Source organism: Pseudomonas sp. MHK4 (assembly GCF_054600775.1).
Genome location: NZ_BAAIAK010000022.1, coordinates 1 through 44,706, shown reverse-complemented (window position 1 = coordinate 44,706; position 44,706 = coordinate 1). Strand labels below are relative to the sequence as shown.

Sequence of the window (44,706 nt, the reverse complement as noted above, 5' to 3'; positions counted from 1 at the left end):
CTTTTGTAGGAGCTGGCTTGCCAGCGAAGACGGCCTGACAATCAACCAATCTCTCGCGGCTGTACCCGATCAACTGTAGGAGCGAAGGCGCACGAAAGACCTGCGCAATGTTCAAAATCGCCTTCGCTGGCAAGCGGGCTCCTACAAATGTCTGTCAAAGACCGTATGATGTTGGCTTCATCGTCGATAAGGAGATCGCCATGTCGCCGAACAAGGCGTGCCCCGTCATCCTCTCCAGCATTGCTGGGCCGCGCATCCTTCTGTTCCGCCATCCCCTGGCAGGCGTGCAACTGGTCAAGGGCACAATCGAGCCAGGCGAAACACCCGCCGAGGCCGCTCTTCGTGAATTGAGCGAGGAGTCCGGAATAGACGACGCCTCGGTTGTCAGGGATCTGGGTTGCTGGAACGCCGAACATCTCGAGCAAATATGGTCATTTCATCTGTGCCATGTACAGGCGCCGCTGCCGGAACAATGGACCCATCAAACGCGCGATGACCATGGCCATGCCTTCAGCTTTTTCTGGGCTGCGCTTGATGAGTTGCCGATCGCCGATTGTCATCCGGTCTTCCTCCGGGCATTACGGTACCTGACCGCCACGCTTTCGGCCTGAAACACGGGAGATTTGATGAATGAAGACATTCAAGATTCGCGAGCTGAGAAGCACGGACACCGAAGCCTTGCTCGCATTCGAAGTCAGCAACCGTGAATGGTTCGAGTCCCATATCGACGCCCGCGACCCTTCTTTTTACTCATTGCAGGGCGTCGCCGAGCATATACAAGGCTATCTATCGGATTTCGCCATCGGCGCCTGGCATCCGTTTGTCATCGAAGACTGCAATGAAAAAATAGTGGGTCGAGCAAACCTGAAAAGCATCGACCCAGCGAAGGGTTCCGCCGAGGTAGGCTACCGGATCGATCGCGACGCTTGCGGCCAGGGCCTGGCGACACAGGCGCTAAGACACCTGATCGAGCAGGCACGGCGGCGTTGGCAACTGAAGCAACTGGTGGCTTACGTATTCAAGGAAAGTGTGGGTTCAAGAAAAGTACTGGAGCGCTGCGGATTCGTGGTTGAGCAGTCGCCTGGCAACGAAGAATCAGGGGCCGAATGCCGATTTGTCCTTTCGGTTTTTCCAGGCACTAATGCTCAGCCAGCGCAGTGACCACCTGTTTCTCTATTTCCTGCTCGTCCAGCCCTCGCCCGAAGTGCTTGAGGTAGCGGCCCTGGCTGTCGAGTAAAAACAGGAGGGTCGAGTGGTCCATCATGTACTGGTCCGGTTTATCGCCGATCGGCACTTTCTTGTAATACACGTGGTAGACATCGGTGATGTGGGCGATCTCTTGCGCCGAGCCGGTCAAGCCGACGAAATCGCTGGCGAAGTATTTCACGTAGGCCTTGAGTTTACCGGGGGTGTCGCGCTCCGGGTCGATGGTGACGAAGACTGGCCGCACCTTGATGCCTTGCTGTTGTTGCAGTTGGCGGCTGATGCGGGCCATTTTCGCCAGGTCAGTGGGGCAGATGGCGGGGCAGGTCATGAAGCCGAAGTAGAGCAACACTGGCTCGCCGAAACTGCGCTCGTTGACCCGCTGGCCATTCTGATTGGTCAGCTGGAACGGCCCGCCGATATCGGTACGCGTCGCGGCGGTCGTACTGGCTGCCAACCCCATCAATAGCAGTGTCGCTAGCCACCTCATCGATCAATATCCTCCGGAATAGGTCAGCGCCAGCCCGACGAGTTCCGACATCTGACCGTCCTCTTTCTGGGTGCCAGCCGAGAGTCCGAGCTTGATCTGCCCGGTGATGTTGTAGCTCAGGCTCAGTTCGTTGAGGTAGTCCTGGCGATCCGCGCCCCCCGTCGATTCGCGATGCTTGTTGGTGCGGGTCGCGCCCAGGGCCCAGTCGCCGAAGTCGAAGGTCAGCGAGGTGGTCAGGTAGCGGGTGTCGCTGCCTTGAATGCCGTCTTCGTTGTCGACATCGGCGAACTCGATGAAGGGCACGATATCGAAGTAACGCCCGGCCAGCGTCGGCTCAAGATCGGTGCTCGGTGCATAGGCCCAGATGTAGCGGGCAGAGGCGATCTTGATGGTCTCATCGTCTTCGCCAGGTGGATCGGGCTGCGTCTGATCCTCAGCCTGTTTGTTGAACATGTAGCCCGCCTGCATTTCCAGATAAGGCACTGCTGGAATCGCTATCCAGTTCACCGTCACCGCGTAGGAATCAAGCTTGCCGGTGTTCGATGGGCCGCCGTCGCTGCGCTGCAGTTTCTCGCCATGGCGCAGGTACGGCCGGCCGAGGAACGAATTGTCCGCGGTATAGAGACTCAGGTTCGGCTCGATCATGCCCAGTTGCTGATCGAAAAACCGATACGCCACCGTGCCGCCAAGCATGCCGTCCAGATCATAGGTACTGACGAAATCCTCGGTGTAAAGGCCCGGTGCCTGGTCCTGCGCACGCCCGAACGGCACGTGGTACTTGCCGACCGAAAACGCCGAGTTGGCGTTGTTCTGATAATAGTTGAGGTCGTTGATCACCAGGCCCACGTCTTCAAAAAAACGCTTTTGCCCAGGCTCAGGCCCGTCGACTGGATTGATCTCGGTGGACAGCTGGATCTGTTGATCATGGGTGAAACGAAAGTAGAAGGTGCTGTTGATGTCCGGGTAGGCGTCCGTGCTGTTGCGGTTGCCGCCCTGGGGAAGGTCGGCATGTACATGGTCATACTGAAAGGTCGCGTCGTAATCCATGCCGACATTGGGGTACTGCCCGTCATCGGCCAGCGTCGCCTCGACACCGCACACCGATCCCAGCAACAACACAGCCAAGCGATAGTTGCTCATGGCGGCGCCCCTTTACTTGATGAGCGGGCTGGACGCTTTCGGGTCCTGTCCGGTGTTGCGCAGGTAGGAGCACAACTGGTTGTTTTCACCGTACAGGCCGCCCAGGGGTTCGAGCTTGACCGCCTGCTCGTAGTCCTCGGGCTTGACCACCTGGATCGCCTGCATCATGCCGCCGTCCTCGTGTTCGAGGATGTGGCAGTGGTAGACGAACTTGCCGAGGATCACCGGGTCGCGAAACGGGATTCGCACGGTGATCGAACCCGTGGCGGGGATGAACACGTTGTCCCGATAGCCGCTGAACTGCACCGGTTTGCCATTGATCTCGGTGACCTGGAAATCCACCTGGTGAATATGAAACTGGTGCAATTCCTGGGACGGGTTGAACAGGCGCCATTCTTCGACGTCACCGAGCTTGACCGTGGTGTTGACCCGGTCCAGTTCGAAGCGCGTGCCATTGATCAGGAACGCATTGGGATCGGTGTCCGAATCCTGAAAGGCGAACTGACGGGTCTTGTTCACCGCGATCTTGCTGAAGTCTTCGGCGGTTGGATAGGCGCTGGTGATCTGCCGGGTCGCGACCCGCTCGCCACTTGAGCGCAGCACTGCAAGCTTGGCCGCCGGGTAATCGTCACCCGCCGGGCCGGTGTTGCCGGAACCGGTTTCGACCTCGTAGGAGCCGGCTGCTGGCCCGACCACCAACACACTGAAACGCGCCGACGGCCCGATCAGCACCTGGTCGGTATCGACCCGGCGCGTAACGGTATTGCCATCGCGGGACAAAACCTGCATCGACTGGCCGTTGATGCGAATGCGGAAGTACTGGTTGGCGGCGATGTTGATGAAATGCCAGAGCTGGGTCTCGCCAGGCCTGATGTCAATCGTGGGTACTTCCTGGCCATTGATGGTGCGAATCGACGGGGCGCTGGTGATGATATCGCTGGCGACTTTGCCGGTCAGGGTCTTCTGGAAATTGCGCAGGACCAGCACCTGCTCCTTGATGCCCTTGAGTTCGGGAAACGGGTCAAGCATGCCATCGACCAGGATCGGCCCGGCAATCCCGGCCGACACCTGGCGCTGGGAACCGCCATGAAAATGGCTGTGATACCAATAGGCGCCGGGGCTGTGATCGAGCGGCAACTTGACGTTGTACTCAGCGACCTGGTGAGGCGGGGTCATGCGGAAAATGTTGTCCCCCTGGTCCAGGGGCGACACCTGCATGCCATGGAAATGCAGGTTGGTGATCTCGTCCATGCGGTTGTCCAGGCGGATCGCCATGGTGCCGCCGGGGCGCGTTCGAATCAGTGGCGAATCGTAATCGCCGTTGAATACCAGCGAGACGTAACGCTCAAAGCCCACATTGACCTGCTGCTCGGCCGCGGTCAGCGTGGCGTGGGTCACGCCGCTGGCATCGTAGGTGAATTCGGGGTTCTGCCGCAGAGGAGGGGATGCAGGTTCAGCAGGAGGGTGGGTCGTACAACCGCTCAATGCCAGGGCGACTGCACTCGCGCAGAGTGCAAGGGAACGGACGCTAAAAGCTCTGGGCATGATCGCGACCTTCGGTGCGCAAGGCCACGTCCGGTGTGGCGCTCAATAGTATTTGCGAATCTTTCGCAGTGTAGAACGGCTCGGGTGACTCGCAAGTATTTTGGATCCAGCGTTGCGCCAAAGCGATGAAGCGCGCTTTTTTGCCCGGGAAATGCCGTCCTTCGGCGACTTTCGCCCCTCAGAGATGCTTTTTTCTCTTCTTTGTCCAGATGACGATCTTCCTTGTGACGTTCCTTATCCAGCTCCTTGGCTTCCTTATCAATATCCTTGCCGTCGCGTTCGACATCCTTGTCCACGTCACGAACGCCATCCCTGACGTCCTTGGCAATATCACCTTCGGCCTGCGCGATACCTGCATAAGAAATCAGCCCTGCGCCGAGCAGTAAAGTCACGAGGAATGCCTTGATGATTGGCATGGGGGTGGCTCCTGTTTCGTCAACGCCATCGTTTGATCAGGCGCTGAAAACATAGGTACAAACGCTTGTTATTTCCAATCCGTTGGTCTTTCTGCGCCGAAGCGGGCCTCACCCTCTGACCCGGTGCCGCAAGCGCGAGTAGGAAATCAGCATGCTGGTCAGTTCCTGGGTCACTTGGGTGAAGGGAGACACTCGACGGCTGATCAAACACACCTCACGGGACTCCAGGGGCTCGCGAATATCGATGCTGACAAGCGACGAGGAAAACAGCTTCATGTCGGCAAGTATGCCGGCCTCGAGGGTCAGGTAGTCCGTCTCGCAGACGATCTGCAGGATTTCCAGGAGCGATTCGGTGGTGATCACTATCTTTGGCGGTGGCAGGCCTTGGGCGCGGAACAACTCGAGCAGATGCTTCTCCGCGCTGCCTGCCACTCCGGCCGGACGCACGCTGATCCACTGGCAATCGACCAGGTCGTGCACCGAGCGCGCATTCGCCAGGGGATGCCCCTTGCGCGCAATGACGCTGACGCTGGAGCGGTAGAGGCGCTCGATGTGCAAGTCGATGTCGCAGACGTTGGGCGTAAGAGGGCACATCACGAAGTCGAGTCGGCCAGCGCGAATCATCTCGATCAGCGTCCTTGTCGCGCCACTGGCGACGTGCAGATGCACCTGGGGAAAGCGCCGGGTAAAGTTGCTGAAGACGGGTATCAGGCACGCCGCCAGCGGTTGCGCCGTGACGCCCAATGCGATCTGGCCTTCGTGCATGCCATTGCACTGTCGTACGTCCTGCACCGCGCGATCGCAGTCGAGAACGATCGAGCGCGCCCTGGTCAGGAACACCTTGCCGGCCGGGGTCAGGCTGATGCCTTGATTGGAGCGTACCAACAAGGTTGCCCCCAGTTCTCTTTCCAGGCTTTGAATCGACTCTGTCAACGTGCTCTGGGCGACGTCCAGTTCTCGTGCCGCCGAACGCAGGCTGCCCATGTCGACCACTGAGCAGAAGGCTCGAAGCTGGACCAGCTTCATGCAGTACAGCTTCCAGTGATCCAGTTGTTACCGTTGTGGCCATGGCAGGCGTGAGTGGAAGGGATAAACATTTTGTGGTTGGTAGTCATGGTCGAATCTCCGAAGTTAAGTATCGCTATCGATCAAATCGCATGCGATAGATATTCAAGCAAAGATTCGATGAAGTCAAAGCCAATGTGCCGCCCTGGCGACCAGCGGCGATGAACGGAACAGCTGAAGGTGATCGTTTTTTCCGTTCTATTCGCGCCTTTTGCGTGCCTATAAAATCAATTCTGTCAGTTAGATAGCTGACTTTGTTAAACCTGAATCTCATTAAATCCAATAACAGCAGCCAATTGAAAGTTGGCTCTGCGAATCACTTCGCGCTCAGGAACCTTGACGCTATGACTTCAATAAAAACAGAAATTCGTCCCTTCCATTTTCACGCCGAGGAAGCCGAACTCGCGGAGTTGCGCAGACGTATTGCCGCCACCCGCTGGCCGGACAAGGAGACAGTCAATGACGCTTCGCAAGGTGTGCAACTGGCGACGATCCAGAAACTGGCCAGCCACTGGGCGACCCGGTATGACTGGCGTGTCATTGAATCGAAAATAAACGCAGTGCCAAACTTCATCACCCATATCGATGGCCTGGACATACATTTCATCCATGTGCGCTCGAAACACGAGAACGCCTTGCCTTTGCTGATGGCGCACGGCTGGCCTGGCTCGGTGATCGAGTTGATGAAAGTCATCGGGCCACTCACCGATCCGACGGCGCACGGTGGCAGTGCCGACGATGCGTTCAGCCTGGTGATTCCATCGATGCCTGGTTATGGCTTCTCGCAGAAACCGACCGAGGCCGGCTGGAATCCCGGGCGAATCGCCGATGCCTACATCGAGCTGATGCAGCGTCTGGGCTACACCCGCTATGGGGCGCAAGGCGGTGACTGGGGCTCGATTGTCGTCGACCTGATGGCAGTCAAGGCGCCAGCCGGCTTGATCGGCATTCACTCGAACATGCCAGGAGTCATCCCGCCTGAACTCGATGCGGCGTTGTTTCGCGGCGAATCGGTACCCGATGGTCTGTCTCAAGAGGAGAAGCGCGCGGCGGATCAACTCGCCTTCACCTACAAGCACATCGGCTACGCAATCATGATGGGTGACAGACCGCAGTCGCTCACTGGCCTCACGGATTCACCCGTCGGCCTGGCGGCCTTCATGCTCGATCACGATCCTAAAAGCTTCGATATGATCGCGCGCTCCATTGACGGACAACCGGAAGGCCTGACTGCCGATGACGTCCTCGACAACATCACGCTGTTCTGGCTGACCAACACGGCCATTTCCTCCGCCCGGTTGTACTGGGAAAACCAGTCGACCTTCTTCGCGGTCAAGGGCGTCAATATCCCGGTGGCGGTCAGCGTGTTTCCCGATGAACTGTATGCGGCGCCGAAAAGCTGGTCGCAGCAGGCCTATCCCAAACTCGTGCACTACAACGAAGTGCCCAAGGGCGGGCACTTTGCTGCGTGGGAGCAGCCGGCGCTGTTCTCCCGGGAAGTGCGGGCGGGATTCAAGTCGATGAGGTAAGCGACGATCCCCCAGACGTGAAACCCATTTCACCGCGATCCCTGTAGGAGCGTCGACCGGCTGCTCCTACAGAAGTCCACGACAACCCGCACCAGCGGGTTTGTCAGTAGTCCCAGAAAGCCGCGACCCAGCGAAAGGCGTCGCCATTGACGGCCACCCGGCCAACGGAGGGGAACGGCAGGTGCGTGGCGACAAAAAGCTCACCGCTCGCCGCCGCCTCTCGCATGAGTCGCACCCGAACGCGCACCGACTCCTCAGGATCATGTTCAAAACCGTTATGCCAGTCGGGATGCTCGAAGGCGACCGGGAACAGCGCATCGCCAGCGAAGGTCAAGCGCTCGCCGCCGGACGTCACATAGACCACGCTGTGACCCGGGGTGTGGCCGCCGGTGAGTTTGACCACCACGCCCGGTGCCACCTGGTACTCGTCTTCGAATGTCCGCACATTGCGGCGGTAAGCGTTGATGAACTGATTGGCAGTTGCCCGCAGGACGTCCGGTACCGGTGAAGGCATGTCGGTGTGAGTGAAATCCGGTGACTCCCAGAACGCAACCTCGATAGCCGCAACGTGGATGCGCACGTCTGGCCGCAACTTGTTCTTCACCTCATCGACGAGCAACCCGCCGATATGGTCCATGTGCATGTGGGTAATCACCACGTCAGTCACCGACGAAAGCTCGATACCGGCGGCCTCCAGTCGCTTGGGGAACTGCCCGGCCCGGGGAAAACCAGGGAACTGTCCACCCAGTCCTGCGTCGACGAGTATGGTCTGCTCGCCACTGCGCACCACCAGTACGTTCAACGCCCAATCGAACGCATCCGGCCCCAGGAACATCTCCTTGAACCAGGCCGCGCGGGCGGCCGGGTCGGCGTTGGTGGACATCGTCGTGGTCGGCAGCGGTAGTACTCCATCGCTGATCACCAGCACATCGATCTCGCCGACCCGCAGCGCATAGCGTGAAGGCACCAGTTCCTGCGACCCCGATCCACCGGAGTACGGGGTGCCGGGCAAGCTCAATTCTGACGCCGGCTGGCCGCTACTTTTCTGATGTGTACCAGCCGTTGGGGTGGGGTAGTCCAGATGCGTTGTCATGGTCGTTCACCTATTGCCTGGATCGTTCGGGCAATCAGTGTGCAACGCGCCACACCGCCCTCGATACCATACGGGCGTATAGTGGGCTTGCACTTTAGCGTGAGCGTTTCCCACCAAAAGATACTGCGGGGGCTTTTCGTCCAGGCCTCAACCAGAAACGGTTTGATCGACCAGGCGCATGCTGTCGCGTCCGCCACGCTTGGATTGGTAGAGCGCCGCATCGCCTTGCTCGATCAATGCCGCCAGGCTGGCGGGCGGATGGTCGAACAGGTTGGCGCCGATGCTCAGGGTCACCGCTTCGGGTGTCGCGAACGTCTGGGCGGCAGCGTGGTGAAACTGCTCACGCAGCGCGCTGCCCAGCGCCACGATCTGCTCATGCGAGGCATTGCTCAGCAGGATCACGAACTCGTCACCACCGAGCCGCGCCGCCAGTGCGCTTTCGGGCAGGACCGAACGGATCATCCCGCTCAGCGTGACCAGCAGGCGGTCGCCTGCGGTATGGCCGTACAGGTCGTTGACTTGCTTGAAGTTGTCGATATCGATCAGCAGCAAGGCGCCGGGGCGAGCCGGCGAGACGTCATCGAGCAGTCGCGTTGCCCGCACTTCGAGCGCGCGGCGGTTGTACAGGGCGGTCAACGGATCACGGGCGGCCAGCCGGGCGATGCGTTTCTCGCGCCTGTAGCGTTCGGTGCCGGTCATGGACAAGGCGATCAGCATGATCGCCATCGCGCCCTCGACCAGGGAGATCTGGATGATCTCGCCACGAAAGGCGGCAAGATCGATCAGGGTGCCGGGAACGATCGCGGTGATCGACTTGGCCAGGTAGAACAGCCCATGGACCAGCAGCACATAGCGCAGCTGCACCGCGCCCACGCTCAATGATTTGCCATGGGGGCGCAGGAGGAAGCTGGCCCTGAGTGTCACCAGGGCCACCAGCAGCGAATTGGCCAGCAGCATGACCTTCGACCACGACGCCTCGTCCGGTAACAACAGCAAGGCAGCCCAGGCGACGAAAATCAGGTACCAGGCACGGGACAGGCGCGTCTGCGTGAAGCGCGCGACACCCAGCAGGAAACACCAGTGGGCCACCACCAGCAGGCCATTGGCGAACCAGATGCCGACCAGCAACAGGCCGATCCCGCGCAGCAAGGCGAGTGTCGAGCCCAGGGTGATGGTGGCGAAACCCGCGCTCCAGAACAGCAGCGAGGGCTCGCGGATGCTGCGCCATTCGATCGCCAGGTACAGCGCGGCGGCCGCTGCGAGGGCGATCGAGAGTGTCAACATCGTGGGAGGGTCGAGCGCCATAACCTGTAGAACCTTTCTGATCTGCGGTGAAAGGCGTGATTGTAAATGCTTGGGCCGGTTTTTCGCAGATCTCCCCGCATTGGAAAAAGGTGCAGCCCATCAATGACTCAGCGGGCCTTCCAATCGCGCAGCCATTGCAAACCTTCACTGGTGTTGCCGCGTGGCCGGTACTCGCAACCCACCCAACCGCTGTAGCCCAGCTTATCAATCAGATTGAACAGGTAGGGATAATTCACCTCGTTGTGCAGGTCCGGTTCGTGGCGATCGGGCACGCCCGCGATCTGGATATGACCGATGCCGGCGAAATCCCGCCGCAGCTTCGTCGCCACGTCACCCTCGACGATCTGACAATGGTAGATGTCGAACTGGACCTTGAGATTGGTCTTGCCCACGGCTGCGCAGATGGCCTGTGCCTGATGCTGGTGGTTGAGGAAGAAGCCCGGAATGTCGCGGGTGTTGATCGGCTCGAGCAATACCGTGACGCCGACTTTGGCGGCTTCTGTTGCCGCGTGGCTGAGGTTTTCCAGGTAGGTCTCGTGGTGGCGGGAACGGTCGGCTTCGTTCGCCAGCAGCCCGGCCATGACGTGGATGCGGTCATTGCCCAGGATCGCGGCGTATTCCAGGGCCTGGTCGAAACCATCGCGAAACTCCGTTTCACGGCCAGGCAAGGACACGGTGCCTTTTTCGCCCGCCGCGATATTACCCGGTGGCGCGTTGAACAGGGCCTGGACCAGGCCGTTGTCGTCGAGCCGCTGTTTCAATTGTTGCGCGCTGTAGTCGTAGGGGAACATGTATTCCACCGCCTGGAAACCATCGGCGGCGGCCGCAGCGAAGCGGTCGAGAAAATCGTGTTCCGGGTAGAGCATGCTGAGGTTGGCAGCGAAACGAGGCATGGGTACTCCTGAAGTCGAAAATACAAGCGTAAGGCCGAAACGCTGTTTTTTTGTAGGAGCAAGCTTGCTTGCGATGGAGGCCAACGATAACGCGGGAAATCTGATTCCCCGCGGCGCTCTCAGGTTTTTCGCGAGCAAGCTCGCTCCTACAATTGAACAGCATCAGTCCGGGGGTTTACCACTGCACGGCAAAAACTTCGCGCAGCTCATCCAGTGCCGCCTGGTCGAGCGGGGCCGGTTTGGGGTTGCTCATCAGCCACAGGCGCGCGGTTTCTTCCAGCTCTTCCAGGGCATAACTGGCCCTCGACACCGAGCTTTCCCACAGCACCGGGCCCAGGCGTTCGAGCATGACCCCGCGCACGCTGTTGGCCAGTTGCGCGATACGCTCGGCCACCTTTGGCGAGCCGGGACGTTCATAGGCGATCAACGGGATGTGCCCGACCTTCATCACCTGGTAGGGGGTCAGCGGCGGCAGGATGTCATCCGGGTGCCAGACCCCGGCCAGCGTCAGCGCCACCAGGTGCGTCGAGTGGGTGTGGACCACGCCGCCGACATCCGGGTTGCGATCATAGACCTGACGGTGCAAGGCCAGGGTCTTTGACGGTTTATCGCCGCTGACCCATTCCCCCGCCAGGTTGACCTTGGAAATCGCCGCCGGGTCCAGGCGGCCCAGGCAAGCGTCCGTGGGCGTGATCAGCCAGCCATCGTCGAGGCGGGCGCTGATGTTGCCGGCACTGCCGACCGTATAGCCGCGACTGTACAACAGGCCGCCGACGTCGCAGATTTCTTCACGCAGGGCGTTTTCATTGCTCATGCTTGAACTCCCGCCAGTTGCTTGAGCGCCTTGGCAAAGAAGTCCGGGCCACCGAAGTTGCCGGACTTGAGCGCCAGGGCCATGGGTTCTCCAGGCGTACTGACGCAGGCGGGCACGCCCGGGTCAATCTGCGCGCCGATCTGCAATAGCTGGATGTCCAGGGCTTGCACCACGGCCCCGGAGGTTTCCCCGCCGGCGACCACAAAGCGCCGGACGCCGGCCTGGTGTAGCCCGCTGGCGATCCTGCCCATGGCCTGCTCGACCATGTTTCCCGCGCGCTCGGTCCCTAGCTCGCGTTGTACGGCCTTGACCTCATCCGGGGAACTGGTTGCGTAGATCAGCACCGTTTCTGCAGTATCAGCGGCGAAGGCCAGTGCCTGCTCGATGACCGGTTCTCCCGCCGCCAATGCCATCGGATCGATACGAAAGGCCGGACGACCTGCTTGCAACCAGGTCGCCACTTGCCCATTGGTGGCTTGCGAAGCGCTGCCGGCGAGCACCACTTCGCCGCCTTCGACCGCAGGCACCCGGGCGGCGTCCAGGTCGCGCAGTTTACCGGCACGCCGGAAGTTATCCGGCAAGCCCAGCGCCAGCCCCGAACCACCCGTCAGCAGCGCCAGACCGGCGCAGGCTTCGCCCAGCAGATGCAGGTCCGCGTCGGACACGGCATCGGCAATCGCTAAACGTACACCTTCGGCGCGCAACTGCGTGATGCGGGTGCGGATGCTCTCGACACCCTGGGTCACGCTGTCATAACGCAACAGGCCGACTTTGCCTTGGCTCTGCGATTGCAGCACCCGCACCAGGTTTGCGTCAGTCATCGGTGTCAGCGGGTGATGCTGCATGCCCGACTCGCTGAGCAATTGGTCCTGGACGAACAAATGCCCGCGAAACACCGTGCGCCCGTTTTCCGGGAAAGCCGGGCAGGCGAGGGTGAAATCGCTGTCCAGTGCCTCCAGCAGGGCTTCGCTGACCGGGCCGATGTTGCCGGCGGCGGTCGAGTCGAACGTCGAGCAGTATTTGAAGAAAATCTGTTCGCAGCCACGCTCACGCAACCAGCGCAGTGCTTCCAGCGACTCCCTCACGGCGTCGGCGGCCGGTATTGTCCGAGACTTCAGGGCGATGACGATCGCGTCGGCATCGAGTTGCCTGGCGACTTCGGCAGCGGGTATGCCGATGCTTTGCACGGTGCGCATGCCACCGCGCACCAGCATGTTGGCAAGATCGGTAGCACCGGTGAAATCGTCAGCGATGCAGCCCAGCAGAGGGCGGGCAGGGGCATTCAACATGTCGAGCTCCTCCATCGGTTTATCCGGGCAGATATTCAGTGATGAACTGCTGGATCACGGCGCTGAAATCCTCATCCGCCTTGAACCCCAGGTCCCGGGAGTAGGTGGCGCAGAAGGACCCTGGCCATGAACCGACGATGCGCTCGATCGCCGGATTGCGCTCCAGGCGAATCCGCGCGGCCACTTCGTCGCCCGCGATCTGCCGCAGGGCATCGATCATTCGTTGGACGGTAATCGACAGGCCCGGCATGTTGATCACCCGGCCCTCGCTCATTTGCTCGCCTGATAGCTCATGACCATGGATCAGGTTTTCAATCGCAAGCCTTGGCGACATCAGCCAGAGCCGCGTATCGAGGGCCACCGGGCACACACTCGGCTGGCCGTTGAGCGGCTCGCGAATGATGCCGCTGGCGAAGCTCGAAGCGGCCAGGTTGGGTTTGCCCGGGCGCACCACGATGGTCGGCATGCGCAGGCTGCGGCCGTCGACGAAACCGCGGCGGCTGTAGTCGGCGAGCAGCAGGTCGTTCATGGCTTTTTGCGTGCCATAGGAACTCTGCGGTGCCCAGACCTGATCGTCGCGCACCTGTTCCGGCAATTGCCCGCCGAACACCGCGACGGAGCTGGTCATCACCCATTTAGGGCAGGTGCCAAGCAGGCGAATGCGTTCGAGCATGCTCTGGGTCGCGGTGAAATTGATGCGCATGCCCAGTTCGAAGTCGGCCTCCGCCTGGCTGGAAACCACCGCGGCCAGATGGAAGATGCTGTCGGTGCTGGCGTCGATCAGGCTGTCCAACACTTGAGGGTCGGCGATATCGCCACACACCACCGTTACCCGCGGATCATCGATGCCCTCGAGCGCCACCATGTCGAAGGCGACGATTTGCCGGATGGGTTGGGACTGGCCTGCGCGGTCGGTGAGCGAGCCACGGGACAGCAGGGCCTGGATCAGGCGGCGGCCAAGGAAGCCGGCTGCACCGGTCACGAGAATTTTCATGAGTTACTCCAAACGTCAACGGTTGACGAGTTTTCCGGGAATTCTGAAGACCAGCAGGGCACCGAGGAACAGCGCGCTTGCCATCACGTACATGCCGATCGTGGTGCTGTGGGTGGTGTCCTTGAGGAAGCCCATCAGGTACGGCGAGACGAAGCCCGCCAGGTTGCCCCAGGAGTTGATCAGGGCAATGCCGGCAGCCGCTGCGGTGCCGCCGAGGAAGGCGGTCGGCAGGCTCCAGAACAGCGGCAGGGTGCTCATCGCCCCCATGGAACCCAGGGTCAGGCCGATCATGGAAACCGTGAAGTTGTCGCTCCAGGTGGCGGAGATGAACAGGCCGATACCGCCCAGCACCGCAGTCAGCGCCAGGTGCCAGCGACGCTCGCGCAGCCGGTCGGCGCTGCGCGACACCAGGATCATGGTCATGGCCGCGGCGGCATAAGGGATGGCGGTGAGCATTCCGACCTGCAACACATCGCTGACACCGGCCTGGCGGATCAGCGTCGGCAGCCAGAAGCCCACGGTATAGAAGCCGGCGATCATGCAGAAATAGATGGCCGTCAGCAGCCAGATACGCGGCTGCAGGAACACCTCTTTCAGGCTGTGGGCCTGGTGGCCGGCGGTTTCGGCGTCGATGCGGGTCTGCAGCAGGGTTTTCTCTTCGCGGGTGAGCCAGCCGGCTTTGGAGATCCGGTCGCTGAGGCAGAAGATCACCAGGATGCCGACGGCGATCGAAGGCAGGCCTTCGAGAAAGAACAGCCATTGCCAGCCGGCAAACCCATGGTCACCGTTGAAGGCGCTCATGATCCAGCCGGACAGGGGCGCACCAATCAGCCCGGAGAGCGGCACTGCCGTGGCGAACAGGGCATACATCTTGCCGCGGCGATGGGTCGGGAACCAGTAGGACAGATAGAGGATGACACCCGGGTAGAACCCGGCCTCGGCGATCCCCAGCAGGAAGCGCATGATGTAGAAGGACATGGGCGTGCTGACCAGGGCCATGGCCGAGGAGATGATGCCCCAGGTGATCATGATGCGCGCGATCCACAACCGCGCGCCGACCCGATGCAGGATCAGGTTGCTGGGAATTTCCACGAGGAAATAGGCAATGAAGAAGATCCCTGCGCCAAGACCGTAGACGGCTTCGGAAAACTGCAGATCGTCGGACATCTGCAATTTGGCGAAACCCACGTTCACCCGGTCCAGATAGGCGACGAGGTAGCACAGCAACAACAGCGGCAGGATACGCCACGCGACCTTGCGATACGCCAGGTCCTCGAAGCGATCGGCGGGCACGATGGCACCGGTTTGAATCACTGATTCAGTCATGTGTTTCCCCCATCCTTATTTTTGTAGTGGGTGACGTTTGTTTTTATCGGACTTACATGAAGGTCGGTTTTTTATCATAATACGTCATACGAATTCAAGGAGCAGAAGTCAGGGAGGACGACGGGTCTAAAATGCAGTACCGTTCACCGATTTGAGCCCAGAGATGCCTATGCCCACTCCTGACAAATCCCCCTGTTCCGCCGAGGCGCTGGCCGTTCTGAAGGATTCCGCCAAGGGCACGCTGTCCGATCAGGTGACGGCGGCCTTGAAGGCCTATATCGCCAACGGCGAAGTGCTGCCGGGTGCTCGCCTGCCCACGGAGCCTGTGCTGTCGGAGCGTTTCGGGGTGAGCAGGACGGTCATCCGCGAAGCGATCTCGCGCCTTAAATCAGCCGGTCTGGTCGAGGTCCGCCAGGGCAGCGGCACGGTCGTCAGCGAAGGCGCGCACATCAAGGCGTTCACCATCGACCTGGATGTCAGCGGGTCGATCGAGGCCGTATTGCGGGTCACCGAGTTGCGCCGCGGTATCGAAGGGGAGGCGGCGGCACTGGCGGCACAGCGGCATTCGCCGGCGCAACTGGAGGCCATCCACCAGGCGCTGAAGGCCATCGATGCCGCCGAGCAGGCGGGGCGCGATGGCGTCGAGGAAGACCTGGGATTCCATCACTCCATTTCCAGGGCAACGGGTAATCCGCTGTACCCGTCACTGCACGAATTCATCGCCCAGTACATCAAGGAAGCGATCCGCATCACGCGCTCCAACGAGGAACGCCGCCGCGACCTGGCCAAGACGGTGCGGGTCGAACACTTTGCCGTGTACGCGGCCATCGCCGCACGCGACCCTGAAGGCGCGCGCCATGCTGCGCTCAACCACATCAATAATGCGGTCGAACGGCTCAAGAGCGCCGATCCTGCGTTCTGGCAGAATCCGGGGGCGAGAACGTCGTAGCACAGACGTGATCGCCTCGGACCTGTGGGAGCCCGGCTTTCGGGCGATGGCGGTGTCGAATATTGCGGTGACCTTTCGGGCCTCATCGCTGGCAAGCCAGCTCCTACAAGGTTTTGTGTTGGGCGTCAGTCCGTGTTCGCTGCGGACCTGTAGGAGCCGGCTTGCTGGCGATGGCGGCCTCGGCTACTGCGTAGATCTTCGGGCCTCATCGCTGGCAAGCCAGCTCCTACAATGGTTTGCGCAGGACGTGAGTCCGTGGGCGCCGCGGACCTGTAGGAGCCGGCTTGCTGGCGATGGCGGCCTCGGCTATTGCGTAGATCTTTCGGGCCTCTTCGCTGGCAAGCCAGCTCCTACAATGGTTTGCGCAGGACGTGAGTCCGTGGGCGCCGCGGACCTGTAGGAGCCGGCTTGCCGGCGAAGGCGTCCTTGAATATTGCATTGATCTTCCGGACCTAATCGCCGGCAATTCAAGTCGCCGCACTGCAAGCTCCTGCGATGTGTCACCTCATACCCGGTCTTTCTGACCTCCTGCGACGAATGGTCCGCCCTCTGTACGCCCCTCTAGGGCGCGGCTTTCAAGCACAAACGAAGCACTCGAATCTTTCCCTCGGCCGACGCGAAGGCGCACCTGTGCTTTTAGTGGGCGCTCGACCGGTTGACAGCAAATGACCTCAAGCGCAAACTGTCCACAGTCTTCAGTCCACAGCTTGGCTCTTGTTTCACCTGCAAGGGCCGCGATGGCCGAAGCGGTTCAAAGGCACTCGGTGCACGAGGTATGAATGTAGAAAAAACATCCTTGAACAAGAAAAGTGTATTTACCGTGATTATTAAGATATCAGCGTAAATCGCGAGCCCACGGTAATCACCGCACATAAGTAACTTAAGAACTGCCCCCGACAACTTTAGATTTATAATAAAGCGGAGCGCCTTATGCGTGAGGACAATATTGTAGGTGTCGACATTGGCGGTACTTTTACCGACTTCGTGTCATACGACGCCACAACTGGCAAGATCGAAAACTGGAAGAACCTGACGACGCCAGCCAATCCTATCGATGGAGTTCTGGAAGGGCTGTCCCATATCGAGTCCATGGCAACCGTGAACAAGGTTCGTCTGGGTACCACCATTGCCACGAACGCGCTGTTGACGCGAAAAGGCGCAAAGGTTGCGTACGTGACGACCAGTGGCTTCAAGGATGTACCGTTTATCCAGCGTGGCGACCGCCGCAGCCATTACGACATCACCTGGATCAAGACCAAGGCATTCGTCAGTCGTGCCGATTGCTACGAAGTTGCCGAACGTATCAGCGCCCTGGGTGAAGTAGTACTTCCCCTGGACGAGGCATCGGTTCGTAAAGTGGCGCAGGCCATTCGTGACGATGGCACCATCGAAGCGATCGCCGTATGTACCTTGTTCTCCTACGTCAATCCAGCACATGAAGACCGTATCGCGCAGATTCTCGCGCAAGAACTTCCTGAAATCCCTATTTCGTCCTCGTTCCACGTACTTCCGAAGTGGAAGGAATACGACCGGGCGTCCACGACTATCGCCGATGCTTTTCTCAAGCCGATCGTCCAGGAAAGTTTCGCACGTATAAAGACTTGTCTCGATGACCTGGGAATCGGCGACAAGGTCGGTGTCATCAAGTCCAATGGCGGCGAGTCGAGTATCCGGGGCGCAGCGGCGACTCCCGTGCAGATGGCCTTGTCGGGCCCCACGGGTGCCGTCGTCGCCACCCGTACCGTCGCTGAACTTACCGGGATCAAGAATCTGGTGGTGTTCGACATGGGGGGCACGTCGACCGACTGTGCAACCGTGGTCAACGGTCAGGAAAACATCACCACCGACTTTGAAATCGAGTGGGGAATTCCGATCCAGGTTCCGATGATCGACGTGCACACCATTGGTGCCGGTGGCGGCTCGCTGGCGTGGATCGACAAAGGTGGGCTGTTGCGCATGGGGCCGCAGTCCGCGACATCCGTTCCGGGACCTGCCTGCTATGGCCGTGGTGGCCTTGAAGCAACCGTGACCGATGCCAACGTGGTCCTGGGTCGCATCAACCCAGACTTTTTCCTCGGCGGTCGGATGAAGCTCGACGCCAGCGCCGCCCATCGCGCGGTTGCGCGCATTGCAGACAAGTTGCAGATGGCGGTCGATGAAGCCGCCATGGCCATGCTGCAAATCGCCAACAACAACATGCTGGGCGCACTGCGCACCGTGCTGTTGCAACGCGGCCTGGATCCTCGCGACTTCACCCTGTTGTCATCCGGCGGTGCCGGTCCGGTCCACATCTGCGACCTGCTGGACATCAGCGGCATCCCCCAAGGCCTGGTCCCCAACTATCCCGGGCAGTTCTCGGCATTCGGCTTCATCATGACCAATGCCCGTGTCGACAAACAGCGGACCATTCAACAGGTATCCACGCGGTTCGACGCGCTCGCGGTCGACGAAGCGATGAGCAGCCTGGTGAACAGTGCGGTCAGTGAACTGACCGAGCAGGGTTACGTTGACAACATCCAGGTTCAGCGCTCCATCGAAGCGCGTTACCTCGGTCAGAACCACGGGCTGGAACTGCCGGTCAACTTCGCGGCGATCGATGCCGAGTCTGCCGGCCAGTTGTGGCAGAAATTCCATGAGATCCACAAGGCCCGGTTCGGCTTCTCCATCCCCGGCGAGACCATTGAGCTGGTAACCATCAAGGCGGTGGCTATCGCTTCCTGCGAGAAACCGCACATAGCGACGCTGGCCCATGCCGAAACACCCGCCAGGGCCAACTCCAGTCGCGCAGTGCGCTTTGAACAAGGCTGGATCGATACGCCGGTGTACGACCGCGAAACGTTGCTGCAGGACCATGTGATTGCGGGACCGGCGATCATCGAAGAAAGTGCCTCGGTCACGATCCTGCGTCCCGACCAGCAGATTCGCGTCAACGAATACGGCTACATGCTCGTAACTGCAAAATCCGCGGAGGGCAAATAATGGATATGGTAGCGATGAGTGTCCTCGACTCGACGATGGTATCGATCTGTCGCGAAATGGGCATTACCCTGCAAAAGACCTCCTACTCCACGATCTTCAACGAAGCGCTGGACTTCACCTGCGGCCTGGCCGACAAGCAGGGCAACCTGATTGCGGTGGCCGACTTTTGCCCCGCGATGATCGGCGGGATACCGCTGCTGGTGAAATCGTGCTTGAAGGAAATCGACCTGGAAACCCTGAAAGAGGGTGACATCATCCTTCACAACGACCCCTACCGTGGTGGCCTCCACACCCCTGAACACTCGTTCTTCAAACCCATCTTCTTCCATGGCGAGCTACAGGGCTGGGCAATTGCCATCGGCCATATCGCTGAAGTCGGCGGTATGGCGCCGGGCGGTTTCGCCGGCGAGGCCACGGAAATCTTCCATGAGGGTTTGCGCGTGCCTCCGGTGAAGATCAAGACTGCCGGTGTCGACAACAACGATATCTGGAAGCTGTTGCTGGCCAACGTTCGTACGCCCCGGACCAACTACGGCGATCTGCGCGCCTTGATTGCCGCTGTGGACCTGGGTGAGCAGCAGATGCTCGGTGTGCTTGAGAAGTACGGCGTCAGCGATGTCCAGCAGATCATTGGTGACCTGCTCGATTACGCCGAACGGCGCATGAAAGCTGAAATCCTGGCCATTCCCGATGGTATCTACACCTTCGAAGACTCTGTCGAAAGTGACGGTGTGACCCCGAACAAGACCTACCGCATCGCTGTTGAAGTTCATGTGCGTGGCGACCAGATCATCGTCGACTACACGGGCTCTTCGCCACAGGCCCGAGGGCCGATCAATGCCACGTTGGGGGTGTCGACGTCGGCTGCCTATAACGCAGTGCTGCATATGACCGATCCATCGATCCCGCGCAACAGTGGATGTTTCCGTCCGATCAGGGTGCTTTCGCCTCCCGGCACTATCGTCAACGTGGATTTCCCGGCTCCATCGGTCGGTGGCAATACCGAGACGCACCCACGCATTACCGGTGCGATCCTGGGGGCAATGGCAACCGCGGTTCCCAACCGAGTCATGGCGGCCGAGGGCGCGACGCACTGCAACTTCGTGTTCGGCGGCGTGGATGCAGTCAGCGGTGAATATTTCGCCTGTTATGACCTGGAAGCGGTGGGCTGGGGTGGACGCGCTTTCGCCGATGGCAACGACGCGGTCGACTCGATCAACGGCAACTGCCGAACCACGCCCGTTGAAGTGTTCGAAACCCGATTCCCATGGCGTGTCGAGTGCCTGGCCCTGGACACGGACTCGGGCGGTGCCGGTGAGTTTCGAGGGGGGTTGGGTTACACCAAGCAAATGCTTTGCCTGAATGAAACCATCACCGTTTCGCAAATGACCGATCGTCATTTCACCAAGCCCTGGGGCCTGGATGGCGGTCTGGAAGGTGGCTGTGGCGCCAGCCTTGTGCAGAAAAAAGGCTCGGACAAGTGGCAAACGATGTGCGAAGCGTACGGGAAGATTTCCACCAGTCGTTATTCCAACGTCGACATCCTCGAGGGTGATCGGGTCAAGTTGGTGACACCTGGGGGTGGCGGATTCGGCAGTCCGGGAAAACGAGCAGCGGAATCCGTCGAGCGTGACCTGCGCGATGGCTACATCTCACTCGAGTCTGCACGGTTGAACTACGGATACACGAGGAACTGAAGATGAAATTTTCGGAAAACGGGCTCTATATCGAACGTTACATCAAATGCTGCAACTGCGGTGTCCTGATCTACGAGCAGGATGCGGCCACGAAAGTAAAAGTCGACGGCAAGGAATTCTGTTCCGACTGGTGTGTTAAATGGAGCGCTGAGCGTCAGCAGCGGCGCGCTTCGAAGTAACGATGTTCGGCGGGGCTGATACGGCCCCGCCGACGGATAGGAAAAAAGATGGAAAAGGCGAACTTCAAAAGCATCGACCAGATGAAACCCGAAGATTGGAAACTGATTTCCTCCTTCGAAACCGATGAACATAAACATATGCCGCAACTGGTCATCAACCAACTGCGACTGTTAGGGCAGGGTGAGCAGCCTTACCAGATCGACAGGCTTCAACATTCGCTGCAGTCGGCTACTCGGGCGAAGCGTGATGGTGCCGATGATGAAATGGTCCTGGCGGCGCTGGTCCATGATATCGGTGACACTCTCGCGCTGTACAACCATGCCGAATTGGCGGGTGCGCTGATCAAGCCTTATGTGTCCGAAAAAGCCCATTGGATCGTAATGAATCACGATGTATTCCAAGGGTACTATTACTGGGAGAACCTGGGGCTGGATAAAAACACTCGCGAGAAATTTCGTGGGCATCCCTGGTTTGATGAATGTGACAAGTTTTGCCGTGAGTGGGACTGTCCGTCGTTCGACCCGGACTACGATACCTTGAGTCTTGAAAGTTTCATTCCCCTGATCGAAACGTTTTTCTCTCGAAAACCGTACTCTCATAAATAACAACAACTAAAGCTTCAGCGTGCCCAAAGAAACATTCAAGTAGTCCTTCTGCCCAATAAAACGTGTTTTAAACACCTCCTTGTATAACTGGAGTAATAAAAAATGGCGGGTCCAATTAAAGGTAACGGCGGCGCAGGGCAACCTGCCGCCGTGGTGGGATTTGACGATCGTATCAATAAAGTATCGCTGTCCATGGCGTGGTGGGCAGTGTGCAGTGCGATGTTCTACATTATTGTAGGCGGCGCACTGGCATTGGAATACGGCACTTTCAATGCGATTACGGGAATGCTCCTGTCGGTCATTTCCTATGGCGTCATTACATCCCTGATGGCCCGCCATGCCATTAAGACAGGTCACTCGGTGACCTCCTTTTCAGTAGAACTCTTCGGTGCGAAAGGCGCGGTGCTCGCGGCGATCATCCTCGGGGCTACCGCCATCTATTACGCTGTATTCGAAGGGTCGGTGATCGCGCTGGCGATCAACCACCTGTTCCCCTCGATCAATCACACGGTCGCCGCCCTGATCGTCGTGGCCTATAGCGTGCCGTTGGTATTGGGCAAGATCCAGGTCTGGCTCGACAAACTCAATGGCGTGCTGCTGCCGGTCTACGTCATTGGCCTGGTAGCCGCCGTGTGTATCTCCATCTCCGAATATGGCTATTCCACCAACTGGATGACATTCGGACCCTCCAACCCATCCCCTTACGGCTGGTGGAATTGCTTTGTCTACTACATGGGCATCTGGGTACTCATGCTCTTCGCCTATGAATATGCGAAGTTCGGCAAACCTGCCGATGAAGAATTTCACAGTAAATGGAATTTCGGCTTTTTATTCTACTTCGTCACCATTGTCGTCAACGGTGCCTGCGGTATTTACCTGGTCAGTTCGGTGCCCAGCATCGAGAAAATCAGTGAGATCTCCGTAGTGCTGGCCATCCTCAGTTTGCTGGGCTTCTGGGGCCTGGTCTTCGTATGGGCAACCCAGACTCGAATCAACTCGGCAAACTACTTCGTGGCTACCAGTAACCTGAAAACCATCGGGCAGCATTTTGGCATAGGCTGGAAATGGGGCTGGTGGGCGGTCGTCGTGGGCGCATTGGTGTTTCTACTGATGCTGGCCGATGTCTTCAAGTACCTGCTGGAGGCGCTGGCGTACCAGGGCATTATCGTGGTTGCCTGGGTAGGTGTTGCCCTGTCGAGAATCATTGAAGTGCGAAAACTGGCAGATGGAGGCGTATCGAATGTGCCCTTCAGATCAGTGAACTATTGCGGATTGACGGCGTGGTTGGCTGCCTCGGTCGTGGGCGTGATCCTGATGAATTGCACGGGATTGCTGGCGACTTTTTCGGCACCCGCCACGGCCATTATCGCTTATGCGGTAATGCGCCTGATATCTAAGTATCAAGTAGTGAATAGTCCAAGTATCAGCAAGGTAAGTTAATAATTAATAAGCAGGCCTCTTGATATTCAAGGGGCCTGTATTACCAATAACTAGTTGAATTGACAGGAATGGGATAAAAAGGCAAGCTAACTGTCCACAGTCGACAGTGCGCAATCGGTAACCCGATTCAGTTCGACCACGACAGTGACCTACATCGAAGGCAGAGCGGGTTAACTTCAGATGAATCAATTTCCATCCTCAGTTTCAAATGGCCCTGGTAGTGAATCAGGATCGTTCCCGGCACCGGTTGTCGACAGTAAAAGCTTGTCGGAGCAGGTGACCGAGTATTTGTACAAACTGCTGGTCAGCGGCCAGTTGAAAGGCGGGCAGCGGGTTAACGAGGCTGAACTGGCACGCACCTTGAAAATCAGCCGTAACCCGATTCGCGAAGCGATCCGAAAGCTGGAGGAGCGCGGGTTGCTCATCTCCAGCCCACGGCGAGGCACATTCGTGCGTTCATTTTCGGAGTCGGATATCCAGGATATCTTCTCGTTCCGGATGGCTTTGGAGGAATTTGCGGTTCGTCAGGCCTTCCCGCATCTCACCGATGAAGACATAGAAAGCCTGGCGGTCATCGCCGGCCAGATGGAGGCCGCTGCGAAAGCCGGGCGTGAAATGGACCTGGTCGAGCGCGACATCGCTTTCCACCAGCGAATCTGCGAGTTATCGCGAAATACCCAGACCATCCGGGCTTTTTCCAATATTTACGCGGAAATCCAGATTTCAATCAGTCTGGTTGAGCATCGTTTTGAAAGTCTTGAAGATGCGGCAATAGATCACTGGCCTATTGTCGAGGCGTTTCGCAGCAAAGATGAGCAGAAAATAATTGAGGCGCTCAGGTTTCATATAGGCGACTCCTGGAAGAGAATCAAGGAAGCCTACAACTACTAGCTTGTATTAAAGCAATACGTGGCGATCTCAACTGACATCGCACGCTTTTTTATGTCTGGAATTTGATTTTTTTATTTATGTTTGGCGTCCTGTTTGTTTGCTGAGGTGGAACGTATGTTTAATGTCGCAAGTCCCCATGCTTTCATATCCGATGCGGAGTGGAGTGTCCGCTGCGAACTGGCAGCCTTATATCGGCTGCTCGCTCACTTTCGCATGACCGACCTGATCGACACCCATATTTCGGTGCGGGCGCCGGGTGATAAAGAGCTGTTTCTCATCAATCGCTATGGCGTGCTGTTTCACGAGATGAGGGCCTCTGATCTGGTCAAGATCGATATCCGCGGCGACATCAAAGACAGACTCCACGTTGCCGGGGCGGTAAACAAGGCAGGATTCAACATTCACTCCGCGATTCACGGTGCTCGCCATGACGCTGTTTGCATCGTGCATACTCATACCTCGGCAGGTATGGCCATCTCTGCCCAAGAGCAAGGCTTGCTGCCAATTACCCAGCACGCTTTAAAGTTCTACGACTGCCTCAGTTACCATGACTATGAAGGCATCGCGCTAGACGCTGGCGAATGCCCGCGACTGGTGGCTGACCTGGGTTCGAACATGGCCATGATCCTGCGCAACCATGGGCTGTTGGCTGTTGGCGGCTCCATTGCCGAGGCCTTCAACCAGATCTATTTCCTCGAGCGAGCCTGTCAGGCTCAGGTGGCTGCCTTGGCTGGCGGGCAACCGCTGCGTTATCCCGCAAAAGATGTCTGTGAACTCACTGCCAGGCAGTCGGCCGCCGAGATTCGCGACAATCTTCACCTGTTGGCCTGGGAAGCCGCGTTGCGTTTGATCGATGAGCAGAAATCCGAATATTGCGCCTGAGTAGGCCTCACAGCAGGCTCCACGACACCCCGACATACACCCCCATACCTTCGCCCGGCGTCGACCGCGCCGCGTCCAGCCCCTTGTCGTCATAGCCTGGGGTGACGGTGGCGGCGTAGTGTTTGTCGGTGAGGTTGCGCATGTCCACCCACGTTTGCCAGTCACCCTTGGGTGCGTTGTAGCCCAGGGTCGCGCCGAACAGCGCGTAGGGATCGGCGTAGTAGCTGTTGGCGTAATCGACCGCCACTTTGGACACCCATTGCGTGTTGAGGGCGGCGAAGAAGCCTTGGGGCCAGTCGTAGCGCAGTTCGCCCTGGTAGTAGTGCATCGGCAGCCCGGGAAGGCGGTTGTCGCCGAAGCGCTCGTCGTCCTTGTAGTGGAAATCGCTGAAGGTATAGCTCTGGCGCAGGCTCAGTTCACCGCCGTCACCGCCCGACCACAGGTTACTCAGCAGGCTGGCTTCCACGCCCTGGTGCACGGTCGGGCTGGCGTTGAGTTCATAGGGCGTGGTGGCGTTGGCATCCGGCAACACCGAGAGCAGTTCGTGGCGCACCTGGGCGTAGTACCAGGCCAGGCTCCATTGGCCAAATGTGCTGTCGCCGCGACCGCCGAGCTCCAGGGTGGTCGCGGTCTGGTTCTGCAGCTCGATCGGATCGCGCTGGGTGCCGGTGGCGGGGCCGCTGCCTGCCGGGAAGCGAACGTTGGAGCTGTAGATCAGCGACCAGGGGTGCGGCGCCTCGACCGAGCGGCTGAGGTTGCCGAACAGTTGCAGGTCGGGTGTCAGCTGGTAGCGCAGGCCCAGGCGCGGGGCGTAGTCCCAGTCGCCCAGACTGGTCTTGCCACCGCCTTGCGGGTAAGTCACCGCGCTTTCCCGGCGAGTGTAGATGGCCGCCAGGCCAGTGGTCAGCCACAGGTCGTCGGCGATCTCCAGGTCATTGCCCACATGCAGGACGCTGTCCGAACCCTGGTAGGTGAAGTTGCGCATGGCCGTGCCCGGCGCATAACCGGCTGTGTTGCCGCTGGGGATACGCACCTCCTCGCTGGCACCGGCGTTGGGCAGGTGCTTGGTCACGCGCAGGCCCAGGGTGCTTTGGCTCTGCAGGCCCCAGAGGGTGTCGCGACGCTTGTAGTCGAAGGTGCCGCTGACATCGGTGTACGCCACCTTCAGGCGGTTGGGACCTTCGCGCAGGTCCATGGGGTAGTCATGGTAGGCAAGGCCGGCCTGGATGCTGGAATCGTCATCGATGTAGTAGGTGGTCTTGTTGCCGATAAAGGTGCTGCCCGGCTGCTCGCGGCGATCGTCGCGCGCCACGTAGGCGGGGTTGGCCGCCCGCGGGTCGTGCTCGATGGAGTGCTTTGTGACCCGCCCGGCGAGGTCGTTGTCGGTCTGGCGGTAGCGCAGGTAGAAGCGCGTTTCCAGGTTCGGGTTCAAGCGATAGCCGAAGTTGGCAATGACGCCCTGGCTGTCGCTGGCGGTGTGATCCTGATAGCCGTCGGCGCGGGCATCAGTCAGGGCCATGTAGTAGTCGAAGTCGCCCAGCACCTGCCCGGAACTGACCTGGCGCTGCTGATAGCCGTGGCTGCCTGTCGCGTAGCGCACCTGGAGCTTGGGTGCGTTGTAGCCGGTATGGCTGACGTAGTCGATGGCCCCGCCCAGGGCCAGGGCGCCGCGGTCGAAACCGTTGGCGCCGCGCAGCACCTCGACATGGTCGAGCCACAGAGGCTCCAGCAGTTCATAGGGCGTGCCACCAGGGCCGGTCAGTGGCAGACCGTCGAGCATGGCGTACAGGCCCGAGGCATGGGCGCCCGGCGCACGGTTGATCCCCGATCCGCGGATCGAGATCTTCACCCCTTCGTTGCCCGCCGACTGGGCATAAACCCCTGGCTGATAAGCCAGCACATCCTGATTGCTCGCCACCCGGCCTTGCAGGGGGTGGCGCATGTCGACCACGTTGGTACCGCCAGGCACCTGCTCGAGTCGCGCCTTGGCGTCCTCGATCCCCTGGTCCTCGTCACTCTGGTCTTCGGCCCCGATCAGCACTTGTCCCAACTCCATGCCCTGGGCCTCGGCCATCGCCGGACAGACGAGGGTCAGGCCGAGCAACGCGGCGGACAGGGAATGGGGCGAGGGCATTGGGAAAACTCCGGACAGGGGGAAACGGGCAGTGAAGTCTGCGACGTATGAAAGAACGAAGGGAGCACATGGCGATTTTGTTTTTTTGCCAGGAGCAGGGTCATCGGTGATCAGTCGAAGTTCGGCAACTCGAAGCCCGGGATCACCCGTCCCAGCTTGACCGCCTGGGCATGCAGCACCTGCATCAACTGCGCGGCAGACTGGGAAAGCGGCTCGAATCGTGAGTAGACGAAACTGATATCGAAGTGAATCGCTTCCACCAGCGGTACCACGATCAGGCCGCTGTCCTCGGCCACGAACTCATCGATGATGGTCAATCCCATGCCCTGCTTGACCAGGGCGACCGCTTCGTTGGCATTGGTGAAATGCAGCATCGAGCGCAGGTCCAGGCCCTGGCGTTCGATCTCTTCGGCCAGCAATCGGCCGAAAGGCATGTCGGGGCGAAACAGCAACAACGGCTGGTCGACCAACTCGTGCAGTGACAATGACGATCGGTGGGCAAAGGGGTGATCAGCCGGCATCACGCAGACCATGCGTGCGCGCATGAAGGCCAGTGAGTGCAGGTGGTCGTGGATCAGCGGCAGGGCTGAAATGGCCAGGTCGACTTTCTTCGAGAGAATCTGGTTGGGCATGTCACCCATTAGCGTGGTCTGCCATTCAATGTTCAGCGCTGGCGTTTCGCGCTTCAGTCGGGCCAGGGCGAACGGAATGACCACCGTCGACAGCGAAGCACTGCAGCAGATGCGCAGCTGGCGATTGGGGCCGCTGGCCAAGGCCCGTGCGCACTCGTTGACCGCCAGCGCAGCCTGGTAGACACGCTCGACTTCCCGGTAAAGGGTCAGGGCCTCGGCGGTGGGCACCAGGCGATTGTTGATGCGCTGGAACAGGCGATAGACCAGCCGGCTCTCGATATAGGCAATCAGCTTGCTGACCGCAGGCTGCGAGACGTAGAGCATTTTTGCCGCGCCGCTGATCGAGCCTGTGAGCATTACCGCCCGGAACACTTCCATGTGCCGCAGCTTGAACACCATCGTGTTGGCGTCGGGGCCTTCGCCGTAGGGCATGGGTCATTAACCTTTGGTTATTGTTCGAGCGATCTGTGTATGAGCGCTATTCAGCGCCTGGTCGTATCGTCACTGCAACGGCATCGCCCAGAGCGGCGAGACAATAACAAAGTTCAGTGAGCAAGCGCAGTGACGCTTGGCGGGAGCAGCCTTGAGCATCTACGAAGAACCCAAGATCGATTGCCATAACCACCTGTTTGACCCGGCGCGGTTTGCCTATCGCGCCGACACGATCTACGCACCCTCCGGGCAGGAGGTCGCGCCCCTGGAACAGTTCGCCCGGGTGATGGACGCCTATGGCGTGCAACACGCGTTGCTGGTGGGGCCGACCAGTGCCTACCGCACGGACAATCGCTGCCTGCTGCATGCGCTGGCGCACGGCGAGGGCCGCTTCAAGGGGATTGCCGTTGTCGAGCATGACATCCGTCTGGACGAACTCGCCGCACTCAAGGAGCAGGGTGTGGTGGGCGTCGCGTTCAATCCGGCGCTGGAAGGATTGGCCGTCATGAAGGGTGCGGCCGGGCTTTTCGGGCGGATCGCCGAGCTGGATCTGTTCGCCCAAATCCAGGTGCATGGCAACCAGCTGGTCGAGTTGCTGGGCCTGATCGAATCGACTGCGCCGCGGTTGCTCATTGACCACTGTGGTCGTCCCGAGGTTAGCGCAGGCGTCGGCCAGCCAGGGTTCCAGGCGCTGTTGGGATTGGCCCGCAGCGGTCGGGCCTGCGTGAAGATTTCCGGCATGCAGAAGTTCGCCGCCCACGATCATCTCCAGGAGCAAGCGGGTGCCTACGTAAGTGAACTGCTCCGAGCCTTCGGCCCGGATGCCTGCATGTGGGGCTCGGACTGGCCATTCATTCGCGAGCAATCGCGCATCGACTACGGGCCGCTGCTGAAGCTGGCGGAGCAGTTGCTGCCGGATGCCGGTGTACGCAGGAAGGTGATGTGGGATACGCCACGCCGACTGTTCGGCTTTGGCGAGGGTTGAACCAGGTTGAGCTGCCGCAATTCCCTCAAATAATAACAAGGAACACAACAATGACGACCGACAATCGATTCGTGGCGGCAACGCTCGCCTGTCCGGCGACGCAAACCGCCAGGACCCGCACCCGATTCATGATCCTGGCCCTGATCTCCGGTGGCACCATGATCAACTACCTGGACCGCAGCGTCATGGGCATCGCCGCGCCCAGCATCAGTGCCGACCTGGGCCTGAACGCGGTCATGATGGGGCTGATCTTTTCGGCATTTTCCTGGACCTACGCCGCCGCGCAGATTCCCGGCGGCATCCTGATCGACCGCTTGGGCACCAAGTTCACCTATTGGCTGGCGCTGACCTTGTGGTCGTTGTTCACCGGCCTGCAGGGCCTCGCCCAGGGCTTTCTCTCGCTACTGGGTTTTCGCTTGCTGGTGGGCGCCAGCGAAGCACCGTGCTTTCCCACCAATAGCCGGGTGGTCGCGACCTGGTTCCCGCAGAGCGAGCGGGCGCGGGCGACCGGCATCTACACCTTCGCCGAATACGTCGGGCTGGCATTTCTCACGCCGTTGCTGTTCTGGGTATTACACGCCTATGGCTGGCGCATATTGCTGGTGGCGGTGGGCATCCTGGGTGTGCTCTATGGCCTGGTGTGGTGGCGCAAATACCACGAGCCCCATGAGTCGACTACGGCCAACCAGGCCGAGCTTGACTACATTGCCGCCGGCGGCGGGGTGGTCGATGGCGGGCAGAAGGCCACGCGCTTCAGCTGGTCGCAGATTCCGGCGTTGCTCAAGCATCGCAACATGCTGGGGATCTGCCTGGGCCAGTTTGCCTGCAACTCGACCAACGTGTTTTTCCTGACCTGGTTCCCCACCTACCTGGTCACCGAGCGGCACATGCCCTGGCTCAAGGTCGGTTGGGTGGCGGTGCTGCCCTTTATCGCGGCGTCCCTCGGCACACTGGCCGGCGGCTGGTTGTCGGACGCCTTGCTGCGCCGCGGCTACTCGCTGAATGTCGCGCGTAAATTGCCGGTGATCGCCGGTCTCCTGACCGCCTCGGTGATCGTGCTGGCCAACTACGTGGACTCAGACGCGCTGGTGATCGCCATCCTCTGCGTGGCCTATTTTGCCCAAGGCATGTCGGCGCTGGCCTGGATGATCGTGTCCGACATCGCCCCCAAAGGCCTGCTCGGCTTGAGCGGCGGCGTGTTCAACCTGTTCGCCAATGCCGCCGGCATCGTGACCCCGCTGACTATCGGCGTGATTGTCACCACCACGGGTTCGTTTGTCTGGGCCCTGGCCTTCGTGTCCTCGATCACCGTATTGGGTGCGCTGTGTTACCTGTTCATGGTGCGCGATCTGCGCCGCCTGCCCGAAATTCAAACCGTAAAAGAAGGAGCACTTTGATGACTCGATACCTTGAAGGCCAGACGGCCATCGTCACCGGCGGCATGCGCGGCATCGGCCTGGGCATTGCCCGGCGCTTGCACAGCGCCGGTGCGCGGATCGTCATCTGGGACCTGGCGATCGATGGCTGGGACAGCGTCGCCAACGGCTTTGAACCGGTGCTGCGCCAGGCCGTCAATGTCGCCTCGCTGGCGTCCGTGGAGGCGGCCTTCGAGGAGGTCGTCGGCCAACAGGGGCGTGTCGATATCCTGGTCAACAATGCCGGTATCAATGGGCCGGTAGTGCCTTCCTGGGAGTATCCGCCCGCCGCCTGGGACCAGGTCATCGCCATCGACCTGACGGGCGTGTTCTATTGCTGCCGCACGGTCATCCCGCATATGCGTGAGCGTGGCTACGGGCGCATCGTCAATGTCGCCTCGATGGCGGGCAAGGACGGCGTGCAATACATCTCGGGTTACTCGGCGGCGAAGGCCGGTGTCATCGCGTTCACCAAGGCGGCGGCCAAGGAACTGGCCCAGGACGGTGTGCTGCTCAATTGCATTGCGCCGGCCATGGTGGAGACCGGGCTGATGGCCGAGATGACGCCCGAGCACATTGCGGCGAGCAAGGCCAAGATTCCCATGGGGCGCTTCCTGCAAATCGAGGAAATCGCCAACATGGTGACCTGGATCGCCGGGCCCGAGTGCAGCTTCACCACGGGCTTTGTCTTCGACCTCAGCGGCGGCAGGGCCACCTATTGAGCGGCTTGGGCGTCGCGCACCTCACCGCGCTCGAGCTGGCGCCCGACGCGTTGGTGCGAGAGGCGGCACGGGCCGGTTTCAGTTCAGTCGGGCTGCGCCTGCACCCGGCCATGGTCGGTGGCATCGCTTACCCGCTGTTGCCGGGCAGCCCGGCGCTGCGGCAGTTGAAGGCCACGCTGGATGGCGAAGGCGTGGTGGTCAACGAGATCGAATTCGTCGAGCTCAAACCGCAAGTGGACGTCGCCGGGCTGGCGTGGTTGCTGGAGTCCGGCGCGCAACTGGGGGCGCGTTGCCTCACGGTGTCGGGGGACGATCCGGAGCCGTCCCGGCTCAGGGATAACTTTGCCGCCGTGTGTGAGCTGGCTGCGGGGTATGGCCTGCGAGTCGACCTGGAGTTCATGCGCTGGCGTCAGATTGGCAATCTGCAACAGGCCGTCGCGTTGATCGCGGCGGCGGGCCAGGCCAACGGCGGCGTGCTGCTTGATGTGTTGCACCTGTTCCGCTCCGGCGGCGACGCTGGCGCCGTGGCTGAACTGGACCAACGCTATATCCATGGCGTGCAGTGGTGCGACGCGCCGGCGCAGGCACCTACGGCGGAGGGCATCATCCGCGAAGCTCGCGAGGGTCGCTTGCCTGCGGGGCAGGGCCAACTGCCCCTGGCCGGGTTGCTCAATGTGCTGCCGCCGCAGGTGCATTGGAGCGTGGAAGTTCCATGCCTCGCGATCGGCGCACCCGAGCGGCTGGCGCAAGCGTTCACCCTTACCCGGGCCTGGCTGGACCAGCCATCTCTCGCGGCTGCACCCGATCTACTGTAGGGGCTGGCTTGCCAGCGATGGAGGTCAACGATGACGCGGGGATCCTGACTCCCCGCGGTGTTCTCAGGTTTTTCGCGAGCAGGCTCGCTCCTACAAGGTTTTGCGGTTCAACGCCGCTTCAGCCGCGGCGATTTCAGCCTGGCGCTTGACGATCATGTCGCCCACCGGCGGTCCCTGGAAGCGGCGCGCTTCAAAACCGAACCAGACGATGGCCGTCAACACCAGGAAGCCGATGGTGATGTACAGCGCCCAGTCGTTCGGTGGCTGGATGCCGATGACGAAGATGATCACCATCGACAGCACCGAGAGCAGCGCAAACACCGTGTACCAGAAGCGCCCGATGTTCCACGGCCCCATGGTCGGCCACTTCGAGGTCCCGTAGGCGAACAGGCCGAGCACGATGGGAATGATGAAGGAGAAGAACAGGAAGATCACCGTGCAGGACACCACGATGGTGTAGACCGGTGTCTCACCCACCGAGATCACCGATGAGCCCCAGTCGAACAGGACCGCGAGGGTAGCGCCGGTCCAGATCGCCGCCACAGGGCTGCGAAAGGTCGGCGAGACCGAGGACAGGGCTTTCGAGCAGGGCAGGCCGCCGTCACGGGAAAACGCGAAGATCATGCGCGAAACCGAGGTGACAGTCGCCAGCCCACAGAGCACCTGCGAGATGAAAATAGCCACGTACAGCGCGTCCTTGAGCAGCGGATTGACCTGGGTGCTCATCGCCCAGAAGAACACGTTCCAGCCTTGCTTGGCCGCCTCGTCCATGCTCGGCAGCATCAGCACGAAGGCGCTGAGCATCACCCAGCCGAACAGCAGCGACCAGACCACCGACATGACCATGCCTCGCGGCACCGACATGGCGGCATTGCGGGTTTCCTCGGAGGTGTGCGCGGAAGCGTCATAGCCGGTGATGGTGTAGATCGGCAACAGCAGGCCGAGCATGAAGATCCAGCCGTTGGACACCTGCGGCCAGACGCTGCCACCGGCCTCACCGGAATAGTTGCCGAAGGTCACCAGCCGGGAGAACTCGAAACTGGGGGCCGAGATCAGGCAGACAATGGTCAGCGCCAGCGCGGTGGCGAAAATCAAGTAACCGGAAAAATCCGTGAGCCTGGCAGTCAGGCCGATGCCCAGGTGATTGCACAGGGCCTGGAGCCCGGTGAGGATGGCCAGGAAAATCACCCGGGTCGTGGTGGTGTCCTCCATGCCCAGTGTCGGGCCGAAGGCACCGAAGAAAAAGTAGTAGGTGCCGACGTTGATCGCACCGAGTACCGTGACCAGCCCCAGCAGGTTGAACCAGGCCGTGAGCCAGCCGGTGAAACGGTTGCCGAGGATCGAGCCCCAGTGATACAGGCCGCCAGCGGTAGGGTAGGCCGAGGAAATCTGCGCCATGGCCAGGGCGAAGACCCCGGAAATCAGGCAACCGATCGGCCAGCCGATGCCGATCGCGGCACCGCCGGCGCCCGAGGTGCCCTGGGCGAGTGAGTTGATGCCGCCGGAGAGGATGCAGATGATCGAAAAGGAAATCGCGAAGTTGGAGAAAACCCCCATTCGTCGCGACAACTGCTGGGCATAGCCCATGCTGTGCAGCACCTTGACGTCATCGTCGTGCGGCGCGTCGGTGCCGGGCTGGCTTGCTGGGTTCATGCTGGTGTGCCCCTTCAGGTTTGATACGCAGCCATCCGGGGTTCCGGATGGGTTGGCTTTCAACCCCTTGTCGTACTGCTCCTGTTTACAACCGCTAACATGTCGTCGTTTCGACCATGGACCCTCGATCGAGTCAGAGACGGCCGTGGAAAGCGGCCTGGAAAATTTCCGCCACGCCGGCCTTGGTCAACGGCAGCGGATTGCCGCCGGCAGACGGGTCGACAATCGCCATGTCCGCGATCAGGTCGGCCTTTTGATCATCCACACCCAGCTCGAACAGCGTATGCGGCACGGCGATGTCCTTGCGCAATTTGAGGACGAAGGCCAGGAAGCTGTCGAAGCCCGGGGAGGGCAGGTGCAGATACGCCGCCAGGCGCGTGATGCGTTCCTCGATGGCCGGGCGATTGAACTTCAGCACATAGGGCATCAGGGTGGCGTTGGTCATCCCGTGGTGGGTGTCGTACAGCGCGCCGATCGGATGCGCGAGGGCGTGCATCCCGCCCAGGCCTTTCTGGAAGGCGGTGGCGCCCATCGCCGCCGCCGCCAGCATCTGCCCGCGTGCGTCGAGGTCCGAAGGGGTGTGTACGGCGCGTACCAGGGCATTGCTCACCAGGCGCATGCCCTCGACCGCGATACCATCGGCCATGGGGTGAAACCCGGGGGCACAGTACGATTCCAGGCAATGCGCCAATGCGTCCATACCTGTGCCGGCGGTGACTTTGGCCGGCATGCCGACGGTCAGGGCCGGGTCGCTGATGACCACCCGCGGCATCATTTTCGGGTGGAAGATAATGCGTTTGGTGTGGGTGCGGTCGTCGATGATCACTGCCGCACGGCCCACTTCGGAGCCCGTACCCGCGGTGGTCGGCACCGCGATGATCGGGGCTATGCGGCTTTCATCGGCGCGGGTCCAGTAGTCGCCGATGTCTTCGAAATCCCAGACCGGACGGGTCTGGCCACTCATGAAGGCGATGAGCTTGCCCATGTCCAGGCCGCTGCCACCGCCAAAGGCGACCACGCCGTCGTGGTTGCCCGCACGCCAGGCCTCGAGCCCGCCCGCCAGGTTGGCTTCCACCGGGTTGGGCTTGAGGTCGCAGAACAGCGCGGCGCCCAGCCCGGCATTGCGCAGGGCGTCCAGCGCAGCCGTGGTGATCGACGCGCGCCCCAGGCCACTGTCGGTGACCAGCAGCGGGCGCTGGATCCCCTGGCTGCGACAGGTCTCGGCCAGCTCCGCAATGCGGCCGACACCGAAACGGATGCTCGTGGGGTAGTTCCAGTTTCCAGTCAGGCTCATGGCTCAGGTCTCGTGGCGCAGATGGAAGGATTTGGCGCGGGTCAGCTGTTCATAGCCCAGGGCCGACAGCGTGACGCCGCGCCCACTGTTCTTCACCCCGGTCCAGGCCAGGGCCGGGTCCAGGTAATCGCAGCGATTCATGAACAGGGTGCCGGTGTCGATCTCGTTGCCCACGCGTTCGGCGGCGGCCAGGTCGCGGGTCCAGATCGACGCGCTGAGGCCGAATTCGCTGTCGTTCATCAGGGCGATGGCTTGCTCGTCGCTGTCCACCGGCATGATGCCGACCACCGGGCCGAAGCTTTCATCGCGCATCACCGACATCTGATGATTGACCTCGACCAACACCTGCGGGGCGAGGTAGGCGCTGCCCGGTACGTCGGCGGCAAAGGCATGCGGGTCGATCAGCGCCTTCGCGCCCAGGGCCTGAGCATCGGCAATCTGCCCGCGGACGAAATCCGCCGCGCCCGGACTGACCATGGGGCCGAGGGTGGTGGCGTCGTCCAGCGGGTTGCCCAGCACGTACTGACGGGTCAGTTCGGCGAAGCGTTCGACAAAGGCCGGGTAGATTTTCCGGTCGACATAGATACGTTCCACGGCGCAGCAGCTCTGCCCGCAATTGAAGAAGCTGCCGTCCACCAGGTTCTCCACCGCGTGTTCGAGGTTGGCGTCTGCTCGGACATAGGCCGGGTCCTTGCCGCCGAGCTCCAGGCCCACGCGCAGGAAATCCTCGACCGCAGAGCGTTGCATTTCCAGGCCGGCCGCCACTGAGCCGGTGAAGTTCACCTGCTGCACCTGTCCGGAGCCGATGACCACGCCGGTGTGGATGTGACTGAGCAGCACATTCTGGAACAGCCCTTCAGGCAGATTGGCGCGGCGCATGGCCTCGGCAAAACGCTCGCCCACCAGCAGTGTTTGCGACGCGTGCTTGAGGATCACGCTGTTGCCTGCCATCAGTGCCGGAATGATCGTGTTCACTGCGGTGAGGTAGGGGTAATTCCACGGTGCGACCACCAGCACGGTACCCATTGGCTCACGTTTGACATAGCGGCGAGAACCCGCGAGCGGATCGGCTTCGAGCGCCGCCAGGGCTTGCGGTGCAATGGCGATCATGTGCCGGGCACGCTCTTCAAAGCCGCGCAACTCGCCAGCGCCATAGCGCACCGGGCGGCCCATTTGCCAGGCCAGTTCCGGGACGATGTCATCCTTCATGGCCAGCATCGCGTCCACCGCGGCGCTGCAAAATGCCGCGCGTTCGCTCAGTGGCCGGCGCTTCCATAGCGCCTGGGCGGATGTGGCCGCCGCCAGTGCCTGCTCGATCTGCACGATGTCGGCGTACTGGCGCTCGGCGAAGACCCGGCCATCGACCGGCGAGATCAGTTGAACGGTGTTGGTCATAGTGCTCTCAGTAGCGCTCGAAGCCGCGCTGCAGTTCCCAGTCAGTGATGCGCCGGTCGTATTCTTTCTGTTCCCATTCGGCGGTGTGCACGTAGTGGTCGATCACTTCATCGCCGAAGGCCTCGCGCAACATGCTCGATTTCTGCAGTGCGGCACTGGCCTCGCGCAAGGTCTTGGAAACCTCTGGCAGATGCTCGTCAACGTAGGCATCGCCCTCGAAGGGCGCGGCGAGTTCGAGTTTTTCATCAATGCCCGCCAGCCCGGCCGCGATCAGTGCGGCGAAGGCCAGGTAAGGGTTGAGGTCGGCACCGCCGATGCGGCATTCGATGCGGATCGATTTGCTGCCCTCGGCGCACAGGCGAAAGCCGGCGGTGCGATTGTCCCGGCTCCAGACCGCCCGGGTAGGGGCGAAGGTGCCAGCCTGGAAGCGCTTGTAGGAGTTGATATAGGGCGCGAGAAAACAGGTGATGTCGTTGGCATACTTGAGCTGTCCGGCGACCCAGGAACGCATCAGTTTGGACATGCCGAACTCGGCCTTGGCGTCGAAGAACAACGGCTTTCTGGCGTTCTTGTCCCACAGCGAATTGTGGATGTGGCTGCTGGAACCGGCGGCGTCATAGCGCCACTTGGCCATGAAGGTAATCGCCTTGCCCTGGAGTTGGGCGATCTCCTTGCACGCGTGCTTGATGATGACGTGATGATCGGCCATGGTCATGGCGTCGGCGTAGCGGATGTTGATTTCTTCCTGGCCCGGGCCCCATTCGCCCTTGGAATTTTCCACCGGGATGCCGCTGGCCTGCAGGTGCTTGCGGATCGCCCGCAGCACCGGCTCTTCGCGGGTGGTCTGCAGGATGTTGTAGTCCTCGATGTAGTGCCCGGCGGTCTTCGGCTTATGGTAGTTGCGCCTGTGGATGGCCTCGTAGCTCTCGTCGAACAGGTAGAACTCCAGTTCCGAGGCGAACATGCCGGTGTAGCCGCGTTCACGCAGGCGCTCGACCTGTTTTTTCAGGATCGCCCGCGGGCTGTGGGGCAAGTCCTGGCGATGGTGGTGGTCCAGCACATCGCACAGCACCAGCGCCGTGCACTCAAGCCAGGGCACCTTGCGCAAGGTGCGCATGTCGGGCTTGAGCACGAAATCGCCGTAGCCTTTGCTCCAGCTGGCGGCGGCATAGCCCGGCACCGGCTCCATGTCGATGTCGTCGGCCAGCAGGTAATTGCAGCAGTGGGTTTCTTCATGGCCACTGTCGATGAAAAACTCGACCTGGAAGCGCTTGCCCACCAGGCGGCCCTGCATGTCGACCATGCACACCAGGACGGTATCGATTTCGCCAGAGGCGGCAGCACGCTTGAGTTGGTCAAAACTGAGTAACGGCTCGGTCATCACGGCAATCCTGCGCAAATTGTCTGGGCCTGTCTGAGATAGCTGTTGCAGACGCTCTCCAGATAAAACCGACAACTGCCGCCGCGAGCATCAAGGGCAATAAGCTGACGTAAGCTTAGCCTACTGTCGCTTTTCGCAAGTTTTTGCTGTGACGGATTTGTTAGCCTCTACGTTCCTTGAGCGGCCACTTTCAAATCCTTGAAGAGGAGGGCGGCATGCAACAATTTACCGGTGGTTGCCTGTGCGGCAGTGTCCGGCTTGTGGCATCGGGGCAACCCTACCGGGTCGGCCTTTGCCATTGCCTGGACTGTCGCAAGCATCACGGGGCACTGTTTCACGCCTCGGCGATTTTTCCTGAGGACGCGGTGACGATCGAAGGCGAAACCCGGGACTACGCCGGGCGGCATTTCTGCCCTCGCTGTGGCTCCTCGGTGTTTGCCCGCAGCGCCGACGAAATTGAAGTGAACCTGGGCTCATTCGATGCGCCTGATCAGTTCAGGCCCACCTACGAAAGCTGGACGGTGCGGCGCGAGGCCTGGTTGCCGGCGTTCCCGCTCGCACGGCACTATGAGCACGATCGAGAGGGCAACGGTCGTCTGTAGGAGCTGGCTTGCCAGCGAAGGCGGGCACCCGTGATGTTGGATGTGCCGGCCTCATCGCTGGCAAGCCAGCTCCTACAGTTGCCCGCAGCGCACACAAAAGCTGTGTATGGCACAAATCCTGTAGGAGCTGGCTTGCCAGCGAAAGCGGCATATCAGTCACCAGTGATTTTGGGAGGTGTCCGTTAGGCGCTATCTCCTGGCTTATTAGCGTTAGCCGGCAATCTGAGGGCGCGCTAGAGTGGTCGCAACGTTCCCGGCCACCTGGATGACCCCGATGACCCGCCCCCGTTTCCTGCCCGACAACTTCACCCTGACCCTGGTCGGCGTGGTCCTGCTCGCCAGCCTGCTACCCGCCAGTGGCCAGGTGGCCGTGGGCTTCGGCTGGTTGACCAACAGCGCCATTGCCCTGCTGTTTTTCCTCCACGGCGCCAAATTGTCCCGCGAATCGATCATTGCCGGTGCCGGTCACTGGCGCCTGCATCTGCTGGTGTTCGGCCTGACCTTCGTCCTGTTCCCGCTGCTCGGCCTGGCGCTCAAGCCGTTGCTGTCGCCGCTGATCGGCGCTGACCTGTACATGGGCATGCTCTACCTCTGCGCGCTGCCGGCCACGGTGCAGTCGGCGATCGCCTTTACCTCCCTGGCGCGAGGCAACATCCCAGCGGCGATTTGCAGCGCGGCGGCGTCCAGCCTGTTCGGGATTTTTCTCACGCCGTTGCTGGTGACCTTGCTGCTGGACGTGCACGGCGAGGGCGGCTCGACCCTCGACGCGATCGTGAAGATCAGCGTGCAGTTGTTGCTGCCGTTCATTGCCGGGCAGATCGCTCGCCGCTGGATCGGTGCCTGGGTGGCGCGCAACAAGAGCTGGCTGAAATTTGTCGACCAGGGTTCGATCCTGCTGGTGGTATACGGTGCGTTCAGCGAAGCGGTGATCGAAGGCATCTGGCACCAGATCCCGTTGCGTGACCTGGCGGGGTTGGTAGTCGCCTGCTGCGTGGTGCTGGGGCTGGTGCTGGTGGCCTCCACAGTGCTGGGCAAGGCCCTGGGTTTCAACCAGCAAGACCGCATCACCATTCTTTTCTGTGGCTCGAAGAAAAGCCTGGCCACGGGCGTGCCGATGGCCCAGGTGCTGTTCGCCGGCAGCACCATCGGCGTGTTGATCCTGCCGCTGATGCTGTTCCATCAGATCCAGTTGATGGTCTGCGCAGTGCTTGCCCAGCGCTTCGCCAATCGCCCGGAATCGGTACCCGAACTGATGGGGCAGGTCGATCCTTGATGGTAAGTCGCTGTTTTAAAATAAAATAATTTGGCGAGGGGGTTCCCAGGCGGCGCGAAAGTTGATAAATTGCCGGCCATTCCTGCAGAGGGCCTTCCCCGGCTCTCCAGGCAGCAGCTACAGGGGCGTCGCCAAGCGGTAAGGCAGCAGGTTTTGATCCTGCCATGCGTTGGTTCGAATCCAGCCGCCCCTGCCATATTTCTGATAGCCACCACTCGTGCATAGCGCGAGTGGTGGTTATTGCATTCTGTACGTCCCCCCCCCCGCAACAAAACACCTTCTCCATTGCAGGCTCGTTCGCTCGACCGCGGTTGCCCGTGATGGCGAGTGGATATCTGCAAGAAGCCGATTATGCTCAATGAAACCTTGCAGCGATGCGAGGCCGTCAGCCTGTGTGCATGCTTTGCGCAATCCGTAATCCGATGACATCAGCCCCATGGCCAGGGTGCGGCAACAAGAAGGTAGTGGGGTACTCCGGCCTATAACAAGAGAAAGACGGAGAAGACTCATGGCCGCAATCGACAACACAACCGCGGGTAACGCGCCCCACCACGGAATCACCAAGGAGGAGCGCAAGGTCATCTTCGCCTCGTCCCTTGGCACCGTGTTCGAATGGTACGACTTCTATCTCTACGGCTCTCTCGCCGCGATCATTGCCAAGCACTTCTTCGCCGGCGTCAACGAAACCACGTCCTTCATCTTTGCCTTGCTCGCATTCGCCGCCGGCTTCGCCGTGCGCCCCTTCGGCGCCATCGTGTTCGGCCGACTGGGCGACATGATCGGGCGCAAGCACACCTTCCTGATCACCATTGTGATCATGGGTATCTCCACGGCCATCGTCGGCTTCCTGCCCGGCTACGCGACCATTGGCGTGGCCGCGCCGATCATCCTGATCACCCTGCGCCTGTTGCAAGGCCTGGCCCTGGGTGGCGAGTACGGCGGTGCGGCGACTTACGTGGCCGAACATGCACCCAAGGGCAAGCGCGGTTATTTCACCTCGTGGATCCAGACCACCGCCACCCTCGGCCTGTTCCTTTCGCTGCTGGTGATCCTCGCCTGTCGCACCGTGCTTGGCACCGAAGCGTTCGAAGCCTGGGGCTGGCGGATTCCGTTCCTGCTGTCGATCCTGCTGCTGATCGTGTCGGTCTACATCCGCCTGCAGCTCAGCGAGTCGCCGGTGTTCCTGAAGATGAAGGCCGAAGGCAAGGCCTCCAAGGCGCCGCTGACCGAATCCTTCGCCCGCTGGGAAAACCTCAAGATAGTGATCATGGCGCTGCTTGGCGGTACCGCCGGCCAGGCCGTCGTCTGGTACACCGGGCAGTTCTACGCGCTGTTCTTCCTGCTGCAGACGCTCAAGATCGACCCGCAGACCGCCAACCTGCTGATTGCCGGTTCGCTGCTGATCGGCACGCCGTTCTTCGTCATCTTCGGCAGCCTGTCCGACCGCATCGGGCGCAAGGGGATCATCATGGCCGGCTGCATCCTCGCGGCGCTGACCTACTTCCCGATCTTCCATGCGTTGACCCAGTACGGTAACCCCGACGTGTTCATTGCGCAGGAGAAGAACCCGGTCACGGTGATCGCCGATCCAGACCAGTGCTCGTTCCAGTTCGACCCGGTGGGCAAGGCCAAATTCACCAGCTCCTGCGACCTGGCCAAGACCGTGTTGGCCAAGCGGGCCATACCTTATAAGAACGAAAAAGCCGCCCCGGGCACTGTCGCGCAGGTGCGCATCGGCGACAAAGTGATCCCAAGCTTCGAAGGCACCGGCATGCCGGCCGCCGACTTCAAGACCCGCAACGACGCCTTCGTCGCGACCCTGGGTACCTCCCTCAAGGAGGCCGGCTACCCCGAGAAGGCCGACCCGGCCAAGACCAACTACCCGATGGTGCTGCTGCTCCTGACCATCCTGGTGATCTACGTGACCATGGTCTACGGCCCGATCGCCGCCTGGCTGGTGGAACTCTTCCCGGCGCGCATCCGCTACACCTCGATGTCACTGCCGTACCACATCGGCAACGGCTGGTTCGGCGGCTTCCTGCCGACGGTAGCCTTCGCCATGGTCGCGGCCACGGGCGATATCTACTATGGGTTGTGGTACCCCATCGTCATCGCGGTGATGACGGCCATCCTGGGTATCTTCTTCATGCCGGAAACCAAGGATCGGGAGATTCATCACACCTGAAACCTGTTGGAGCCAGCGGCGCGGCTGTCCGCCGCCCGCTCGCTCCTTCAGCCAAGGCGTAGGAAATCGGCTTCTGATGTTCACTCTGTTGGAGCTGCCGCAGGCTGCGATCTTTGATCTTTTGCTAGCCTGTTCGGCTTCTATCGAGGCTTCTCTTGATTCAATGCGTTTGCCCAGTGCTCGAATCACCTCGGCTAACGATAATCGCATTGTCCTTGCTGATTGTTTGCTGGAGGTTTTGGCCGGTGACTTCCTTGACCGGGAGTTTGGCCTTGGACAGCTGGTTGATCAGCGCTTGGCTGGGCTTTTCCGGTGGGACATTGGCGCGGCGTGCTTCAAGCCATTGGAGCTTGCCGTCCCAGGCTGGGAGCTTCGCCGGGGGTAAAGGGACGATTTCGTTGATTTCGGGGACTGTGGGGTTGGCGTAAGAAGCTCTCGCGAGTATTCGCCAGATTTTTTTATAGCGTTCGGCGCGTTCAGGGTCTTCTTGTTGCCCGAGGTAATCCAGCTTGTTAGTAACTGGAGGGCCTCGGAATGCATCTCCCAAGCGGCCGGCGGCTTCGCTGTTACCTGCGGCGACCCCCATCTGGAGTATTTCAAGCGCTTCCCGATACTGCTCTTTGTGTTTAAGGTAAATACCCAATGCGACGGCCGCTTCGCCATTACCCTGCTCGGCTGCACATTGGTACATCTGGACCGCGATCTCCGGTGCAACATCAATCGGGTCCAGCTTATCTCCCACATAGTATTGCCCTTGTGCACTGCCCAGATCAGCAGACCTGCGGTAGTAACGCAAGGCCATTTCCGGGTCCTGCTTCAACCCCGCAGAACCTTGCTGCAAGAAGATCCCCACAAAGTAGTATCCCGTGGCCACACCAGCGTCGATCAGTTGTTGACTCATGCGTAAGTGTTCATGGCCGTGAAGCTTGAAATGCTGACGCATCGCTCCGTTCTGAAGGTTGATGTTGGCTTTGTAATGGCCGTTTTCGGCGGCGATGCGGTACAGCCGTTCGATCTCCACGTCGACGCTCTTGTCTTGCTTTAGCTGATTGTTCTTTTGCAACCAGCGGGCGTACTGGAACAGCACATCTGTTTCGGCCGAGGGGACAGGAATTTTTTCGTGGGCGCAGGTAAAGGCGAAATTGGCCTTGATTTCGGTGAGTGGGCTCACATGAGGGTTCTTCTTCATATAGGTAAAGGCGCTGCGGCTATCACAAGCAGCCAGCAGCAGGCAAAAAAGCAAGAGCACGAGACGCATCAGTCGAGATCCTTCGGGTGGCTTTGTCGTAGTAAAAATCGACGAGCGAAGCACAGGGCGCATCCTTCTTTTACTGATTGTTCCCACGCTCTGCGTGGGAATGCATCCCGTGAGGCTCCGCGTCACCATTGCGCAGGTGTCGACAGCGGGACGCAGAGCGTTACTGTCCTGTTTGAGCTGGATTTCTCATCCGAGCAGGCACCATTCAACCGCTTGCTCAGATCGTTTGATCTTGTCGGAGAAGGGCCAGATAGGTGGCTGGTAACGTTCGACCAGTTGCTTGGGCAAGATCACGCCCTGCTCGAAATACCGAATGCCGTTGCCGTCCTTGACTGAATGGTGGCGAGGAAGCCATCCAACTCTCCAATACCCACTTACCGGACAGACTTGACCGCTATAGCAGTACGGCGCGGATAAATGAGCCTGGCTGAATGCAGGTGAACCCGGAAGTCCTCGTCCGGTGGCCGGGTCCAGGAGTTTGGCCTTGGACAGTTGGTTGATCAGCGCTTGGCTGGGCTTTTCCGGTGGGACGTTGGCCCGGCGTGCTTCGAGCCATTGGAGCTTGCCGTCCCAGGCTGGGAGCTTCGCCGGGGGTAAAGGGACGATTTCGTTGATTTCGGGGACTGTGGGGTTCGCGTAGGAAGCTCTCGCGAGTATTCGCCAGATTTTTTCATAGCGTTCGGCGCGTTCGAGGTCTTCCTGTTGGCCCAGGTAATACAGCTGATTGTCAGGCTCGGGACCCCGAAAGCCATGCTTCAAGAAAGAAGCCGCTGTCTCATCGCCCCCCGCGACACCGAGTTGGAATACTTCGAGTGCTTCTTGGTACTGACCCTTTCCTTTGAGATTCACACCCAGATCCACAGCCGCCTCACCATGTCTTTGCTCGGCAGCGCAGCGAAGCATTTGCCGAGCGACATCCGGGGCAACATCGCTAGGAGCCAGTTTGTCCCCCACATAGTATTGCGCTAGGGCACTACCTTGATCAGCAGCCTTGCGGTAGTAACGCAAAGCCATTTCCGAGTCCTGTTTCAACCCTGCGGAACCTTGCTGCAAGAAGATCCCCACAAAGTAATATCCCGTGGCAACACCGGCGTCGATAAGTCGTTGGCTCAAGCGCAAGTGTTCATGGCCATGGAGCTTGAAATGCTGGCGCATCGCGCCGTTCTGCAGGTTGATATTGGCCTTGTAGTGGTCGTTTTCGGCGGCGATGCGGTACAGCCGTTCGATCTCGACGTCGACGCTCTTGTCTTGCTTTAGCTGATTGTTCTTCTGCAACCAGCGGGCGTACTGGAACAGCACATCTGTTTCTGCTGAGGGGACAGGAGTTTTTTCGTGGGCGCAGGTAAAGGCGAAATTGGCCTTGATTTCGGTTAGTGGGTTCACATGAGGGTTCTTTTTCATATAGGTAAAGGCACTGCGGCTATCACAAGCAGCCAGTAGCAGGCACAACAGCAAGAGCGCGAGACGCATCAGTTGAGATCCTTCGGGTGGCTTTGTCGTAATAAAAATCGACGAGCGTAGCTCAGGGTGCATCCTTCTTTTACTGATTGTTCCCACGCTCTGCGTGGGCATGCATCCCGTGAGGCTCCGCGTCAGCATTGCGCAGGTGTCGACAGCGGGACGCAGAGCGTCCCCACCTTTGGGTTATTCGCAAGCTCGTTTTTTCATTTCATGGGAAGCAGGGCGTTACTGTCCTGTTTGAGCTGGATTTCTCATCCGAGCAGGCACCATTTAACCGCTTGCTCAGATCGTGTGATCTTGTCGGAGAAGGGCCAGATGCGTGGCTGGTAACGTTCGACCAGTTG

At 60.3% G+C, this 44,706-nt stretch carries 38 protein-coding genes and 1 tRNA gene; 19 read left to right on the top strand and 20 right to left on the bottom strand.

Annotated features, from left to right (window positions below; all coding sequences use genetic code 11):
• The first annotated feature begins 200 nt into the window (after window positions 1–200).
• Entirely contained in the window at window positions 201–611 is a 411-nt protein-coding gene (locus tag ACYP2Q_RS30125; RefSeq protein ID WP_448119082.1) for an NUDIX hydrolase, read from the top strand.
• Between the two features lie 19 nt (window positions 612–630).
• Window positions 631–1,161 carry a GNAT family N-acetyltransferase gene (locus ACYP2Q_RS30120; RefSeq protein WP_459733819.1) on the top strand — a complete coding sequence of 177 codons (531 nt, stop codon included), beginning with the start codon at window positions 631–633 and terminating at the stop codon, window positions 1,159–1,161.
• Here the strand turns inward: ACYP2Q_RS30120 and ACYP2Q_RS30115 are convergent.
• The 5 genes from ACYP2Q_RS30115 to ACYP2Q_RS30095 form a co-directional block, all read right to left on the bottom strand.
• Entirely contained in the window at window positions 1,139–1,693 is a 555-nt protein-coding gene (locus tag ACYP2Q_RS30115) for an SCO family protein (RefSeq protein WP_459733817.1), read from the bottom strand. The two genes, ACYP2Q_RS30120 and ACYP2Q_RS30115, sit on opposite strands and share 23 nt — an antisense overlap.
• 3 nt (window positions 1,694–1,696) lie before the next feature.
• Complete coding sequence (locus tag ACYP2Q_RS30110; RefSeq protein WP_459733816.1) at window positions 1,697–2,833, bottom strand: hypothetical protein; 1,137 nt, start codon at window positions 2,831–2,833, stop codon at window positions 1,697–1,699.
• Between the two features lie 12 nt (window positions 2,834–2,845).
• On the bottom strand, window positions 2,846–4,378 hold the full coding sequence (locus tag ACYP2Q_RS30105; RefSeq protein ID WP_459733815.1) for a multicopper oxidase family protein: 1,533 nt from the start codon (window positions 4,376–4,378) through the stop codon (window positions 2,846–2,848).
• Window positions 4,315–4,794: a hypothetical protein gene (locus ACYP2Q_RS30100; RefSeq protein WP_459733814.1), complete on the bottom strand. Its 480-nt coding sequence runs from the start codon at window positions 4,792–4,794 to the stop codon at window positions 4,315–4,317. Before ACYP2Q_RS30100 ends, ACYP2Q_RS30105 begins: the two co-directional genes overlap by 64 nt.
• Window positions 4,795–4,902: 108 nt before the next feature.
• A complete protein-coding gene (locus tag ACYP2Q_RS30095) occupies window positions 4,903–5,820 on the bottom strand; it encodes a LysR substrate-binding domain-containing protein (protein WP_459733813.1) in 918 nt (305 codons plus the stop codon).
• A gap of 383 nt (window positions 5,821–6,203) precedes the next feature.
• Between ACYP2Q_RS30095 and ACYP2Q_RS30090 the strand changes: the two genes are divergently transcribed.
• On the top strand, window positions 6,204–7,388 hold the full coding sequence (locus ACYP2Q_RS30090; RefSeq protein ID WP_459733812.1) for an epoxide hydrolase family protein: 1,185 nt from the start codon (window positions 6,204–6,206) through the stop codon (window positions 7,386–7,388).
• A 103-nt stretch (window positions 7,389–7,491) separates the two neighbouring features.
• Here the strand turns inward: ACYP2Q_RS30090 and ACYP2Q_RS30085 are convergent, their stop codons facing one another.
• From ACYP2Q_RS30085 to ACYP2Q_RS30055, 7 genes are all read right to left on the bottom strand, one after another.
• Window positions 7,492–8,481, bottom strand: coding sequence for an MBL fold metallo-hydrolase (locus tag ACYP2Q_RS30085; protein WP_459733811.1), 990 nt, complete (start codon window positions 8,479–8,481; stop codon window positions 7,492–7,494).
• Between the two features lie 147 nt (window positions 8,482–8,628).
• On the bottom strand, window positions 8,629–9,786 hold the full coding sequence (locus ACYP2Q_RS30080) for a GGDEF domain-containing protein (RefSeq protein WP_459733809.1): 1,158 nt from the start codon (window positions 9,784–9,786) through the stop codon (window positions 8,629–8,631).
• A 107-nt stretch (window positions 9,787–9,893) separates the two neighbouring features.
• A complete protein-coding gene (otnI, locus tag ACYP2Q_RS30075) occupies window positions 9,894–10,679 on the bottom strand; it encodes a 2-oxo-tetronate isomerase (protein WP_459733808.1) in 786 nt (261 codons plus the stop codon).
• 175 nt (window positions 10,680–10,854) lie between these two features.
• Complete coding sequence (gene otnC, locus ACYP2Q_RS30070; RefSeq protein ID WP_459733807.1) at window positions 10,855–11,493, bottom strand: 3-oxo-tetronate 4-phosphate decarboxylase; 639 nt, start codon at window positions 11,491–11,493, stop codon at window positions 10,855–10,857.
• On the bottom strand, window positions 11,490–12,782 hold the full coding sequence (gene otnK, locus ACYP2Q_RS30065) for a 3-oxo-tetronate kinase (RefSeq protein ID WP_459733806.1): 1,293 nt from the start codon (window positions 12,780–12,782) through the stop codon (window positions 11,490–11,492). The genes otnC and otnK overlap by 4 nt, the downstream gene beginning before the upstream one ends.
• Before the next feature lie 19 nt (window positions 12,783–12,801).
• Window positions 12,802–13,776, bottom strand: a complete 975-nt coding sequence (denD, locus tag ACYP2Q_RS30060) for a D-erythronate dehydrogenase (RefSeq protein WP_459733805.1) — start codon at window positions 13,774–13,776, stop codon at window positions 12,802–12,804.
• 15 nt (window positions 13,777–13,791) lie between these two features.
• Complete coding sequence (locus ACYP2Q_RS30055; protein WP_459733804.1) at window positions 13,792–15,102, bottom strand: MFS transporter; 1,311 nt, start codon at window positions 15,100–15,102, stop codon at window positions 13,792–13,794.
• Between the two features lie 163 nt (window positions 15,103–15,265).
• On the opposite strand from ACYP2Q_RS30055, the gene ACYP2Q_RS30050 reads away from it, so the two are divergent.
• The 8 genes from ACYP2Q_RS30050 to ACYP2Q_RS30015 all read left to right on the top strand — a co-directional run bounded on the left by ACYP2Q_RS30050 (window position 15,266) and on the right by ACYP2Q_RS30015 (window position 24,725).
• The gene (locus ACYP2Q_RS30050; RefSeq protein ID WP_274076235.1) at window positions 15,266–16,051 is read left to right on the top strand and encodes a FadR/GntR family transcriptional regulator; all 786 of its coding nucleotides are present in this window, start codon (window positions 15,266–15,268) and stop codon (window positions 16,049–16,051) included.
• A gap of 930 nt (window positions 16,052–16,981) precedes the next feature.
• Window positions 16,982–19,030, top strand: coding sequence for a hydantoinase/oxoprolinase family protein (locus tag ACYP2Q_RS30045; protein ID WP_459733803.1), 2,049 nt, complete (start codon window positions 16,982–16,984; stop codon window positions 19,028–19,030).
• Window positions 19,030–20,727, top strand: coding sequence for a hydantoinase B/oxoprolinase family protein (locus ACYP2Q_RS30040; RefSeq protein WP_459733802.1), 1,698 nt, complete (start codon window positions 19,030–19,032; stop codon window positions 20,725–20,727). Before ACYP2Q_RS30045 ends, ACYP2Q_RS30040 begins: the two co-directional genes overlap by 1 nt.
• Window positions 20,728–20,729: 2 nt before the next feature.
• Entirely contained in the window at window positions 20,730–20,906 is a 177-nt protein-coding gene (locus tag ACYP2Q_RS30035; protein WP_459733801.1) for a hypothetical protein, read from the top strand.
• Between the two features lie 48 nt (window positions 20,907–20,954).
• Window positions 20,955–21,512 carry an HD domain-containing protein gene (locus ACYP2Q_RS30030; protein WP_459733800.1) on the top strand — a complete coding sequence of 186 codons (558 nt, stop codon included), beginning with the start codon at window positions 20,955–20,957 and terminating at the stop codon, window positions 21,510–21,512.
• 102 nt (window positions 21,513–21,614) lie between these two features.
• Window positions 21,615–22,952 (top strand): purine-cytosine permease family protein, encoded by a 1,338-nt coding sequence (locus tag ACYP2Q_RS30025; RefSeq protein ID WP_459733799.1) that lies wholly within the window; start codon window positions 21,615–21,617, stop codon window positions 22,950–22,952.
• A 180-nt stretch (window positions 22,953–23,132) separates the two neighbouring features.
• On the top strand, window positions 23,133–23,843 hold the full coding sequence (locus ACYP2Q_RS30020; protein ID WP_459733798.1) for a GntR family transcriptional regulator: 711 nt from the start codon (window positions 23,133–23,135) through the stop codon (window positions 23,841–23,843).
• A gap of 114 nt (window positions 23,844–23,957) precedes the next feature.
• Window positions 23,958–24,725, top strand: a complete 768-nt coding sequence (locus ACYP2Q_RS30015) for a class II aldolase/adducin family protein (RefSeq protein ID WP_459733797.1) — start codon at window positions 23,958–23,960, stop codon at window positions 24,723–24,725.
• A gap of 7 nt (window positions 24,726–24,732) precedes the next feature.
• On the opposite strand, the gene ACYP2Q_RS30010 is transcribed toward ACYP2Q_RS30015, so the two are convergent.
• Together ACYP2Q_RS30010 and ACYP2Q_RS30005 are read right to left on the bottom strand one after the other, a co-directional pair.
• Entirely contained in the window at window positions 24,733–26,859 is a 2,127-nt protein-coding gene (locus ACYP2Q_RS30010) for a TonB-dependent receptor family protein (RefSeq protein WP_459733796.1), read from the bottom strand.
• 110 nt (window positions 26,860–26,969) lie between these two features.
• Window positions 26,970–27,923, bottom strand: a complete 954-nt coding sequence (locus ACYP2Q_RS30005; RefSeq protein WP_459733795.1) for a LysR family transcriptional regulator — start codon at window positions 27,921–27,923, stop codon at window positions 26,970–26,972.
• 151 nt (window positions 27,924–28,074) lie between these two features.
• On the opposite strand from ACYP2Q_RS30005, the gene ACYP2Q_RS30000 reads away from it, so the two are divergent.
• The 4 genes from ACYP2Q_RS30000 to ACYP2Q_RS29985 are packed head-to-tail and all read left to right on the top strand — an operon-like array spanning window position 28,075 to window position 31,860.
• On the top strand, window positions 28,075–28,908 hold the full coding sequence (locus ACYP2Q_RS30000) for an amidohydrolase family protein (protein WP_459733794.1): 834 nt from the start codon (window positions 28,075–28,077) through the stop codon (window positions 28,906–28,908).
• A 50-nt stretch (window positions 28,909–28,958) separates the two neighbouring features.
• Window positions 28,959–30,305, top strand: coding sequence for an MFS transporter (locus ACYP2Q_RS29995; RefSeq protein ID WP_459733793.1), 1,347 nt, complete (start codon window positions 28,959–28,961; stop codon window positions 30,303–30,305).
• Window positions 30,305–31,045 carry an SDR family NAD(P)-dependent oxidoreductase gene (locus ACYP2Q_RS29990; protein WP_459733792.1) on the top strand — a complete coding sequence of 247 codons (741 nt, stop codon included), beginning with the start codon at window positions 30,305–30,307 and terminating at the stop codon, window positions 31,043–31,045. The genes ACYP2Q_RS29995 and ACYP2Q_RS29990 overlap by 1 nt, the downstream gene beginning before the upstream one ends.
• Window positions 31,042–31,860 (top strand): sugar phosphate isomerase/epimerase family protein, encoded by an 819-nt coding sequence (locus tag ACYP2Q_RS29985; protein ID WP_459733791.1) that lies wholly within the window; start codon window positions 31,042–31,044, stop codon window positions 31,858–31,860. The genes ACYP2Q_RS29990 and ACYP2Q_RS29985 overlap by 4 nt, the downstream gene beginning before the upstream one ends.
• A 90-nt stretch (window positions 31,861–31,950) precedes the next feature.
• Here the strand turns inward: ACYP2Q_RS29985 and ACYP2Q_RS29980 are convergent, their stop codons facing one another.
• The 4 genes from ACYP2Q_RS29980 to ACYP2Q_RS29965 all read right to left on the bottom strand — a co-directional run bounded on the left by ACYP2Q_RS29980 (window position 31,951) and on the right by ACYP2Q_RS29965 (window position 37,583).
• A complete protein-coding gene (locus tag ACYP2Q_RS29980; RefSeq protein ID WP_459733790.1) occupies window positions 31,951–33,513 on the bottom strand; it encodes an amino acid permease in 1,563 nt (520 codons plus the stop codon).
• 133 nt (window positions 33,514–33,646) lie between these two features.
• Window positions 33,647–34,807 (bottom strand): iron-containing alcohol dehydrogenase, encoded by a 1,161-nt coding sequence (locus ACYP2Q_RS29975; RefSeq protein ID WP_459733789.1) that lies wholly within the window; start codon window positions 34,805–34,807, stop codon window positions 33,647–33,649.
• A 3-nt stretch (window positions 34,808–34,810) separates the two neighbouring features.
• Window positions 34,811–36,202: an aldehyde dehydrogenase family protein gene (locus ACYP2Q_RS29970; protein WP_459733788.1), complete on the bottom strand. Its 1,392-nt coding sequence runs from the start codon at window positions 36,200–36,202 to the stop codon at window positions 34,811–34,813.
• Between the two features lie 7 nt (window positions 36,203–36,209).
• Window positions 36,210–37,583 (bottom strand): glutamine synthetase family protein, encoded by a 1,374-nt coding sequence (locus ACYP2Q_RS29965; RefSeq protein ID WP_459733787.1) that lies wholly within the window; start codon window positions 37,581–37,583, stop codon window positions 36,210–36,212.
• Between the two features lie 215 nt (window positions 37,584–37,798).
• On the opposite strand from ACYP2Q_RS29965, the gene ACYP2Q_RS29960 reads away from it, so the two are divergent.
• The 4 genes from ACYP2Q_RS29960 to ACYP2Q_RS29945 all read left to right on the top strand — a co-directional run bounded on the left by ACYP2Q_RS29960 (window position 37,799) and on the right by ACYP2Q_RS29945 (window position 41,643).
• Window positions 37,799–38,185, top strand: a complete 387-nt coding sequence (locus ACYP2Q_RS29960; RefSeq protein ID WP_459733786.1) for a GFA family protein — start codon at window positions 37,799–37,801, stop codon at window positions 38,183–38,185.
• A gap of 274 nt (window positions 38,186–38,459) precedes the next feature.
• A complete protein-coding gene (locus tag ACYP2Q_RS29955; protein ID WP_459733785.1) occupies window positions 38,460–39,458 on the top strand; it encodes a bile acid:sodium symporter family protein in 999 nt (332 codons plus the stop codon).
• 121 nt (window positions 39,459–39,579) lie between these two features.
• Window positions 39,580–39,654: transfer RNA gene (locus tag ACYP2Q_RS29950), tRNA-Gln, on the top strand.
• 312 nt (window positions 39,655–39,966) lie between these two features.
• The gene (locus ACYP2Q_RS29945; protein ID WP_459733784.1) at window positions 39,967–41,643 is read left to right on the top strand and encodes an MFS transporter; all 1,677 of its coding nucleotides are present in this window, start codon (window positions 39,967–39,969) and stop codon (window positions 41,641–41,643) included.
• A gap of 160 nt (window positions 41,644–41,803) precedes the next feature.
• Here the strand turns inward: ACYP2Q_RS29945 and ACYP2Q_RS29940 are convergent, their stop codons facing one another.
• On the bottom strand, window positions 41,804–42,901 hold the full coding sequence (locus ACYP2Q_RS29940) for an SEL1-like repeat protein (RefSeq protein WP_459733783.1): 1,098 nt from the start codon (window positions 42,899–42,901) through the stop codon (window positions 41,804–41,806).
• A gap of 186 nt (window positions 42,902–43,087) precedes the next feature.
• Entirely contained in the window at window positions 43,088–44,371 is a 1,284-nt protein-coding gene (locus tag ACYP2Q_RS29935) for an SEL1-like repeat protein (RefSeq protein ID WP_459733782.1), read from the bottom strand.
• Window positions 44,372–44,706: the final 335 nt, after the last annotated feature.

Excerpts from the sequence above, each read along its gene's own strand:
- ACYP2Q_RS30125 (WP_448119082.1), top strand. The coding sequence starts at position 201 with ATGTCGCCGAACAAGGCGTGCCCCGTCATCCTCTCCAGCATTGCTGGG.
- ACYP2Q_RS30120 (WP_459733819.1), top strand. The coding sequence starts at position 631 with ATGAAGACATTCAAGATTCGCGAGCTGAGAAGCACGGACACCGAAGCC.
- ACYP2Q_RS30115 (WP_459733817.1), bottom strand. The coding sequence starts at position 1,693 with ATGAGGTGGCTAGCGACACTGCTATTGATGGGGTTGGCAGCCAGTACG.
- ACYP2Q_RS30110 (WP_459733816.1), bottom strand. The coding sequence starts at position 2,833 with ATGAGCAACTATCGCTTGGCTGTGTTGTTGCTGGGATCGGTGTGCGGT.
- ACYP2Q_RS30105 (WP_459733815.1), bottom strand. The coding sequence starts at position 4,378 with ATGCCCAGAGCTTTTAGCGTCCGTTCCCTTGCACTCTGCGCGAGTGCA.
- ACYP2Q_RS30100 (WP_459733814.1), bottom strand. The coding sequence starts at position 4,794 with ATGCCAATCATCAAGGCATTCCTCGTGACTTTACTGCTCGGCGCAGGG.
- ACYP2Q_RS30095 (WP_459733813.1), bottom strand. The coding sequence starts at position 5,820 with ATGAAGCTGGTCCAGCTTCGAGCCTTCTGCTCAGTGGTCGACATGGGC.
- ACYP2Q_RS30090 (WP_459733812.1), top strand. The coding sequence starts at position 6,204 with ATGACTTCAATAAAAACAGAAATTCGTCCCTTCCATTTTCACGCCGAG.
- ACYP2Q_RS30085 (WP_459733811.1), bottom strand. The coding sequence starts at position 8,481 with ATGACAACGCATCTGGACTACCCCACCCCAACGGCTGGTACACATCAG.
- ACYP2Q_RS30080 (WP_459733809.1), bottom strand. The coding sequence starts at position 9,786 with ATGGCGCTCGACCCTCCCACGATGTTGACACTCTCGATCGCCCTCGCA.
- otnI (WP_459733808.1), bottom strand. The coding sequence starts at position 10,679 with ATGCCTCGTTTCGCTGCCAACCTCAGCATGCTCTACCCGGAACACGAT.
- otnC (WP_459733807.1), bottom strand. The coding sequence starts at position 11,493 with ATGAGCAATGAAAACGCCCTGCGTGAAGAAATCTGCGACGTCGGCGGC.
- otnK (WP_459733806.1), bottom strand. The coding sequence starts at position 12,782 with ATGTTGAATGCCCCTGCCCGCCCTCTGCTGGGCTGCATCGCTGACGAT.
- denD (WP_459733805.1), bottom strand. The coding sequence starts at position 13,776 with ATGAAAATTCTCGTGACCGGTGCAGCCGGCTTCCTTGGCCGCCGCCTG.
- ACYP2Q_RS30055 (WP_459733804.1), bottom strand. The coding sequence starts at position 15,102 with ATGACTGAATCAGTGATTCAAACCGGTGCCATCGTGCCCGCCGATCGC.
- ACYP2Q_RS30050 (WP_274076235.1), top strand. The coding sequence starts at position 15,266 with ATGCCTATGCCCACTCCTGACAAATCCCCCTGTTCCGCCGAGGCGCTG.
- ACYP2Q_RS30045 (WP_459733803.1), top strand. The coding sequence starts at position 16,982 with ATGCGTGAGGACAATATTGTAGGTGTCGACATTGGCGGTACTTTTACC.
- ACYP2Q_RS30040 (WP_459733802.1), top strand. The coding sequence starts at position 19,030 with ATGGATATGGTAGCGATGAGTGTCCTCGACTCGACGATGGTATCGATC.
- ACYP2Q_RS30035 (WP_459733801.1), top strand. The coding sequence starts at position 20,730 with ATGAAATTTTCGGAAAACGGGCTCTATATCGAACGTTACATCAAATGC.
- ACYP2Q_RS30030 (WP_459733800.1), top strand. The coding sequence starts at position 20,955 with ATGGAAAAGGCGAACTTCAAAAGCATCGACCAGATGAAACCCGAAGAT.
- ACYP2Q_RS30025 (WP_459733799.1), top strand. The coding sequence starts at position 21,615 with ATGGCGGGTCCAATTAAAGGTAACGGCGGCGCAGGGCAACCTGCCGCC.
- ACYP2Q_RS30020 (WP_459733798.1), top strand. The coding sequence starts at position 23,133 with ATGAATCAATTTCCATCCTCAGTTTCAAATGGCCCTGGTAGTGAATCA.
- ACYP2Q_RS30015 (WP_459733797.1), top strand. The coding sequence starts at position 23,958 with ATGTTTAATGTCGCAAGTCCCCATGCTTTCATATCCGATGCGGAGTGG.
- ACYP2Q_RS30010 (WP_459733796.1), bottom strand. The coding sequence starts at position 26,859 with ATGCCCTCGCCCCATTCCCTGTCCGCCGCGTTGCTCGGCCTGACCCTC.
- ACYP2Q_RS30005 (WP_459733795.1), bottom strand. The coding sequence starts at position 27,923 with ATGCCCTACGGCGAAGGCCCCGACGCCAACACGATGGTGTTCAAGCTG.
- ACYP2Q_RS29995 (WP_459733793.1), top strand. The coding sequence starts at position 28,959 with ATGACGACCGACAATCGATTCGTGGCGGCAACGCTCGCCTGTCCGGCG.
- ACYP2Q_RS29990 (WP_459733792.1), top strand. The coding sequence starts at position 30,305 with ATGACTCGATACCTTGAAGGCCAGACGGCCATCGTCACCGGCGGCATG.
- ACYP2Q_RS29980 (WP_459733790.1), bottom strand. The coding sequence starts at position 33,513 with ATGAACCCAGCAAGCCAGCCCGGCACCGACGCGCCGCACGACGATGAC.
- ACYP2Q_RS29975 (WP_459733789.1), bottom strand. The coding sequence starts at position 34,807 with ATGAGCCTGACTGGAAACTGGAACTACCCCACGAGCATCCGTTTCGGT.
- ACYP2Q_RS29970 (WP_459733788.1), bottom strand. The coding sequence starts at position 36,202 with ATGACCAACACCGTTCAACTGATCTCGCCGGTCGATGGCCGGGTCTTC.
- ACYP2Q_RS29965 (WP_459733787.1), bottom strand. The coding sequence starts at position 37,583 with ATGACCGAGCCGTTACTCAGTTTTGACCAACTCAAGCGTGCTGCCGCC.
- ACYP2Q_RS29960 (WP_459733786.1), top strand. The coding sequence starts at position 37,799 with ATGCAACAATTTACCGGTGGTTGCCTGTGCGGCAGTGTCCGGCTTGTG.
- ACYP2Q_RS29955 (WP_459733785.1), top strand. The coding sequence starts at position 38,460 with ATGACCCGCCCCCGTTTCCTGCCCGACAACTTCACCCTGACCCTGGTC.
- ACYP2Q_RS29945 (WP_459733784.1), top strand. The coding sequence starts at position 39,967 with ATGGCCGCAATCGACAACACAACCGCGGGTAACGCGCCCCACCACGGA.
- ACYP2Q_RS29940 (WP_459733783.1), bottom strand. The coding sequence starts at position 42,901 with ATGCGTCTCGTGCTCTTGCTTTTTTGCCTGCTGCTGGCTGCTTGTGAT.
- ACYP2Q_RS29935 (WP_459733782.1), bottom strand. The coding sequence starts at position 44,371 with ATGCGTCTCGCGCTCTTGCTGTTGTGCCTGCTACTGGCTGCTTGTGAT.